Genomic DNA, 57,007 nt, shown 5'->3' with positions numbered 1-57,007 from the left:
TTATCCCCTCTGGCGGACAGACCTGGAATGACGTTGTAAAGGCCAATGAGAATTATTTGCAGGAATTTGTCAGGCGTTCCCATAAGTTCATAAAAAATGTCGCTTCCTCAATTGATCGCCCTGTAACTGTATCATATTCCGGGGGTAAGGACAGCCTTGCTGTGCTGCATCTTGTAAGTGAATGTCTTGATGACTATGAGCTCCTGTTCGCAGATACGGGTATCGAATTCCCTGAAACAGTGCAAAACGCAACTGATGTTGCCAATCATTATGACAAACCGCTTAAGTCTATCAGCTCGGGAGAAGCATTCTGGAACTCCATTGATAATTTCGGTCCTCCAAGCGTTGAAGTCCGCTGGTGTTGTAAAGTATGTAAGCTGGGTCCCATAACACAGCTCATAAATGATAACTACGATGACGGATGCCTTACTTTCATAGGCCAGAGAAAATACGAGTCTAATACGCGTGCCAAAAGTGAGAGCGTATGGAAAAATCCCTGGGTTGGTAATCAGGTTGCAGCAGCGCCTATACAGAATTGGACAGCTATGCACGTATGGTTGTACATCTTCAAGCACAAGCTTCTCTACAATCCGATGTATGAGAATGGTTTTGACCGCATAGGTTGCTGGCTCTGTCCTTCGTGTTCGGTGGCTGATCTGATCCGGCTAAAAGAAACTCATCCGGAAATGGAAAAAAGGCTCAATGATTACCTGCTTTCCTATGCAGAGCGTATGGGCCTGTCAGATGAATGGGTTAAACATGGCTTCTGGCGCTGGAAAAAACTTCCTCCACAGTTGCAGGAGATTGCGAAGAAAAAGGGAATAAACCTTGTTCCAAAAAGCAGTGGTACCGGGAAATTGAGTTTCAGTGTTACTTCAGGTTACCGCCCATGTAAACAGGGTGGTATCTCCGCAGAAGGTGGATTTGATACCGCTATCGATCTGGAAAAGCTGGAGTACACAGGAATGCTGGAAGCTGTTGGCAAGACCGCATATATGGAAGGTGTGGCTATGGTAAGCCTTGAAGAGGACCGTGCACAGATATTTGCCTCAGGCAGTGTTACTGCGAGAAGTGATTCTGACAAAGATGCAAGGAAACTGATGAAAAAAGTGGAACTCTCTGTAAGAAGAGCCCTGCTTTGCAGTGGTTGTGGTGTCTGCGTGGGTAATTGCAGTCATAGATCCATAAAAATGAAGAAAGGACTTGCTATTATTAATGAAGGATGTGTACATTGTGGAAAATGCATCGACGTCTGTCCCGTTGTCAAATTCAATTCCTGATGTTGACCAGAAGCCTTATAGTGTATATTCCCCAATTTCGTACGGTGATTTTTTGGTAAAAAGAGCACTGCTCAGCGTTTCTGATAAGACCGGTATTGTGGATTTTGCTCGTGGACTCGAAAAACTTGACATACAGATTATCTCAACCGGTGGCACGGCACGTATTCTTCGTGAAGCTGGTTTGGAGGTAACAGATGTTGCAGAAGTTACCGGTTTTCCGGAAATGATGGGCGGGAGAGTAAAGACTCTTCACCCTATGATACATGGTGGCATTCTTTGTGTTCGAGACGATCACGACCATATGGGGGAAGCTGAAAAAGTAAATGTCGAACTAATCGACCTCGTTGCAGTGAACCTGTATCCCTTTGAAATAACAGTTTCGAAAGAAGGTGTCCTCCTTGAAGATGCCATCGAGAACATTGACATCGGCGGACCTGCCATGCTGCGGTCGGCTGCAAAGAATTATCGCTCTGTATCAGTGGTCTGTGACCCTGAAGATTATGGTTCCCTCCTAAAGGAAATACGTTCAAGTGGTATCGTTTCCCAGAAGACAAGGGAAAAACTTGCTGTCAAGGCTTTCAGGCATACCGCAGATTATGATGCAAACATCGATACCTATCTTAGCAAAGTGTTGCTTGGTGAGGAAGTCCTTCGCATGAATTTCAATGACGGTGTAACTCTCAGATACGGGGAGAACTGGCACCAGGATGCTAAATTCTACAAAGAGGTAGGTGTTTCCGGTCCAAGTCTTGCAAATACGAAGCAGCTCCATGGAAAAGAACTTTCTTATAATAATTATATTGACGCTGATAATGCTCTGCAGACAGTCAAGGAACTGGGTCATAATAAACCTGCAGTTGTAATTGTAAAACACAATAATCCATGCGGACTTGCAACAGGAAATTCGCTTCTCCAGGCACTCGGATCGGCATGGGATGGTGATCCAATATCTGCCTATGGCAGTATAATATGTACGAACACCGTATTTGACCTTGAATCTGCACAGTTCCTCAACGGAAAATTCGTCGAGATTATCCTTGCACCGGGCTTTGAGCATGATGCTCTTGAATACCTGAAAAATAAGAGTGCGAACCTTCGTATTCTTGAGCTTCCTGAGTTCAATGAACCTTTTAGTATGGATGACACCTACAAGTATGTTAACGGTGGTATACTGAAGCAGTCCCGAAACGTAGGTATCTATGATAAATGGGAATGTGTAACAGATATTGAATATCCTGAGGACATGCGAGCGGTCTCTGAATTTTCAATGCATGCATGTAAGTGTGTTAAATCGAATGCTGTTACCATTGCCTTTGAGTATGCCGATGGATGCTACATGATGCTCTCCATGGGAGCCGGACAACCCAACAGGGTGGATTCTATCAGGAAACTTGCTGTGACAAAAGCCCGTGAGAACCTTCAGGTCATATATGATCGGGAGACGTCTGATGTTTCTTTTGATGAATACTGCAATGATGTCTTTTCGAAATGCGCCATGGCTTCAGATGCTTTCTTCCCCTTTGATGATAGTATTGTACATGCCGCTGAAAATGGTATTATGTATATTCTTTCACCAGGCGGTTCCATCAGGGATGATGAAGTGATATCAACGGCTAACCGGCTGGGTGTTTCTCTGGTGTTCACCGGAATGAGGCATTTCCTTCATTGAAGTGCTTTCTCTTTTTATTTTGTATATTTTTTAATGATATTATCAAGTAGATTTGGCGTGACTATTCATAAATTTTGGACGTTTTTGTATATTATTTCATCATCGTCCGTGCCTGATTAGAAAACACTTATAAGTCATCAAATAAGCTTTATATTATTAAATAAGTTTTACTCGCTGGTTGTTTGGGCATATAACTCACGAAAAATGAAGGTATTTATTGTGAAATCAAAGGGGATTCTAAGTATACTGACCTTTTCAGAAAAAAGGAAAGACATTTTGTTCTTACTTGAGGAAAAGCCTTGCACGCTATCTGATATAAAAGAATATTTTGATGTATCTTCGCCCGAGATATTCCCAAGACTTAAAGAGATGGAGAACTACAATCTTATAAAGAAAGCTGATAAACACTATCAAATCACTCCTATAGGCCTAGCCATGATCAGGCACTTCAGGCCGTTTCTGGATATATTGAGCACTATAGAGAAGAATGAGACTTTCTGGAAAGAACACATGCTTGATGATATTCCACAAAGCATGATCGACAATCTCATGGAACTGAAGAACAGTGAACTTGTCTCGGATAGTATTGAGAATATTTATGAATCTCATAAGACTTTCACCGAAAACATTTCAAAGTCATCTTTCCTCAAAGGTGTATCTTCTATTTTTATTCCTACTTATCCTGATTTTGTAGTGGGGATGGCTGAAAGGAATGTTCCTACATCTCTGATACTAACAGAAAAGGTGTTTTCTAAGGTTCGGGATGAACATCGCGAGAAACTTGAATACTATTTGAATGCTTCTCAAACGGAGTTATTTGTTGTTGATGATATCAAAGTAGCATTTGTGGTTACTGATTATTTCTTTTCCCTGTCGCTCTTCTTTTCCAATGGTTCCTATGATCCCCGTAGTGATCTGGTTGGTTATGATACTTCGGCTATTAAATGGGGAAATGACCTTTTCGAGCACTACAGAAAGCTGTCTCGTCGAGTCACTTCAATTTGATAATGGATCAGACTATAAGACCATTTACAATGGTTCTCAGTCCGACAATTGAGGTTGATTCTCCGTCTATCATGAATAGCCTCTTTGTCAGCCTTTTGTTTGTCTCTATTTCGACCTGTTCGGCAAAGTTTTTGATATATAATAATCCGATGATGAAGCTGTAACCCAGTATTATTGGTTCAAAAGCAATCATTTCTGTCATTATGAACATCAACAGCATTGAGTGAGCCAACAAATGCAGAGTGAACAGAAGTATTTTTGCTCTTTTTTCTCCCAGTGTGACAGGTAATGTCTTAATTCCTGCCAGGAAATCACCTTTGACATCTTTGAAATCATATATTGCAGAATTGACGAAAAGCTTGGTTCCAAAGAAAAGGAATACTAAAAGGGTTGGCAGAACATTTCCAGACGATGCACCTGCAATTCCTGCAATAAATGCTCCCCATGTAAGTCCTACGATTGTGTTCTTGACTCCCATGCTACCTTTGAGCCTTAATTTGAATTTTCCCACTGTTAGTCCTTTGGTATAAAGATAACCTGTAACAAGTGGGAGAAAAGCTATCATGATCAATCCATTTGCGCTGAGTATGGCTGCTCCTATTAAAAAACAGATAAGTGAAACAATCAGTGCCGTTTTTTTTGACGCACCTTTTAATTCAGGCCTATTGGCCGCATCCTCTTCTACATCCATCGCTCGGTCAAGGGTGTAGACTGCGTAAATGATAAGTCCTCCTGCAAGGCAGTTATAAAAAACAGAGCTAATGTGCATAAGAAGAAATGCTATGTGTATTCTGAGGGCACCTGAAAAAGAAACCAGTACAGAACTTTTTAAAAGGTTGAGCGTTGGTGCAAGACTACTACCAAGTTCACTGTAATTGTAATCGTATTTATTTGCTGAATGACCTGGATGGTTAATGGTGCAATTCGAACTCATAACCTTAAAAGCCACTAGCTTTCAGATATTATTTTTTAAGTATAATGTTATACTAATAAACTAATATTATACTACAGATATAACTACCCAGACACTTAGTTCAAAAAAGGATGTAACTATTCAGCCTGATAAAAACACTATCAATAGCAATCTTGACAAAAAGTTGAGACCTACATTTTATTAGGATCATTAATTTTGATTGTTGCCATTGATTGCTTTTTTGATTCTTAGGTTGTTAGTGAGCAAACATCTCCGTTTTGATTAAATCAGTATCAATAGGCTAATTGTGGTAGGCTAAATAGTTACAAAAGGATTTTCTTTTGCCTGTACCCTTCAATTTAATTTCCAGCTTCACATGCTATATGTTCTGCTAACTTCTATAATTATGTTTTCCTATTATTATTTGTCCATATATAATTATTGTCCACTACTATTATATAGTTATTAATAATTATATCATTGAATTATTCGGTTGAAAGTTACTATATCTGCGGTTACATTTTTATAAAGCATTAGAACTCCGGAACCGAAGCTATAGTTTTCTATCAGGCAGAAAAATGGTGAATTTGAACTATGAATTATTTGCAATACTTATTTTGTCTTCAATTTGCAATACTTATTTTGTCTTCAAATATTTCCTTTTCTGCAGATGTAGTGCTGCATGATAATTCAAAAAAGTAGAGTATTCATTTATGAATACTGTTTTACGGGTTTATGCTGTATTTATTTTTCTTTTATCTGTCTGAAGTAACAGGTATCCGAATGCTATAAAAAATAACGGGGCTACAGGCAAGGTTTTGAAATCCGAATTCCATATTGCAACTGAACTGATGAATGTGAGTATTCCACAGGAAATAAGGGCAATAGCAGTTGTTCTGGTTCCATAGTCTTTTTTGATTTCTTCCTTCAAAAGTTCGTAGATTGCCAAAACTATACAAAATATTGCTCCTGTGATCCAGGCAAGGGTCCTTATGGATGGATAAAATCCTCCATAGGAAAGCAGTGTCATTTGCTTCACAATATCTACAAAAAGAGTCCCATACTGGCTGTCGAAATTTGCATAAAGGACAGAGAATTTGATTCCCCACCCGGTTGAGTAAAAATAGACTTCCCATGGTATGGTCAGGCATATAAGTGGCATTATTTTTCTTAACAGATTTGTGTCGGTGTGTGTAATTTTCATCTCTTGCATACACATAATTTAAATATTATCATTTATATATTTTCTCTTGCAAGGAAACACCTATATATTACTTTTATGTTCTATATATTCGGTTATGATTTAAACATAAATGAGGGATTACAATAGAAACAAGAAAAGTTCAGCAGACAGGTGGTTCTACATATATAATTTCTCTTCCGAAACCCTGGGCGGATAAAGTTGGAATTAAAACAGGAAGCAGGATCACCTTGCACCCGCAACCTGACGGTAAACTTGTTATAGATCCCATTCATGATTCTCCTCCTATCAAGAGATGCACAATCGATGTCAGTGGAAGGATGGATGCCGTCCTTAAAAGAGATATCATTGCAGCTTATCTTGTAGGTTCCGATATAATTGAGATCAAGGCTGATCGCATACTTGCAGATCAAAAGAATATAATCCGGGAAATGTGCTATAAACTGATAGGACCGGAAATTATTGAGGAGACTGCAAAAAAGGTTGTCATTCAGGATTTGCTTAATCCTGATGAGATATCCATTAAGAAAAGCGTTCGTCGCATGTTCCTGATCTCAAACTCCATGCATATGGATGCGATAAGGGCAATTAAAACTCTTGATAATGACCTTGCACTTGATATAGACCACAGGGATGACGATGTTGACCGCTTGTTCCTGTTGATTGCCAAGCAGTACAGGGCCGTGCTGCGGGGGGCCAAATTGCCGGATGCAGCAGATACGTCTATAGATGAATATCACGATCTAAGAATGGCTGCAGGTCCAATTGAGCGTATCGCAGATCACGCACGTAAAATAGCAAGGGTCACAACGACCCTTGATGCTCCAATTCCCGATGATATCATGGAAATGATAGAGGTAACTTCTGAGATGTCAAGAAAGATAGTCGAGGATGCAATAGATGCTCTATATAATTTCGATGTCGAGCTCGCTAATCAGGTAATTGGTAGAGTTAGTAAGATGTCTCCAATGATCCATAAACTCAATGAAGCTATTTTGAAAATAAATTCCTATGGATCAGTTGTTGCTCTTGGTACAGTGGTTGATAGTATTGATCGAACAGGTGACTACGGTTCCAACATTGCAGAGATTGCAATAAATTGTGCAATGTCAAGGATTGTATGAGTTTTTATAAGCGATTTACATGTTTGGATAATAAAAAATATATGTTAATGAGTGTTTATACTACTAAAATTATCCAATATTTAATATAATGATACTTTACGGAGGGAATGAATGGGCGTAATAAAAAGGTTTAAAAAGAATTTTGCAGACCTCTTCAAAAAACTGTTTAATAAACAGAATGCACGTATTGGAATATATGGTCCTCCAAATGCCGGGAAGACTACTCTGGCAAACAGGATTCTAAGGGACTGGACAGGTGATGCGATGGGTTCTGTCTCCCATGTTGCACACGAGACTAGGCGGGCAAGGCGAAGGGAAGGTGTGACCATAAAGACCAATGGCAACTCTATTACCCTCGATATTATTGATACTCCGGGACTCGCTACAAAGATCGATTTCCATGAGTTCATGGAGCAGGGTATGGATGAAGCCGAGTCCAAAAGGCGTGCAAAAGAGGCCACCGAAGGTGTCATAGAAGCCGTAAAGTGGCTTGAAAACCTGGATGGTGTTATTCTTGTTATGGATGCGACCGAAGATCCCTTCACTCAGGTTAATGTGACAGTTATTGGCAATATGGAGGCTCGCAGTCTTCCTCTTCTGATAGTCGCCAATAAAGTGGACCTGCCTGAATCATCTCCTTCTACTATCAGGGATGCCTTCCCACAACACCCCATGGTTGCTATATCCGCTCTTGAAGGAAAGAACATAGATACCTTCTACGAAGAAATTGGAAAGAGGTTTGGGTGATCATGATGCAAGGTTTCCAGATGGATTTGATATCGGAACACAGGCTTGCTGAAATGACTCCTGTTGAAAAGGTCAGATTCATTATTGATGAGGTCAAAGAGGGTAAGATACTGGTCCTTGAGAAGGGTCTGAGTCCCGAAGAAGAAGCCAGTCTTATTGAAATGACAATGACACTTATCGAACCTGACGGTTTTTCGGGTATTGAGATGGAGAGCTACCCATCAGAGGTAGATACCTCTTTCCTGGGTAAGTTATTGAAAAAGAATACTACCAAGTCGAGACTTACGGTTATCGGTCCTGCGGATCAGTTGAGGACTCTGAAGAAAGATCGTAACATGATAAGTGCTCTCGTTTCTAACCACAAATAATTGCGTGAACCTTAATGAGGACAAAAGAAAGTAAAGAAAGTCTGATATCTCCTCACCTCCCCCTTTCATCCTTTGAGATGGGAAGGGATGATGTGAATGTAGTGTGTACATACGGCAAAATCTCCATATGGTTTGGGCGCCAGGTTCCTGATGTTGTCATAGGCCAGATATTCCTTGGTATTGCCAAGATAGATCAGGCTGCTGTCCATGAACTGGAGATGGTTTGTGCTTTTGATGAGATCACGGATTTCGAAAGTAATGGTTACGTGTTGGTATCCTATGCAAGGTCTGAGGATGGTTACAGGACTACTTTCAATGTTCCTTTTTCAAGCAAAAAAGCTCTTTTTACTCTTGCGAACTCAGTAACCAGAGAACTTAAGAATGAGAACGCAGTTCTGGATTGCTATTGGACCGGCGATGGCTCTGATATCATGCGTCTGCATGAAGAACTTAGTAACATCAAGGGCTGGAAAATCAAGAACATCAATTATAAAGAAGATTCAAAAGAAAAACATAGTGGCACTATAATTTTCGATTGACCCCAAGAGGAAATCCGATGAAAGAAATCCATTTATCCGAATGTAAATTTTTAAAATCCTCTATTCTTTTGATGGCGGTACATCTTGAAAAATTAGCAGAGGAGCTTGACAACGATTCGATAAAAGAGATGCTAACAGAGATTCTTAATGCCAGGCGTGTTTTTGTATTAGGGGCAGGAAGGTCGGGTCTTGTGGGCAGGGCTTTTGCCATGAGACTTATGCACCTTGGTCTCTCTTCTCATGTAGTGGGAGAGACAACGACTCCAGCCGTAAGTGATGAAGATGCGGTGATCGCCATATCCGGTTCCGGACAGACACGTTCAGTTGCTGATCTGGGAAAGGTTGCAAAGGATATCGGTGCTACTGTGATAGCAATAACTTCTAACAAAGAATCGAAACTTGGCAATCTTGCAGATGTCGTGGCCGAATTGCCCGGAAGGACAAAGGAAGATGCAGGAGGCTATCTGGAACGTCATATGCGTGGTGAATACAGTTACCTTACACCTCTGGGTACTTCATTTGAGACTTCTGCAAGTGTATTCCTTGACGCTGTTATCGCAGAACTGATCTATATAACAGGTGCTTCTGAAGCTGATCTGAAATCAAGACATACTAATATTGAGTAACGGTGATAAATGATGGCCAGTCCGAAGTTTGCACAAAGGGTTCTGGATATAGATATTTCCGGTATCCGGAAAATGTTTGAGGCCGCAGGGTCGGATGCTGTAAATCTGGGCCTGGGTCAGCCGGATTTTGATACTTCTGAACACATAAAGCAGGCTGCAATTGAAGCTATAAATGATGGTTTTACTGCTTATACTTACGGAGCAGGTATCCAGGAACTTCGCCAGGCCATCAGTTCCAAGTTCAAAAGAGAGAACAGTTTCGATGTTGCACCTGAAGAAGTTATTGTTACATCCGGTGCTTCTGAAGCGCTGGAAATAGCCATAGCTTCTCTCGTAGGCCCCGGGGATGAGGTAATGATCGCAAATCCGGGTTTTGTTTCTTACAATGCACTTGTGGAGTTGATGGGTGGAAAGGTATCATCACTTCCTCTTGGGGATGACCTCACAATCAGGCCCGAAGATGTTGTTGAACGGATCACTCCGAAAACCAAGGCATTAATCGTTAATTCTCCTGCAAACCCTACCGGTGCTGTCCAGAGCAAGAGTGACATGAAAGCATTCGCTGAGATTGCTGATGATCAGGGTATCGCATTGATCTCTGATGAAGTCTACGAACATTTCATTTACGAAGGAGAGCACATAAGCCCGGCTCGTTATTCGGATAATGTGGTCACTGTGAATGCCGTATCCAAGACTTATTCTATGACTGGCTGGAGGCTTGGTTATGTTGCTGCTAGAAGTGAATATACCGAGCAGATGATAAAGGTGCACCAGTATGTCCAGGCATGTGCCAATTCAATTGCCCAGAAAGCTGCACTTGCGGCTATTGAAGGGCCAATGGATTCAGTGTTTGCCATGCGCGATGAGTTCAAAGCCCGCAGGGATATGCTTGTGGATGGCCTGAACTCAATTGGCTTGAACTGTGCTTCTCCAAAAGGCGCATTCTATGCTTTTCCGGAAGTTCCCGAAGGTTCAAAATCCGGAGAAATTGCAGGGAAATTGATTTCCAATGGTGTGATAGTTGTTCCGGGAACAGCTTTCGGGGACCTTGGGGATGGTTATATTCGCCTTTCATATGCTTCATCGATGGAGAACCTAAAAAATGCGCTTGATATAATGAAAAAAGTGTTGTGATGATGACCTTACTGGTCATCTGTCATTATTTTCTTCTCTTCTTTAATTCTCTCTTTCTCTTTGATCTCTTTTTTAACCATCTCAATAAGGGTTGAGGTTACTTCACTGACACCTTCATTTGTTGCAGTAGACATTTTCATATCTACATAATCAAGTTCCCTGAATTGTGGCAGATCTGCCTTGTTTGCAACAACAAGTACCGGTAATTTAAATTCACTGCGGACCTCTTCAAGCATACGCTTCTGGTCTTCGATCTCGTATCCGCATGTTTCACTTGCATCAATGATAAAAAGAACCACAGCATCCAGGTTCCTTAGTGCAGTTATTGCCTGCAATTCAATTTCATTGCGATCTGACATTGGTCTGTCAAGAAGGCCGGGCGTGTCCAGTACCTGATACCTGTCATGGCCAACGAAGAAATGTCCGATAGAAACACCTTTGGTGGTAAATGGATATGGTGCTATCTCAGGCGTTGCTCCTGTGACCTTTGTGACATAACTTGATTTTCCTATGTTTGGGTATCCTGCAACCACAATGGTTGGCTCGTCATGTACTGAAGGAAGTTTTCGGAGTTTGTTCCTGGACTCATTCAGGAAAAGCAGGTCCTTATCGATTGAGCCTATAATGGATGAAAGACGCCCAAAACACTGTTTTCTAACAGGCAGGGGATCTCTGGTCTTTCTCATCTTTCCGACGTGATCCCTTGCAACCTCATGTATCTTTGCACTGGCCCAATCAAGCCTGCTAAGGGATTGTCTCATATCATCGACACCTACCATCACATCTGCAAGTTCATAATAGAATGGGGGCAGGTTCTCAAAAGTAGGGAATCTTCTAACTATATTCTTTAGGTTATCTGTAAGTATGTTAGCAGCTGTCAGTACCATAGACTCGTTCGCTTGAAGAGCGGTCTTTCTTCCTGTGATCTTTTTTCCGGACATTGCCCGGGTTGCTCTCCTGAATGACTTGTCCACCAATTCGTCAGATGTCGGGACAGTGTGGATTTTTTCAAATATCATATTCTCTTTACCTGCCGGGCTCAATCACCTGAAGATATAAATTTGTATTCCTTATAGGTGTATTCTCCTCTTATATCCTTAGGGGGTAATACTATATTTTATATATCTTCTTTGAGTATGTATAAACTAGATTTTAGTTTAGGGAACGGTGATTTGATGGAGCTAGCTCCTATCCAAAAAGATATTCTCATAGCATTAATCAATCTTCAGAGGGAAAAAGACCGCGCAGTCAAAGGCGAGGAGATTGCTGAACTTATAAATCGCAATCCAGGCACTGTTAGAAACCAGATGCAGTCTCTCAAGGTACTAGGTCTTGTAGAAGGTGTTCCCGGTCCGAAAGGCGGGTATAAAGCCACAGGTGAGGCCTATGAGGCACTTAGCATTACGGCAATGGACCATGAGGCCCAGGTGCCGATCTTCCGTAATGATGAGATAGTGAACGGTGCAACAGTAGCAGAAATAAGTTTTACGACGGTCCGACATCCAGATCTCTGTCATGGTATAATTAAAGTACTTGGTAATATCAAGGGATTTGAACAGGGCGACCTTTTTCAGATTGGTCCCACACCTGTTAACAAATTAATAGTTCGTGGTGAGGTAGTGGGAAGGGATGACACAAAGAATACCCTGGTATTTTCAATAAACGAGATGATCTCTCTACCAAAGAAACCCGTAAAGAATTATGCACGCATGGACATCATTACTATCAATGCAAACGCAACAATCCAGGAAACTGCAAGGATACTTGTCGAAAATGGTATACACGGTGCACCGGTGAAAGATAATGAAGAGATAATCGGTATAGTTACCTTCACTGACATCGGGGATGCGGTAGCAAGTGGCAAGATGACTGCAAAGGTCAAGGACATTATGACAAAGGAATTGATCACGGTAGATTCTGAAACATCCTTATATGATGCCGTAAAGGTTTTCGATAAACACAATATAGGCTTCTTGCTAGTTGCTTTTGAAGGAGTCCCAAAGGGCATTCTCTCCAAGAAAGATATTTTCCATGAACTGACTGTTTATTAATACTATTTTCTTCTTTTCTGAAGCTCGGTGGCTATTTCGTCAAGGGTAATTCCTTTTGCCACAAACATTACCATGAGATGGAAAAGCAGGTCAGATGACTCATAAATCATCTCTTCTTTATTATTTCCCTTTACTGCAAGTATTGTCTCAATTGATTCTTCTCCCACTTTTTCGAGTATTTTATCAATACCCTTTCTGTGACTTAGCAGGGAGCATACATAGGAATTCTCAACCGGGTTGCTCTTTCCTGTCTTTTATGATCCCATATAATTCATTAAAAATTGAGATATCAGTATCTTGCATGATTAATCCTTTTCAAATATATGGTAATCATATTACATCTTTATGGTGCAAAGCCACTATTAAAGTTGAAAATCTTAAAAAGAAGTCTTAGTGACGTTGGCTGTAATCCTACACAATATGACGGGACTGTGTTGGTTATCCAACGCCTAAAGTATCATATTAATTTTGTCATATAATTGTTTTGGTCGCAGATCGAGGAAAGATGGAGCAGAAGAGGCTCAAATCTTTCTTGGGTCTGTGATTTCTCCGGTGAGGGCTGAAGCTGCTGCTGTTGCAGGTGAGCTCAGGTATACAAAGGATTGTGGGCTTCCTTCTCTTCCTTTGAAGTTACGATTGGATGTTGCAAGTCCTACCTCGCCATCTCCCAGAAGTCCGAATGAACCTCCCATACATGGTCCGCAACATGGTGATTCCACCATTGCCCCTGCCTCCATGAACTGCTCAATGTAACCTGCTTTCAGCACCTTCATGTATTCAGTCCTTGATGCAGGTATTATGAGAAGCCTTACATCTTTTGCAACAGGCTCGTCTCCCATCATCTTGGCGACAACTTCGATGTCTTCGAACCTTCCGTTGGTACAGGAACCTACGAAAACCTGGTCGACCTTTGTACCTTCCACTTCAGTTACCGGTTTGACATTGTCTACATTGTGCGGACATGCGACCTGTGGTTCAAGGTTACTGACGTCGTACTCATGAAGTTCGTATTCTGAATCTTCGTCAGATGCCCAGTAAGGATCGAATTCATAATCCGGCATACGCTCTTTGAGGTACTTCTCGGTGACCTTATCCGCTTCGATGATACCTGCCTTTCCTCCCATCTCGATGGCCATGTTAGAAACAGTCATGCGCTCGGACATTGGCATTGACCTGATGGTTGAACCTGCATACTCTGCTGCCTTGTATCTTGCACCTTCCGCTCCCACATCTCCTATGAGATGGAGAATGACATCCTTTGAATAGACATTCTTTGGGAGCTTTCCTTCAACTTCAAACCTGATAGTTTCGGGAACTTTGAACCAAAGTTTCCCGGATGCAAACACTGCAGCCATATCTGTTGATCCGATGCCTGTTGAGAATGCACCGAGTGCTCCGTAGGCACATGTATGTGAATCGGAACCCACGATAAGATCGCCGGGCTTGACGTGTCCCTTTTCAGGCATTACCTGATGGCAGACACCTTCGTATACATCATAATTGATTATGCCTTGCTCCTTCGCAAACTTCCTGAGCATTGTGTGGTTGGCAGCAGCGTTAAGGGAATCTGCCGGTACCTGGTGGTCAAAAAGGATGACTATTTTGCTTGGATCCCATACTTTTTTCTCTTCCTTGTCCTTCATTATTTCATAAAAACCTTCGACTGCAAGGGGTCCTGTGATGTCATGGGTCATTGCCCTGTCTATATTGGCCAGTACGAATTCTCCGGCTTTTACCGTTTTTCCGGAAGCTCTTGAAAAAATCTTCTCGGAGATTGTCATAGGTTCATTGTTAGTGGACATGTTTATTCCTGCATAATGTTTATTCATTATAAATCAATCGATAAGCTTAAATTCAAATATTTTTGTTATATTACAGGTTCCCTCACTATTATGAACGGCGTAATTTAAGTAGCCTTGCTTCATGTTAGATTCTGCGATAATCTGTCCATTTTCACCTTTTGTGAATCCATTATAGTTCTCATATGTAAGGATAGTATCCTGCAGTTCACACAGGTATCTTTTAAGCACCTGGTCAGCAATTTCTTTACTTTTTAGCCATGTGCTTTTCCTTCCCAGTCCTTCACATTCTGAAGTTTTGAGTTTGAGTCCTTCCATGTAGAATGGGTACGTGCTGCACAGGAGTGGTCTTAGTTTATATATTCTGCATCGGTTGTCCGTTTTTTCATCCGGGATAAAGGTGCAATCCCTGTTTTTTTTTCTGTGGAGCATCCATCCGAATGTATGGATATTGCCATCTTCATCTATCATGCCGGATTCTTTTTGAAAGCTGTATTCTTCTTCTGCAGAGTCCATTTCTATGTTTAATGGTTCTGCTATGTTATTCCATTCAATGTTGCTGCCGTTTTGTATGCTGCGGATCTCAGCAGGGACAACAGCAACCCGGTTATCTCCATGTTCCCGGCGGCAGCATTTCCCACACATCAGGCAATCAAATCCTATATTGTGGATCTCATCTGCAAGTTCATCGGTATCTATCTGTTTTGCAGTTTGCAACTCTTCTTCCAGCTGCATGATGAGGATATCTCTGAATCTGATGTTCATTTTCCGGTATCTCAAAATTAAGGATTTCTTAATGCAAAAAAGTAAGATTAGAAGAGGTTATTCATCTGCCTCTTCTACACCGACAGCACCCAGGAAGCGCTTGACTACAGCCTCATTGACCAGTCTGAGAAGAGTTTGCCTGTCCTTTGCAGAACTGAAAAGTCCTAGTTCTATCTGCGCTGCAGCTGCGTTGGCATGTCCTCCTCCGGCATCTTCGCCGAAAGCGCGTTTCATGACATCTCCCAGATTTACACGGATGTCATTGCTTCTTCCCGAAAGGAATATTTTGTCCTCACTCACTCCGAACACCAGCGATGTTGAAATGCCTTCAAGGTTTAGCAGGTAGTCTGCAGCCTGTGGCAATGTATCCCTGTCACGGACACTTCCAACATTGGAGAGTAAGTAACTTCCGGTAACCTGTCTGTTATTGATTGCTTCGCCCAATACGTCCAGAGTTTCTATTGACATAGAAGGACGTTCAAGCTGGTCTAGTATGTCATGGTCTGAAAGTGGATACAGGTATGATGCAGCCGAGAGATCAGCCGAATCCGTATTCCTCTTAAAGTCCATGGTATCGGTCCTGATGCCGTACAACAGGGCTGTTGCAAGCTTGCTGTCGATATCCACATTTAGTTCCTGCAGGTATTTTGTAACGATAGTTGACGATGCGCCAACGTTCGGGCGTATGTCAATAAACTCTGCATCGATTTCAGCGTCCGGAATGGGATGGTGGTCAATGATTATATTTACGCGTGTTTCAAGTGGCAGGGAATTATTTGCACCGGGTACTGAGCAGTCAACCAGTGCTAAATTCTCATATCCTGTGAATCCTACATCTTCCGCCCTGTAAAGGTCGATGTCCAGCAGATTTACAAAAGCCTTGTTTTCCTGATGTCCGATTTCTCCCTGGTATATAATATCAGCAAGCACATTGAAGGACGCTGCAATCGTCTTTAGCGCAAGGGCACTGGAAATTGCATCCGGGTCCGGATTATCATGGACTACAATTGCAAGTTTCCTTCCTTTGTTTGCCTCAAACCACTGGGTCAGTTTATTTCCCCTTCGCATCGCTTCTGCACGTTCCAGTGACCTTGAAAGGGATTTGGCAACCATTCTGGGTGGCATGATAACAAGGTCAGCACCCATTGTCTCCATTTCCTGCATATTAATAACATCAGGAGCCCTTGCAACACAATAAACATCCCTTGAGACCTTTTTTCTTACGTTTTCAAGAGCTGCCTTGTTTGCCTGCGGGTCGGAACTCAGAATGAGTATACCTGCAAGATTCTTCGTATTGATCCTGTCAAGAAGTGTGGGGTCACTTACATCTCCTACAATGGCTTCGTAAGCTTCATCACGTAAAGTTTCCACCTTCTGTGAATCCTTGTCGACAATAATCAGGTCCTTTTCAAGTTCCCTGAGTTCTTTGGCCAACGCAAAACCGAAGCTCCCACTGCCAAGTATGAGGTATGTGGGTTTGATCTTTGTTTTGTCAGTTGCGCTAATCTCCTTTGCAACGTTGTTAATAAAAACGACCTCCATTTCGTATAAGAGTTATATTAGCATAAAATAATTTTGAATATAATTATAGAAATAATACATCAACTGATAAATAGAATGCAAACTAAGGAATAAATAGGTAACCATGTTCTCTATCAGCTCTTTGAAAATGCGCTCTGTTGATTCTAACTGTGCATATCTTGGTCTCAGTCCGCTCCAATTGATGGAAAATGCAGGTGCTGCAATTGCCCGGGAAATAAGTTCCAGAATAAGTTCTGGAGAAGTTCTTTTTGTTTCAGGAAGGGGCAACAACGGGGGCGATACATTCGTTGCTGCAAGACACCTTGCGCTAAATGATGCTTACGATGTAAGGGTGATACTTCTGGGCCATTCTTCCCGTATCAGAACAGAAGAATCAATGCATAATTTTTCCCTTCTTACATACAGTGGTATAAAAGAACTAAGGGAAATTACTGACTCAAAAGAGCTGGAACAGTATTGCGGATGGAACAATGCTGATATTATTGTTGACGGGATTTTGGGTTCCGGGATAAAAGGTGCTCCAAGAGAGCCGGAATCTACTGCTATAGATCTGATAAATTCTTCCGGTTCGTATGTCCTCTCTATAGATTCCCCTTCAGGGTATGACCTTGATGGTGGAGAGATTGCAAAAAGTGTTTTTGCCGATATGACAATTACCTTTCATAGAATGAAAACCGGTCTGGAACTCCCTGGATGTGGCAAGTACACAGGTGCAGTGAAAGTGGTTCCTATCGGTGTCTGCATGGATGCAGAGGATTATGTGGGTCCCGGTGACCTGATGAACCTTGCTCACAGGGGACAACATTCTCATAAAGGGAACTCAGGTCGTGTTCTTGTGGTAGGTGGTGGTGCCTACTACGGGGCCCCGGGCCTTGCAGCCATGGCAGCACTTCGTACAGGTGCCGATATTGTGACAGTGGCAGTACCTGAGAACGTTGCAGACACAGTTGCCTCCTTCTCTTCTAATTTAATAGTTGTACCACTTTCAGGTAAGCGGCTGAACCCTGAAAATCTGCCTGTACTGAAGGGTCTTATAACATCTCATGATGTTGCTGTCATAGGACCTGGTATTGGCCGGGATGCAGAAACCCTTGAAACAGTGGAGCAACTCTTGACTTTCTGTAAAAAGGCAGTAGTTGATGCGGATGCACTTTTCAATCTGAATTTGCCTGTGAAAAGTGAGGGTGAATTCATTTTGACCCCTCATTCTGCGGAATTTTCCCGCTTATCGGGGATGGCAGTTCCTCACGCTCTTGATGAAATGAAAAATCTTGTAAACCAGTTTGCCGGGCAAAAAGAAGTCACACTGATCCTGAAAGGTGGAATTGATATAATTTCAAACGGGCAGATCATGCGGCTTAACAGAACAGGGAACGCAGGTATGACTGTAGGGGGTACAGGTGATGTACTAACAGGCATCACTGGAGCTTTGTTTGCAATCAATGATGCCATGGATGCCGCATCATGTGCGGTATTCATAAGTGGTGGCGCAGGCGACCTCGCTTTTGAAGAAAAGGGATCTGGTTTGCTTGCGACAGATATAATTGAACGGATTACAGATGTTATGTAGAGGTGTTTTGATATGGGGCAGGACAACAGAATAATAAACGTGGATATCGAAAGAAAGTGGGTACGAATAGCTATAAATCACGGAAAGGATGAGGAAATCCTTAAACTCAGCCTTACTGAGGCAAGGGACCTGGAAGAAAAACTAAATAGCACCATTGAGGATTACTTCCAGAGGCAGAATCTAAGGATCGATTAAAACGGTGATCTGTTGAAAAAAGAATTCACACACATTCAGGACGACCGGGCGGTCATGGTGGACATCAGCAGCAAAGATGTCATTGTAAGGAAAGCGATAGCTTCCGGAGAGATAGTTCTCAATGATGCAACCATAGAAAGGATACGCACAGGGACTGTTGAGAAAGGGAATGTTCTTTCAACTGCAAGGATCGCTGCTATACTGGCCGTCAAGAAAACACCGGAAATGATACCAATGTGCCATCAGATACCAATTACAAGTGTTGATGTGGATTTCTCCATTGGTGAAGAACATGTTTCCGCAATTGTTGAAGTACGTTCTTTAGGAAGAACCGGTGTTGAAATGGAAGCACTTACAGGTGTCTCTGTAGCACTTCTTACAGTGTGGGACATGGTTAAGTCTGCCGAAAAGGACAACACAGGTAACTATCCCCATACCTGTATACGTAACATAAAAGTCGTTGAGAAAATAAAAGGCGACCAAAACTAATGTATTGTATGATACATTACCAATACAAAAATGAAGTTCTAAAGAGGTAAATTATTTGAAGATTATAGGAGGACCCGCGTCTCAGGCTCTTTCATCACGTGTTGCAAGGGAACTTAATCTGGAACCTACGATAAGTGATTTCACCAGGTTTCCGGACGGCGAACTTTATACCCGCATACTTGATGAGGATGTTGATGAAGTAACCATCATACAGAGCACGATGACAGATTCTGATTTTGTAGCACTGCTACAGCTCATAGATGCATGTGAGGATTCACCTGTCATCAATGTTGTCATCCCTTACATGGGGTATGCAAGACAGGATAAGAAATTCAAAACAGGCGAGCCTATCAGTGCAAGGGCTATTGCAAGAACAATAAATGCAGACAGGGTCTTTACCGTGAATGTACATGAGGCCAATGTATTGGACTATTTCAATGCTGATGCCTTTGATCTGGATGCATCCCGTTTGATCGGTTACCACATAAGGTCTCTTAATCTCAGCGATCCCCTGATAGTATCACCTGACAAGGGTGCAATAAGCCTTGCAGAAAATACTGCAGATGACGTGGGTTTTGAATTTGATTATCTGGAAAAGGTCCGTCATTCAGGTGACACCGTTTCTATCAAGGCCAAGCATGTTGACGTAATGGACAGGGATATCATCATCATTGATGATATGATCGCGACCGGAGGGACGATGGTTGAGTCAATAAAGCTTCTCAAAAGCCAGGGTGCAAAAGATGTGTATCTGGCATGTGTGCATCCGGTGCTGGCAAGAAATGCTGTGTTGCGCTTATTCAATGCGGGGGTAAAAGATATCATTGCAACAGATACAATAGAAAAAGCACAGAGTTGTGTCAGTGTTGCGCCTCTCATAGCCAATGCTTTAAGAAGTATATAATCATTATTATATTGAGGATTGATCATGACGTTACCCGATGTTTGCCCCAGGGACGGAGTTTCCCACTGTAAGAAGAAAGACTGCCACCTTTACGTAGTCGAATGGCGTACAGGGGACGAGCAATGCGTAATAGGGTATAGTTCAACTCATAAAGAGCTTTCAAAGTCCATGCCAATGGAAGACACCTATGCCCAAAGTACACGCACAAGGCTTGGCAAACAAACAGGGCGTGAAAGCAGATCCTGGCCGGAACCTGGTGTTGGTAAGGCAGCTGAAAGGAAGCATCTTGAAAGACCTGTATATGATAATGTTGAAACCATTGTTGCAAAGCCTGAAATGAAGCCGGTTTTTGTTGAGGGCCAGGAAGAAGTGGTTGTCAACAACAAAGATACTACGGTTATTGAATCAAGGCACAGTGATGAGAAAAAGGAAAAAGATAGCAGGAAAATCAAGTCTCTGGATGAGGTGATGGACCTGGATCTTCCTGAGAACTATGAGAAAGAATTTTGGGAATAGTTCTTCTTTATAATTATGGAAAATGGAACATTTTGCAGAGTCTACGATTTGCTTCTGGATGAACTGGGGCCACAATACTGGTGGCCTGCAGACACGGCATTTGAGGTTGTTATAGGGGCTTTGCTTACCCAACAGACAAAATGGACAAATGTAGAAAAAGCTATTATTGGCCTGAAAGGAAATAATCTTCTTGAAGTCCAGGCTCTTGCAGATGCCGATATTGAATTGCTGGAAGAGCTTGTGAAATGTTGCGGTTTTTACCGGCAGAAGGCTTCTCGTCTTAAGGAAATAGCAACTTTTTTTGCACAGCAGGGGATAGAGAATGTTTTTTCCATGCCTGTGGAGGAACTTCGCAAGATAATGTTGTCCCTTAAAGGTATTGGAAATGAAACTGCAGATAGTATTGTACTCTACGCTGCCAATAAACCCAAATTCGTCATAGATGCCTATACAACCCGCATGATGAAATGTATCGGTATCCAGGGCAATTATATGCAATTACAACGGATGTTTGAGGCAGAACTTCCTGAAGATATCGAAATATATAAGGAATACCATGCTCTCATAGTTGAGTACTCAAAAGTCTATTGTGGCAGAAACCGATGTGATGAATGTATTCTGAAGGAATTGAATGAGAATGGACATTGAAACCTATAAAATGATATATGACCGCCTGGAAAGTGTCAATGACATAGAATGCGTTGCTCAACAGTTTGCGCAGCCTCTTGGTACTATCCATTCCATACTTAATCAGAAGATCGTTACAAAGGTAAAGAGGATTTTCTCAAAGGTTAAGAACAAGGGCCACAGGCATTACAGGCAGTGGAAAAAAGGCAACAGTATATCAGATATCGCAAAGAAAAATGATATACCTGCAACTCTCATGGTTTCAATGCTCCTGAAAGAGATGGGAATTCCCAAGAAAGGTTTCCTAAGGAACCTGGATGATTATCCGGATGGCCGCCTCAAAAAGGAAGTTCTGGAAGCAATGGAATTCGATTACTTCTTTTCCCCGAAGGCACATGATCTGTATGCGGAAAAGGGAGAACTGGGGGAATCTGTTCTTGCTACATGGCTTACTGAAAAAGGATTGACTTACAGATCAGAAAATGACTTGAGAGCCGAGGGCTTCACAAAAACTCCTGACTTTCTGCTGGATGAAGAACTTGAGGTCGATGGTGTACAGGTTTCCTGGATAGAAAGTAAAGCTTTATTTGGTGATGAAAAAGAACACCAGTATTATGTAAAAAAACAATTCACCGATTATGAAGAAAATTATGGTACCGGTATGGTTGTATACTGGTACGGTTTCATTGATGACATCAGTTATAATGGTAATCTCATAAAGGATTACGAGTTCTTCGGTGAGGACTGGGATATGGTCGAAGAACTTCTGAACTTCAAGACTTATTGGTAGAATTTGCTACTCTTATTCATTCAGTTCTTTTTTTGACATGACATTTTTTGTATATACTTGATATACACCTTCCTCGTCATATACAACCACTTCTTTATTGATGGTGGCATGGTTTCCGTGAACAACTAAAAAAGGCCATAGCTCGTTTGTCTCAGGATCTCGTTGGTTTTTCATATTGAAGATATCCTCTGAAGTGCTTATCGACATCCTGTGTAAACTCTGGGTAATACGAGTCATATTTATCAGAATACTACCTGTTTATTAATATCTTTCGAGTTGCATTTGTATTAGGTCACCATCTGTCCGTAAGGGGACAATAACTTCTTACTCGAATCCTGATTGTATTTTCTTCTTAAGCAAAGATTATAATAGTAACAATCATCTAAGGTTACTGGCTTTCAAACAGCTAAACATTCAATATTCTTATTCATAGATCGGTGAAATAATGGCAGAGATTACACATTGGGCAGATGTCATAGCAGACGAGGTGTTAGCAAAGGGCAAAAAACATCTTGTTGCAACAGGCATCACTCCCTCAGGTCACATTCATATTGGTAACATGCGCGAGGTCGTAACCGCAGATGTAGCATACAGGGCTCTTATTGACAAAGGTGCAGAGGCTGAGTTCATCTACATTGCAGATACCTACGACCCACTTAGAAAAGTCTATCCTTTTCTGGATGAAAGTTATGCAGAACATGTTGGTAAACCTCTTTCGGAGGTTCCATGTCCATGCGGCGAACACAAGAATTATTCGGAACACTTCCTTGAACCTTTCCTGGAAGCTCTTGATCATCTGGGAATCCATCCGAAAGTCTACAGGGCAGATGAGCTCTACAAAGAGGGGGTCTATGTTGAAGCTATAAAACAGGCTCTTGCAAAGAAGGATGAGATCGCAGAAATCCTGCAGAAGAGATCTGGCAAGGTTCCGGTCGAGACCTGGAATCCTTTCAATCCGATTTGCCTTGAATGTGGTAAGGTCAACACGACAATTGTAACTGGTTTTGATCTGGATGCAGAGACTGTGGGTTATGATTGTTCATGCGGACACAGTGGAACAGTATCTATGAAGGGTGGCGGTAAACTCACATGGCGTGTGGACTGGCCAGCCAGGTGGAAGGCACTTGGGGTTTCAGTAGAGCCTTTCGGAAAAGATCATGCATCAAGGGGCGGTTCATATGATACGGGGCAGGATATAGTCAAAGATATATTCGGATATGAGGCTCCGCATCCAATAGTCTATGAATGGATCATGCTTGGTCAAAAAGGTGCCATGTCATCATCAACAGGTGTTGTTGTTTCCATTTCAGATATGCTTAAGGTAGTCCCTCCTGAGGTACTGCGTTACCTTATCATCCGCACAAAGCCTGAAAAGCATATAAGGTTCGACCCGGCATTACCGCTGCTCACACTTGTTGATGAGTTCGAACGCCTGCAATCAAGTGACAAGGCTACATCATACGATAAAAGGATGATAGAGCTCTCACACGCAGCAGGGCTTTGCCATACGGATATCCCCTTTAAGCACATGACTACGATATATCAGGTTGCAGCAGGCGATTTTGATAGAATAATGAACATTGTCAAAAGAGCAGGCTATGATACTTCAAATGAAAAGTGCATACGTGAACTTACTGATAATGTAGGAAACTGGCTTGAGATGTATGCTCCTGACAATGCAAAGTTCAGTGTACAAGAAGGAATATCTGTAAATGCTGCAAATCTCACTCCCTTCCAGAGAGCATTCCTGAACTCATTCTCAGACATGCTGGAAAAAAGTGGTGAATTGACAGGTGAGGACTATCATAATCTGGTATATTCCTCAAAGGAAGCTGGCTCCGAATTAAATACAATGATAGCGGCTGCAGTGGATGTAAGCCCGGAGTCATTGGAAGTAAATCCTAAGGAACTCTTCAAGGCAATATACATCTCTGTACTCGACCAGGCATCAGGTCCAAAGGCAGGCTGGTTCCTTTCCTCACTCGAGAAGGACTTCCTTATCAAACGCTTCAGGGATGCAGCAGCATACAGACCCTGATCATGGAAAACAGTTCTTTCCCGGGCAATAGTTCAAAGTCTCATTTCTTTGCCTGGGATGAAGAATACAAACATGTGACATGGGGGGGTCCCAGGTCGATATCAATGCTTGAGGGGTTGATAATCCCTTCATCCCGTGTGCTTGATCTTGGTTGTGGAAATGGCAGATTCCTTCTTCCTCTATCCCGTAAATATGAGTCAGTGGGTACTGATGTATCAGCAACTGCTGTTAGCAGGGCTCGCTCTTACATTTCCAAGAACAATAGCAATGATAATTCGCAGGCTGAATGCCTTGTATCAAGCATAACCTCCCTTCCTTTTTCTGATAATTCTTTTGATGCTGTCCTTTGTCTTGGTGTCGTCCAGCATCTGATGGAAGAGGAAAGACAGATGGCAATAAGTGAGATTAAGAGAATCATGAAAAGCGGAGCTATTCTTGTCATTGAAGTTTTCGGGACCGGGGATATGAGATACGGTGGCGAAGAGATCGAAAAAAACACCTTCTGCAGGAAAAGCGGTATTATATACCACTACTTTACGAAAGAGGAGCTTTCATCTCTGCTCTGCGGATTTGAAATTATAGAAATGAAAGATAATATCTCAGAGAAAATATTTGATGGCAAGCCACACAGGCGCCATCAGCTAAGGGCAATAGTCCGCCTTTAGAATGCAATTCCAAGATAGCTTAATGCAATTATCAGCAATGCACCTACGATGCCTGCAATTGCACAGACCAAAATGACTATCCAGTCGTAAGCAATTTCCAGTCCAAATACCAGATTTGCGACAACGAGCACTATAAGTCCCATGATAGTGTTAATTACCATGTTTTTTACAGTCTTTAATACCTTCCAGAGAAGAATTGCAGCTACGATAGCTACGATAAGAATCACTATTTCAGTTACCATGATCACCACTTTTATATTACGATGATAAGTATTTAATGATTACTAAAAAATTAAGGTTTGTTGGAAGCTTTAAGGAATAGGTCAATTTCTTCCTTCATGGCATTGATACTATCATATTCTTTGGTGATGATTCTTTTATCTCCAAGTATCATCGCAGAAACGTTTGAATCAGGCGTGTGCAAACACAGGACCGGAAGTTCCCTGTGTAGTGCGCTGGAAATTTCATAACCAACGCCAATAGAAGGAATGCTCACTTCAGCTATAACGCAGTGGCTTTTTTCAAGGAACTCCATGTCACGTATGTATATCTCCCGCTCTGTTAGCAGAGATTCGGTTTTTTCAAGTTCCGGGTCAGCTACATGCCAGCTAAGTACATCATGTCCATTCTCTTGAAGATAGCTACACATCTCAATATAAGTGGACAGCATATCCCTGCCTCCTCTGATTGATGCTGAAAGGAATACGTTCATAGTACCCCTCTGTGGTAATGTCCTCTTGTGGGATATTCACTAATATCACTGGATTCCCATGCTTGCCTTTTGTTTTTACTGAGGTGAGAATCGATTCCATCCCTGTAGGCACGTGTAGCTTTTTCCACATGTTCGTTCTTCATCGTTCTTGCATCTATTCTGAGTCTTGAAAGACCTGCATTGATAAGGTGTGGTACGTCTTCCAGCAGGCAGAGCTCCCTTGAATTATATACATGTGTTCTGCAATCTGAATCAGTTCGTACCAGGAATTCATAACCTTTCTCATCAACTAACTCGAATTTGCCACTCTTACAATGGGAACCGCAATCTTCCTTGTTGCCCAGTATGCCACCTATAAGACAATGTTCAGATTCCATTACCTGAATGCCGCCGTGTACGATGTATTCACAATTGCCGTATTTTGCTATCTTTGTTATCTGTCCGAGATTCATTTCCGCTGAAAGAACCACAGTGTCTGCGCCTTTCTCTGTCAGGAATTCAAGAGTATTCCGGTTGAATACATTCATGGGACTGTCAGTTATAATTTTCATATCGGATGCTGCTGATTCCAAAATCCTTCTGAAAACTCCCGCATTTGCGACTACAACTCCACTAAAGCCGAGCTTTTTTGCCAGTTCTATCCTGTCCGTAAGTTTTCCCATTTCCGCATCTTTTACGATCACAGGGGTATGAAGGTACAATGGTATTTCTTTTTCTGTAGCAAAAGCAATGGCTGAGCTCCACTCTTCATTTTCAAGCATCTTTCCATCGCTATCAAGATATACGATATCTGCTCCACCCTTGATTGCAGATTTGAGGGCTTTGGAATTGTTAACACTGACAGAAAGCAGTATTCTTTCTTCACTGCTCTCCGGTTCATGCTCTTCTTTTTCTTCCACTGCTGTTGGGGCACTATCAGTGGCAGGCTTGATGTGTGGCTGTCTTCTGTACTTGTCTATTCTCAATTTTTCAAGTTCTGATATTGCTTCAGTCCTTGCGTTGTTCAGTTCCTTTATGGGTATGAATGCGTCTTCAGGGATATCTATCTTGATATCAGCAGGCTCAAAAACTGTGTTTCCTGTCTTGGAAAGTTGTTTTTTCACATCTTCTGCAGTTGTTGGCCTCTTCTGGGATTTTTCAACCACATAATCTGAAATAACCTTTGAGCTGTTATTTTCATCATCAGAAACTGAGAGTTCCATTTTCTCTCCGATGTGTGCCTTCATACTAACGGATACAGGGATTTTGCGTATTGGTGAAGGTGAGCTAAATGAACTCTGTAGCTCTTTCATCAAGGAATCATCCAGTGTTTTGTAAACGATTGTTCCGGCCTTAAGTTTCTCTTCAAAATTAGTGGAGATGATGTCACCATTTCCTGCATTCTTTACCGGCTCGTTATCAACGAACATCCCTCTTATTATGGTTCCTGACTCACGGTAGCCTTCAAAACCAATTCCATCTCCGAGTTCAAGTTCTCCGGTGAGTTCTATTAGCAGGCTGCTGCGTTTCTGGTTGTATCCACTCACTTTTCCAATTATGATGCCCTGGTTATGTGGTCTTTGGCGGCTCATAAGGTCACCTGCCGGGTCACCTTCGAAATAAGCTGTTGTGAATTCCCTGTTGAAGAGCTGCTCAAGTTGTGTGGATTCTTCTTGAGTTACGAAGTAATTGTCGGGGTCCGCTGCAAACCTATCTATCAGGCGACGGTATATGCTTACAACCCCGGCAACGTATTCGGGGCGTTTCATACGACCTTCTATTTTGAAGGAATCAATTCCTGAATTTACGAGTTCAGGTAGTAACTCTGATGTGTTTAGATCTTTTGGACTTAAAAGATATTTTCCTTCTGTTTTTGTTTCCAGTCCGTTATTCAGTAATTTGTATTGTTTGCGGCATGGTTGGGCGCAGTAGCCACGGTTACCACTCCTGCCTCCTATCAAACTGCTCATGAGACACTGACCTGAGTAGCAGATACAGAGTGCTCCGTGAACGAAAGCCTCAATTTCTACTCCTGTTTCTGATTTGATAATTTTTATCTCTTCAAGTGAGAGTTCCCTTGCAAGGACTGCTCTTTTGACACCCATTTCCTTCAGTAAAAGGACTCCTTCGGTGTTGTGTGTGGTCATCTGGGTGCTTGCGTGCACCGGAAGTGTGAGGACCATTTCTCTGGCAAGTGCCAATAAGCCCATGTCCTGCACAATAATGGCATCTGTTCCCAGCTCATCAAGGGTGTACATGAGTCTAAGGGCCATTTTCATCTCACTGTCCTTGATGAGTGTGTTCATGGTAACGTAGACCTTAACTCCCCGAAGGTGGGCGAAGTCAAGCGCCTCTTTAAATTCCTCTATGGTGAAATTGCCTGCGTATGCCCTGGCGCTGAAATCCTTGATTCCAAGATATACTGCATCTGCACCGTTCTCTACGGCAGCTACGAGGGATTCCATATTTCCGGCAGGGGCTAAAAGTTCAGGAGTTCTAAGCATGATATTTGCTCAGATGAGGTTAGAGTATATAAAAGATAGCCAAAAAAGCGGGTTAAAAAATGAGTTAAAAAGTTAAAGCTGGAAAAGAAATTAATTCTTTTCCTTTTTCAGAATGTATGCTTTGAGTATGTAAAGGCCAATACCTATCACTGCCAGATTATAAAATGCTCTGACAAGGGGAACGTATTGTGATTTGAACCATGTGTAGATAACATCATTCACTATAAAATAGAACTGGAATGACGCAATGGCAATGATAATTCCCACCAGTAGCAGCATTCCTCCCCTGAAGTACTCCTCTTGTGTTCTTTCTTTCTTCTCTTTTTTCTTGTCAGCCGAAGTAAATGTCAATTTTTCCCCAGTTGTGTCCTTGATCTCCTTTTCTTCGTTCATTGCAATCTCCTCCTTGCTATGTATAGTGCTGAGATGAGGGCTATCGATGCCAATGTTCCTGTAAAGCCCGGACTTTCGGATTGCATATCTTCAGACTCGGGACTTTCTTCTGTCGGATAATCCCAGCCGTAGTCATCTTCGACTATAAAGTCAGTGGTGTCTATATTCTTATTTTGAACCAACTGGTCCCTGTCTATGGTCTTTTCAGGGTTCAGTTGTACATAGTCTTCACCGGTCTTGACAATGGTGTTGCCGTTCCATATACTGACCTCGACTACGTAATTGTAGTTGTCAGGAACAGTTAGATTTACAGATCTGATTATTGTCTCTTCAGGGTCTATCTCACCTATATTGATCCATTTTTTATCGGCGATGAGTCTGGCATCCATTTCCCTGGCTTTTACGAGTATCTTGTAGTCTCCGGTGGTTTCTGCCCCTTCGTTTTTCAGATAGATATCATTTTCAATGACGACACCCTTGGAGCTAACTCCCCTTACGATGAAATCAATTCCATCTATCTGGATTCCAGTTTCTTGCAGGTCCGTTGGCAGGTTCTCAATACCTGAAAGAATGACCTGTCTATTGTATGTGATCTTTTCGTCATGGATTATCGCTGCATTGATACGATAATTTCCATTTTTTGGAAGGTGGATCGTCTGGGTTATGATCTTTGTTTCATCTTTTTCCACTGATCCAATCTCTTTTTCCTGTTTTAGTTCAAGCAAGCCTGTTTGACTGTTGAATACTTTGATCATAATAGTAGAATTATTGCTGCTGTCTGATCCATAGTTCTCTATGTATGTTGTTACATTGAGCCAAGCATATGTGCTTTTGACACTATCTGCAGACATTTCAATATCAGTGATAATAAGCTTTGTTCCTTCATCAACCACATCAAAATCACGCAGGCATCCGCTGGATGCTGCGGAAAATAGAATGATGAGCAATATTAAAAAGGAACTTATTTTTAAACGCACATGTTTCATAGTATCCCTTCTTTTCAGAAGATGAGGTAACTATATAAACATTATTATGTGTTTTTTCGTTCCATTAATTTAATGTACAAAGTTTGGTGCAAAAGAGATTAGTCCGTACAGATACAGGGCTTTTTACCACAGGTGGGGCACTTATCGGGATATTTCTCGAGAAATGCTGCTTCAAGGTCTATGTCGTAAAGGTTTGCCAGGGCTCCCACCCAGGCAAAGCAGTCTGCAAGCTCTTCCCTGATGTTTTCTTTGTCGTCCCTGCGGATTGCTTCTGCAAGTTCGCCTACCTCTTCCACCAACCAGAGCATGGTTGCAGTGGGTCCTCGCCTTTTATCGTTATGTGCGTACAGGTCAGACATGAGTTGCTGGAACTCTGCGATCTCCACTTTATCACCTTCAAAGCCTGACTGGTATGCTTTTATCTTTGAGGTATTCTTTGGTGTCGTTGACGGTGTATTCTCCGAAGTGGAAAATACTTGCTGCCAGGGCAGCATCGGCTTTTCCATTTACAAATCCCTCATACATGTGCTCAGGATTGCCTACTCCACCGGATGCAATGATGGGTATTTCCAGTTCTTCGGAAAGCTTCTTTGTAATGGGTATGTCGAAACCGTCATAGGTGCCGTCCCTGTCCATACTGGTGAGCAGAATTTCCCCTGATCCCAGCTCTTCGACCTTTTTAGCCCATTGCACGGCATCGAGACCAGTGGGCTGGCGTCCGCCGTAGATGACAACCTCGTACCATGCAAGGGTGCCGTCTTCCAGCTCAAGGATGGTCTTGTCGGAATTGTCCTCAATATTGGTGTTTCTTTTGCAGTCGATGGCTGTGACAATGCACTGGGCGCCGAATATTTCAGAAGCTTCCTTGATTAGCTGCGGGTTTTTCACGGCTGCCGTGTTGATGGATACTTTGTCGGCACCGGCACGCAGTATCTGGCGGACGTCCTCAATGGAGTTTATGCCTCCTCCCACGGTGAGAGGAATGAATACCTCGTCAGCGGTTCTCTCGATGACATTGATCATAGTGGAGCGTCCTTCATGGGATGCTGTGATATCCAGGAAGACAAGTTCGTCTGCTCCCTGCTCGTTGTATTGCTTGGCAAGCTCTACAGGGTCACCTGCCTTTCTGAGGTCTACGAATTCTATTCCCTTGACTACAGTCCCGCCTTCCTCATCAAGCGTAACATCAAGACACGGTATGATCCTTTTTGTAAGCATGTATGATTTTATCCCTTTCACTGCATTTGATTATTCGTCCCTGCCAGCAAAGCTGACAGGTGGTATATTTAATAAGAAGACATCAATTCTTTATTTAATACTTGTTGTGTCCTCATATTGAATGGTAATGATTAAGATATTATTCAGAGCTTCATGCAAGTAGAATAGATATGAAAAGGTGCATGTATTTCTCTGTAAATAGTAATTTGTATGTAGTTTCCGCCAAAAAAACGTTTCTTATAGCATATTCTCGTGTCTTGTATGTGAGCTCATTGGACTTTTTAAGTTTTTTTAGAATTTAAGTTTTGATAAGTTCGAGATTTTGTTCAAATATTTTTGAATAAATCCTAATAAGTCTGAGTTCTTCGCATGTTTTTTTGAGTTTATGTTCAAGCTCAAGGATATCATGTTCAAGGATTTTGATATAATCTAATTGTTGCTCTATTCTGGCATCCTTTTTCCTTATGCCAATGTGTTGCTTCTGGATGGTTACCTGTTTTCCTATTTCTTCCTCGTTTTTTTGTTTTAGTTCTGCAAGCTCATTATCTCGGGATTCGATTTCCTTCTCCCTGAAGGATAAGGTCTCATTAAGGTGCTTGACATATTCGCGTCTGCGCTCAATTTTTTCATTTTCAATCTCGTTGTCGATTTCATGGGATGCTATCTCATCTTTTTGCGCTGCAATCTTCTCGACCTTTCTATCAAGCCTGGTCTTGGTTTTTGTAAGTCTCTTTTGTCTTTTACTAACAGTTAATTCTTCTTCGTATTGGGAGCGAATTATCCTGTAATTTTCTGCTTTTCTTTTTTGAAGGGAATCATTATCCACTTCATATTTTTTCATCTGATATTCAAGTTCTCTTTCATTTTTTGAGAATTCCTCTCTTTTTCTCTCGTATTCCTTCTTTGCAAACTTCAGTTCATCGGTTTTGATAATAAGTTTTTCATATTCAAGGGAAATCAGTTTTTTTGCTTCACGGATTTTATGATATTCTTCGATAAGCAGTGATTCATCGGCTTTTATTTGCTCTTTTTTCAAAGCAATCTCAGCACGCTTTTTATCAACTTCATCAAGCTGACTGAAATATGTGGTTTTAATGTCTTCCAGATTCTGTAATTGATTCTGGTAAAATAGTTCTTCACTCATATTACGACTTGATCCTGATTTTTTATTATCCTGAAGTTTTAATATGTGTTTTGGTTTTGAATCTATGATACATGTCCGGTTCATAACAAATTGGTTTCAGAGATACCTATGTCGATAATAAAATACATTTATGTATCTATATAAAAGAATCATGTTCATACTTTTGAAAAATGAATACAAATCAGTCATTTTGATTAATTATTATGTACATTTAAAAAATAAATGTTTTTCAGAATAGGACTAAATATGGTTCAGTAAAACATCATAAAACTCACAAACATTTTAAATCGAGGCGCGTTCATGAATTCGCTAATAGTGTGGGGAGTGGGATTTAATAGCTATCTAAAAACGGGTTGTGCAAATCATAGCGCCTCAATAATCACCTTCTATATAGGTGTTGTCATATTATTTTGGGGCATATGTACCGCTAAAAAAATAACTATTTTTCTATTATTATCTAAAGCGCAAGCTATGTGGTAAGTGATTTAAAATGCACGTGCTCCTCTCTAATCAATTATGGTTGGTATGCGAGTTTCAGCCAAAGCCACACATTTTATGCATGTCACCGTGCCTTATTTGTCAGATTATTTAGCAAGTATTTATGTTTTGTTAAATTATTCTGTCACTTAGGTTAAGGGTGAAAGGAATGTGTGTTTGGTTTGAAATTAGGGGCTTGAGGTTTTTTTAAGTCAAAAATCAACTCGTGATGATTTTTAATCTAAAGTAAAATAATGGGATAAATTACATTTTTTGCAATCATTGCATTTTTAATCCAAAAAAGGCTTTTCTCCCTATTTCAAACCAACAACACCGCAATAACTCCAGCCAAAAACACACCGTCAAAAGTTCCTGCGCCGCCGATACTCACAACTGGAGCTCCCAGTTTGGTAATTGCGCGCATGTTCAGCAGGTCGGCGCCTATCAGGGTGCCCAGAGTGCCGCTGGTGTAGGCTATAGCGAAGATGAGTTCGTGCTGGACATTGGTTGTGTAGACGATGATGATGGAGCTCAGAGCTGCGGCTATTGGTGGGAGTAGTGCAGGGGAAACGATGCCCACGCCTCTGACCGGTCTGGCAACAGCTTTTGTGATCAGGGCAACGAACAGGGTGGCGTAGAGGGCGTAGATAACGGCATTGGGGAATAGGGTTAGCAGGTAGAAGGAGACAATGGTTGGGATGAGTGCTCCGCCTACGTTAATGGCTACGGTTGTCCTTGTGGTATGTGTCTTCCTGAATGGGACACGGTATGAGACTCCGAAGACCTTTATGTATCTCTGCTCCTCAATTGGGGTCTTAGACTCGATAGTTTTCAGGGGTATATTGATATTGCTTCCGATAAGTGAGGCAAGAAGCAGGATAAGTGCATCTTCCCATGAGAAACCTATCTTTGCAAAGGCACTGCTCACAAAACCGAAGAAAAGCACGGAAATACTGAAAGCAAGGATTAAAGTGAGTATCAGCGTAAAAATAAACGTAAAAGGATTATAAAATATCCGGTGCCTCATAGCATATTGTCCTTGTTAACAATATATAGAGGATTTCGATATTCCCTCATTTTAGATCATTAAAGTATTCAAACTCAATTATATCCTCTCATTTTTTATCATTTTGTTTAATTTCTCTTCATTAATCCTTATTTTTAGTATAGCTCCCGCTATCCTAAATTACTCCTTTGGTTTTTAGTGTCCTCAATTGATGCAGATTAAAACAAAAAGCTGTCATCAACATTTTTGCATTCACTCTTTCTACAGTTGTAACAAGAACCTTTCTGGTTTTAAATATTTCTTTTGTCACTGCATACACTCTTTCGCAAGGGACTCTTTTCACACTTATTCTTTCATTTCTGAGGATATCCATTATTCCTAAAGGATGTCCTCTTACAGCTCGTTGCATTGTTGCTGCAAAACCTTTTGCTATTGCTCCAAAATATCCTTTATCTCTATACACCACTTCACCCTTTTCAGACAGATCAACCTGTGAATCGTGAAGTGATGCAGTTGTTGTCTCAAATCTTCTGATTAGTTCATAATCCTTATCAATAATTGTATGAAGTTTGTATCCAAAGTGAGATTTACCATTTTTCTTAGTCCAGGTTCCATCTTTGCTTCTTCTTGTTTTCGCATCTTTTCCTCTGAGTACATCTGCTTTTGCATGTCCTGGATCTGAGTGAATAAAAGTTGCATCCTGGATCATTCCTTTTTTAATCTTCAAACCAAGAGCATCAAGCTGATTCTGCATTTCATCCCACACCGCTTTTTCTTTACCATTGTCGATAATTCTCTTCCTGAATGACCAGACAGTTGTACTGTCTGGTACATATTCAGGAAATCCCAGGAATTTCCTAAAGGATATCCTGTCAATACACTGCTTTTCAAGCTCAGCATCAGAAAGACCATGCCATTGTTGCAGAACAAGCATCTTGAACATTACAATAACATCAGCTTCAGGCCGTCCGCCTGAAGCTGTTCTGTTTATGTACATTGACTCCAGAATAGGGCGAAAAGGCTTCCAATCTACTAAATATTCAATTTCAGCAAGCTTATCTCCGACAGATTGGAGACGCTTATATTCTTCATTTAAGGCAAAATCAGTAAAAGAATCCATAATAGTAAATTTGCTTTGCTATTATTTAAATTTTATTAAATTGTATGGGTATTGATGGTAGTTTATCGAAATCCTCTATACTTTTTTGGGTAAGGCGGGTCTAAACAATTCCCGTAATTGCCTTAGATCCCTGGAAATTTTCCTTAGAGATGGAATCGTCGTTAAAAACATCCTCGTTTATCATAATGACTGCATCATTTCTCAGGGCAATAGCAATACAATCACTTGGCCTTGCATCAAACTCCATGCTAACGCCGTCCACTTTCAGCGTTATCCTGGCATAGTAGATATTATCGACCTTCTCATCAATCAGTACTCTATCAACCTTTGCACCCAGTCTTTCAAGTATAGACACGATAAGATCATGCGTCATAGGTCTTGGCATGGTCTCGTTCTTCATCACTGAATTAATTGACAGCGCTTCTGACTGGCCTATATGTATTGGCATAAGGAGGCCATCTTCATCTTCAAGCATAAGAGCAGGAACAGCCTTCCCGAAGATGTTGATCATGAACACCCCTTTAACAGTAACTTTTTTTATATTATTCTCAGAGTTCATTGACACCGGCCTTTTCCTTCTTTCTTTTTAGTTTATAAGATGCACAGCTGCTTTATCAGTATCATTACTTAACTCTTTCTTTTTTACCAAACCCACCTGCTCCGGGGGTCTCCACCACAAACAAGTCTCCTTTTCTCATATCAACAAGAGCTCTTCCTCCAAGTTCCTCAATATCTCCGTCCATATCTTCATTTCCACCTGCCCGCAAAACATAGTTGTGCCCGACCTTCCCATTCTCTCCGCCATTCAAACCCGCCGGAGGGAATTTCCTGTGGCTCGAAATGACGGCCGCTCTCATTGGTCTGAGGAACCGTATCTTCCGAACAACTCCGCACCCTCCGTTATATTCTCCTTCACCACCACTGCCTTCCCTGACAGAGAACTCCTCAAGCCTCACAGGGAATCTCCATTCCAGCACCTCCGGGTCGGTAATCCTGGAATTGGTCATATGGGTCTGTACAGCGTCAGTGCCATCAAATCCATTTCCTGCTCCAGAACCACCGCAAATGGTCTCGTAATACTGGAATTCATCATCTCCAAAAGTGAAATTGTTCATGGTGCCCTGTGATCCTGCCATCACTCCAAGCGCCCCGAAAAGCGCATCAACGATATACTGAGAAGTCTCAACATTCCCCGCCACCACAGCTGCAGGGTATTCAGGGTTCAGTATGCTCTTTTCAGGGATACTTATCTCAAGAGGACGCAGGCAGCCTTCATTAAGTGGAATATCCTTCTCCACCAGTGACCTGAACACATAAAGCACCGCAGCCTTACACACAGCCACCGGAGCATTCAAATTTCCAGGATGCTGCCCGGAAGTTCCGGCAAAGTCGATGTGTGCTGCTCTCTTCTTGTGGTCAATACTGACCTTCACGTGTATAGCCGTCCCATCATCAAAGGAAAGTGAGAAATTCCCGTTCTTCAGTACTTCGATAACTCTTCTCACAGATTCTTCGGCATTGTCCATGACATGTCTCGTGTATGCCTGCACCGTTTCCATAGAAAAGTGCTCCACAAGCTTTTCCAGTTCCCTGACTCCTTTCTCATTAGCAGCTACCTGTGCCTTCAGATCCGCAATATTCTGGAAAGGATTACGTGCCGGGTATTTGCCGGAAAGCAACCATTCTTGGACCTCATCTTCAAGGAACTTTCCACAGGATACGATTATCTGTCCTTTTGTCAGCACTCCTTCCTCCTCTATGTGCCTGCTCTCAGGTGGTATGGACCCCGGAGTCACTCCACCAATATCAGCATGATGTCCTCTGGAAGCCACAAAGAATGCAAGCTCATTTTCATGAAACACAGGGGTAATAACTGTAATGTCAGGTAGATGCGTCCCGCCTTCAAAGGGAGAATTGAGCATGAAAACATCTCCTGATTTCATATCAGGGAACTTCCTGAAAATCGATTTGACACTCTCACCCATGGAACCGAGATGGACAGGTATATGAGGCGCGTTGGCTATGAGATTTCCCTCCCCATCAAAAAGCGCACATGAAAAGTCAAGCCTTTCTTTGATATTGACTGAATAAGATGTATTCTGGAGTGTGTACCCCATCTGCTGTGCAATGGACATGAATCTGTTATTGAATATCTCAAGCATCACAGGCTCAGCTTCAGTACCAATCGACTCCCTCTTTGGCAGAGCACTCACTCTTTCAAGCACCAGTTCCTGGTTCTCTGTAAGCTCAGCCTCCCAGCCCGGTTCGATTACAACAGTAGTATTTGTTTCCACAATAATGGAAGGTCCTTTAATTTTAGTTTCTGACACAAGTTTTTCTCTTCTGTAAATAGGCGTTTTATGTGGTTCGCCGCAAGTGTACATAATCATATCAGGCAACCTGTCTCCCTCTTCTGAAGCAACATTGGGGATGGTGGATTTCCGCATAGTTTCCCCTGAACCGATTATCTCTGTGGAAACCGCTTCTATAACCAGTTCCTTGTTATCCATGATAAAGCCGAAACGGTTCTTATGCTCATTCTCAAAAGACCTTTTAATCTTTTTTTCATTATCAAGGTCAACAATAATGGAAGTCCCAGCATCACGGTATTTGACATGGACTTTATGCAGTGCACTGATGTCATCCTCCGAAACACCCTGAATCCGCATTTCTTCCTTGCCGCTCATTTCCATTTCAGTGGCAATGCCCCGGAGTTCTGCTATAAGTTTTCTCTCAAGCTTTTTCTCTACAGCATGCTCTTTCATAATACGCTGGTCTGCAAGTCCCATTCCGTATGCGGAAAGCACTCCTGCAAACGGGTGTATCAGTATTTTCTTAATATTCAGTGCATCCGCAACACCACATGCATGCTGGGCACCTGCTCCGCCAAAGCAGCAAAGGACGTAATCCTTTGTGTCATACCCGCGCTGGATTGATATTTTTTTGATAGCGTTTGCCATATTTTCAATGGCTATTTTCAAAAAACCTTCAGCCACCTGCTCAGCACTGTGTTCCTCTCCTGTAAATGAACTGACATCTTCTGCAAGGGCTGAAAATTTATCTATCACAACATCAGAATTAAGTGGCATGTCTGCACTGTGGCCGAATACATGTGGGAAATGTTGTGGGTCTATCTTGCCAAGCATCAGGTTACAATCGGTAATTGTGAGTGGACCTCCCTTGCGATAACATGCAGGCCCCGGCTCGGAACCTGCAGAATCCGGCCCGACCGTGAATCTTCCGGCATCGAAATGAAGTATTGATCCTCCACCTGCTGCCACGGTGTGAATATAGAGCATTGGAGAGCGCAGGTGAACTCCGGCAATCTCCGTTTCAAAACTTCTCTCATATTCTCCGTTGTAATGGGCCACATCTGTGGAAGTTCCACCCATGTCGAAAGTGACCACTTTCTCAAAACCTGCCATGCCGGATGTTTCCACAGCTCCTACAATTCCGCCGGCAGGTCCGGACAGAATGCAGTCCTTGCCCCTGAATTGAGTAGCTTCGATCAGTCCGCCGTTGGACTGCATGAACATGAGTTTGGTATTGTCTCCTCCAGTTTCAAGGGTGCTTGCTATCATGTCGATATATCTTCGTAGCACAGGGGAAAGGTAAGCATCCACAACAGTTGTTTCCCCGCTGCTTATGAGTTTCATAAGAGGGCTCACTTCGTGTGAAAGTGATATCTGCGTAAAACCGATTTCCTTTGCAATCTCCTTAAGCTGCAGCTCATGTTCCGGGTAACGATATGCATGCATCAGTACAATGGCAATCGAACGAATTCCCTGAGAATATATTCTCTCTAGTTCCCTGCACGAGTTCTCCGTATCAAGGCTAATCAACTCCTCACCTGATGCATTGTAACGTTCCTTAACCTCGATGATCTTGTCATAGAGCAGCTCCGGTAGTTCTATCTTCAAAGCGAAGATATCAGGTCTGTTCTGGTATCCAATTCTCAAAGCATCCATGAAACCTTCTGTGATTACCAGTGCAGTAGTTTCTCCCTTTCGTTCAAGCAATGCATTCGTCCCAACAGTTGTTCCCATCTTGATGGATGATATCATTTCCGTTGGCAGGTTGGACTTTGGGTCTATCCTGAGTATGGTCCTTATTCCATGCATTGCAGCATCTGTATAGTGTTCCGGGTCTACTGACAGTAGTTTGTGTGCAAGCAACTGTCCATCAGGTTTCCGGGCAACAATATCTGTGAATGTGCCGCCTCTGTCTATCCAGAATTGCCAGTTTTCTTTTTTTGAGGACATCGTTCTTTCATACCATAATCTGATTATTATAAAATATGCTCTGCTAAATAAGCATAAAATATTAAAAATGTTTTTGCGGTAAAAATGAATTATCTATGGCTTGTGAATAGATTGTAACCGTGGTCACCAACAAGTGGTACGAATATCACTCCGCCTCTGTTTTCCTTTGTAATTTCACCATTCATGGATTTCCTGACAAGGTATAGGTTTTGGTAGGTATCACCTTCAGGCAGGACCATGATACCGCCGGGGTTTAGCTGCTCCAAAAGAGGTTTTGGCGTTTCAGGTGCTGATGCAGTTACACATATCCTGTTATAGGGTGCATGCTCAGGATAGCCCAGCGAACCATCGGCCAGTATAACTTCCACATTGGAATATCCGGCTCTTTCCAGATTCTCCCTTGCAAATCTGGCTAGCGGTTCACGACGCTCAATAGAATAGACTTGTCCATTTTTACCAATTATCTCCGCCATGACTGCTGCATTGTAACCTGAGCCTGCACCGATCTCAAGTATTGTCTGCCCTTCCTGAAGCTCAAGAAGGTCACACATCATGGCAACCATGTGGGGTGCTGATATTGTCTGCGCGTGTCCTATGGGTAATGGACTGTCAACATAGGCACGTGATACATGTATAGAAGGTACAAAATGATGTCTTGGTACCTTCTTCATCGCTCTTAGAGTTCTTTCACTGGTTCCTTGTTTTTTGAGAGATTTTACCAGGAGCGACCTTTCCCTTTCATACTCCATGCAGTTTTTCCTTCTCCCCAGTTCGGTCTCACAATTTCTTCTGCAAATATCCTTTTAATGAACTTTGCCTCAACTGCCATGCCGGTACTAGATTCAAGACTACTGTCTCTTATTTTTATCTTCTTGATCCTCACTTTAGTCTTGTCAACGATTTCCTCTTTACCGATAATGAATTCGTATCCTCCGGGTACTCTTTTTATAAGAGCTTCTGTGCTTTTTCCCCGGTGGATGGCGATTTTAACAGCAACTTCATCGATAGCCCTGCCCCATATCGTACTTATCTCTGCGGCATTTGCTTTTTCCAGTCTTTTATCTCCTGACTCGATGGAAGTTATCAGGACCGGAAATACTTCATCAGATTCTCCGTCATCGACAATTATCTCATCATCGATGTTGACATCTTCTTCTGATGTCATTTTGGTCATCTGTGTAAAAGATTTATCGCCTTTACTGATTATTACTTTTATGTTGAATGTCTTTGGTTTTTCAAATTTGGTTGGGTGGACATTCCCGCATTCCTGGCACTGTACGATAATGTTCTGGCCTGACTTCAATACATCATGAGGCACCTCTATTTTAGGTGAACATGACGGACATACAACTTCTACTTCTTCGTTCATAATCTCAATAATATCATTGTCCGGTGGATGTAAATAATTAACTGCATAGTATGTTGTTTTAGTGTTGTTTCATGATACTGCGAATATAATTTTTCCTGTTTTGAATTTGTCTTGATTATCTATTTTTTTAGCATTATTCGATTGTTCGAAGTTTGTATTAATATTCGATGACTGTACCAGAATCGTTAATATAAGACACAACAAAGATTGAATTGAAAACCTTTGATCTGTCCGGAGGAGAAAAGGGAGGTTTAATATGAAACGAAAACTGGTAAGAAATATCGTGGTGCTTTTTTTGGGAGTGGTACTTGTAATGGTATCCGGGTGTACTGATACCTCGTACTCTGAAGATGCATCTGAAGAAGGATTGGAAGATCCTTATAATCCAGAAATAGACCCTGCGAATTTTGTAGAAGAAATCGACAATCCCTATCTGCCGTTTGAACCCGGTACTACCTTTGTCTATGAAGGAGAGTCTGATGGAGAAACTATAGATGTTGAAATCTATGTCACCAACCAGACAAAGGAAGTTATGGGTGTGACTACCACTGTTATCAGGGAACGCGAGTGGGAGGATGGAGAACTGGTAGAGGATACTTTTGATTGGTTTGCGCAGGATAAAGATGGAAATGTCTGGTATTTCGGTGAGGATTCAAAAGAAATTGAAGATGGTGAGGTTGTTAGTACCGCAGGTTCCTGGGAAGCTGGTGTAGACGGTGCACAGCCTGGAATCATAATGAAAGCTGACCCACAGCCAGGTGATGTCTACAGGCAGGAATACTATGAAGGTGAAGCCGAGGATATGGCAGAAGTACTCAGCCTTGAAGCATCTGTAACGGTTCCATATGGTTCATTTGAGAACAGTCTTCAAACAAGGGAATGGACTCCTCTTGAGCCCGGAGTCGAGGAAAACAAGTATTATGCCAGTGGTGTCGGCCTGCTTCTTGAAGAAGCTGTAGAGGGCGGAGATGGAAGGCTGGAGCTTGTTGAGATAACTACCGAATGAAAGGAAGACAATTGTCTTTCTTTTTATTTTTATCAGGAGGTGACATTCTTATATGGAAATTGACAATATGATAGTCTTGCTATCAAGCATACTTGCTCTGCTGCTTTTTACAATCTCACTTTTTGCCTATCTCAGGGAGCGAAGAAAGAAACTGCTAATGGTCACTGCAGCCTTTTTCTTCTATTTCCTTATGGGATTTCTTGATGCTTCGGAATCTTTTTTCCCTGTAATTGGCGAGAAGCTTGAGATATGGAGCAGTATCCTCAACTTTGTCGTACTGTTATTGTTCTTCTCTGCGATGCTGACAAAAGAGTAGGTTCCAATGGAATTAGATCTCGATACCAGGAAAAGGATTTTTGAAGCAATAAGGGCCTCGCCGGGAATACATCTGCGTGAGCTTGAAAGATGTCTTAGCATGGCGGTTGGTAGTCTTCAGTATCATCTACATTACCTGGAGAAGAGAAACTTGATTTTACAGATAAAGGATGAACAATTTGTTCGCTATTTTATCAAAGATAAAGAACTGGATGCTAACGACCGGAAGGTACTGTCATTTTTAAGAAAGAAGGCTTGCAGGCATATTCTGATGAGCCTTATAGAAGAGCCGGGTATGAACAATAAAGACCTGTCTTCAGCTATTTCTCTTTCTCCGTCAACTGTTTCCTGGCATCTTAATAAGTTAGTTGCTTCAGGAATTGTACAAAAGACTGTTAATGGAAGAGAAAGCAACTTTGAGGTTGTTGACGCTGATAATGTTGCAGGGCTTATGATTACTTATAAAGGGAGTTTCTTCGACAAACTGCTTGATAATTTCATTGAGATGTGGGAACTGGAAAGAAAAAAGAGTGAATGATCAAACGCATGTGATATGTTTTTACTTCTATTTCTCACTTGCAGCATGGGCTGCGATGAATTCCCTGAGAAGCTTAGTGCCTAGCAGGGCGCTTTGTCCGTTATCATATTCGGGTGCAATTTCTACAATATCAAAGCCCACTGACCGTGGTGCAAGGGCGTGTATGATCTCCCTTACCTCAATATCGCTGAGCCCGAAGGGTTCGGGTGTGCCGAGGCCGGGAGCATATGCAGGATCAAGCGCATCCATATCTAGCGAGAGGTATATCTTCGAGTATCCCAGGTAATCGATAACTTCTGAGAGCACTTTTCTGATTCCCTTTTCACGGACGTCGTCGGGAGTGTAGTATTTGATATCGTTCTCCCTTGCAAAGTCCCACTCTTCCCTGGAACCACTGCGAACGCCGATGGTAACATATTTGTCTGTTACCTCGTTCAGGACATGTCGTGAGACGCATGCGTGGCTATATTTTACACCACTGTACTCTTCGCGTAGGTCGAAGTGTGCATCCAGTACCACAAAGCCGATATCCTCATCTGCATGTCTGGCACATGCCTTCACACATGGGAGAGTGAGTGAGTGTTCCCCGCCAAGCATGATGGGTAGCTTTCCATCCGTAACTATTGGTTCCACGGCGGGAAAAAGCTCTTCCAGGGTTTCATCTACTGTTGTGTAGTGCTCAAGGTTACCTGCATCATGTATCAGCAGATCTTCATAATCAATATCAAAATAAGCGTTGTAGGTCTCGAAGTTTGCAGACGCCTGCCTCATGGCATCAGGTGCCCAGCGGCTTCCTGACCTGTAGGATGAGGTTCCGTCAAAAGGGACGCCGAATATCACATATCTTGCAGATTCATAGTCTGCAAGGGCGTCCATCATTTCAGGTTTGTAAAACATAATAGAAAAAGCAGGAAATGGGAACGATCATCTCAGATCGATCTTCATCTTGCCCATTGCAGTAAGGTAGGTAATCTCTTCTCCCTCGTTAACCCTGTCCTTGTATTCTTCGGGGACGGTTATTTCAAAGGTGGAAAAGTCACCCATGTCCATAAGCTGGGCAATGTTGCCTGATACGCTAAGAACCTGTGCGGTCTTCCTTTCGACTATAGGTACGTATACTTTGTCTGAGATCGGGCCTACAATGGATCTTTTTTGTCCGTCAAAGAGACCGATTACATCAATTCTTGCTTTTGCAGAACCGTGCTTTCCTGGTTTTGACTTGGATATACTTTTGATTGTACAGGGTTCATCGTCAACGATGACGTATTTTCCTTCTTTAAGCTCTTTTACTTCAACTTGCACTTTCATTTTATAATCCTCCATAATTGTAATAATAATTTATGAGCTTAAACGGTATATTGGTATAATTCTTAATGCTATATATGAACTTAACCTTTGATTCTGCATAAATTGAGGGAAATAATGGCAAATACGTAAAAAAGATGAACATATTTTGTTCTTTTTTTGTCATCTGCCTCTGACAATGTTAAGTTCGCTCAGTTTTTCCTCTTCCGGTATGCCAGCATCATCCCATCCTCTGAAGTGATAGTAATCTGAGATTGATTCTTCAAATTCTTCCCGGTCTATTCCGTCCTTTGCAAAGAATCTTTCAGGAAGGATGTCATCCTTTGTGGAAAATCCTGCCTTCAAATTGAACAGTCTTTCAAGGTTGTAGATTCTCTCTCCAGCAAGTAGCATTTCCTCTGCAGAATATTTTTTTCCGGTAACATGACTGAGCAGTGCAGCAAGTTCAACCTCTCCGATGGCAAGCATGGAGAAAGGACACATAACCAGTGAATCAATTGCCGCTGTGAGGTTCTGGAAATGCTGCACAAGAGCAGCCTTACCGTTAAATGAATTTCTGTCAAGCAACACCGGCTTTCCCATTATCTCGGGAGCTGCCATAAAAGCGCTAAGATGAGATCCTCCGGTGTTGGATGTTGCGTAGGCTATGGCCATACCTGCCATTTCTCTGGGGTCGTATCCAGGAAGTTCAAGTCCCTTGACTGCGGTGCTGTATTCCTCTTTTTCCACAGAACACAAATATGCTTGTGAGCCCTTGCAGACATCATGTCTTCCATTTCCTATTTCCAGTATGAGTCCTTTTAATTCATCCATTTTCATCCATAGATTTACTTCCATGTATGCTGCAATGGATGCACTACAGGAGATCGGGTCCAGCCCGTAATCAAAACAGAGGCTGTCCATTTCTCTTATAATTTCCATGTCATCGTTACCAATATTTGGTCCGAAAGCCCATATGGAATCATAATCAGGTACCGGTTGGCCATCTTCTGAAGTTCTCCTGCAGCTAACAGGACATGCATAACAGGGTGCCTGGAGCATTTTGTATTTTTTGTTGATGACTTCGCCTGAGAGTTTCTCTGCACCGGAGAAATTCTTTTTTCCGAAATTGTGTGCGGGAAGAATTCCCATGTAGTCAAAAAGGTCAGTAAATGCGGAACTTCCATATTTTTGAAGGCCTTTGGAAGCCGGTGGATTTGCCACAAGCAATTTATTTGTTTTTTCGACAACTTCTTCAAAGGCAACAGGCTCTGCTATCTGGACAACGTTGGTTCCCTTTACAACTATTGCCTTGAGGTTTTTTGAGCCTGCCACGGCACCATGCCCGCCACGTCCACTGGAGTACATGCGGTCGTTGATGATATTTGCCATACTGACAAGTTTCTCTCCTGCTTTTCCTATGCATGCAACCTTACCTTTCATTTCAAGCAATGCAGTGGTCTCTGCGGTATTTTTTCCCAAGAGATGCCCGGCAGGTAGTATTTCAACTTCCTCATCATAAATATTGAGATAAACAGGTCTTTCAGCTTTTCCTTTTATTACAAGGGCATCGATGCCTGCAAATTTTAGCTCGGCGCCAAAGTGTCCTCCGCCATTGGAGCTGAAGATCGTGGATGTAAGTGGAGATTTGCATGTGACAGTGAAGTGTCCCGACATAGGGCTTGAAGTCCCTGTAAGTGGTCCGGTAGTAAAAATAAGAGGATTATCAGGACTGAAAGGGTCAAGTTCAGCATCTGCAAACTCTTCCATCAACCTGCAACCGAGCCCACGTCCGCCGATGAACTGTTCAACATATGACTTCTTCGTTTTCGTTTCTGCGACCGAGTTGTTCCCCAGGTCCACGATTACTGTTCTTCCTGTCCATCCAAACATTTTCTTCACCAGAAGTTATTTTCTTCTACACTTTTAATATAAACTTTCTTTTTCTTTATAATCATCTTCCATCTTTAGCATCTTCTTCTTCAGCTCAACCTTTTCGCCGCAGGTCTCTCCACAAAAACCGCCTATTCCTGAAGATGATACTACACGGTGACAGGGTATGATTATAGGATATGGATTTTTGGCAACTGCACCACCAACAGCCCTGGCAGCACCTTCGTTTCCGATTCTGCAGGCAAGTTCCTGATAAGTTACTGTTTCGCCATAAGGTATCTTTCTTACTTCCTCCAGGACCTTGCGCTGGAATTCCGTAAGTTCATAGAGGTCAAGCTCATAATCTGAGAAGTCGATATTTTCGCCACCAAAATACCTCAATATTGCCTGGAATACTGTTTTATCTCTCATTTTTGTCATTGGTGAAAACCTCCTTCTCGAGCTCTTTTCTCTTTTTCTTGTAGTGAAGCCATCCGGTTCCGTGGTATGAGACTACAAGAATGGCGATAATTACCATCAGCAGAAGCAGAGGCCATGTGGAATGGAGTAGCAGAGGGTTGACATCCTGCTTGATGTCATAGGTAGGGAACATGATATCATTTCTATCATTACTGTGCCCAAGTCCAAGTGCGTGGCCCAGTTCATGTGTTGCTATATCTTTCATGGTGCTGTCTCCGTATTGGACCCATGAATATCCTTTGTAATTTCCGGTTTCCAGTACGATATCAGCACGCTCAAACTTGCCATTCACCACATATGGTCTTGTAAACCCGGCAACACCATTCTCAACCCCTGCATCCTTTTCGAGATTCTCTACCCACATTATCAGTATATCAGCATTGTCAACATCAACGATCTCAAAAACAGGCTGGTAGTCCAGCTGTCCGTTTCCACCGCTTTCCCAGTATTCCAATGCATTCTCCACATCTGTCCTGTAACTTGGGCTGTAATGCTCAGGAATCTCGCTGTCGTCAATATAAACGGTGATTGGACTGTGATTCCAAGGATCAGGGTTCAATATAACTATCTCTGTATCCGAATTGTTAAAACTCTCTGAGACAAAAGCCAGTGCAATAAATATTATCAGGACAATTATTATCCGGTTCATTTTCGTCATGGCAGTTATCCTGAAAATTGTTGCTGCTTGCATATTAGTCATTTGGCACTTTTCCTGCCTGATCTGGAAGTCTATAAGCAAACGTATATTTGATAAATACAATCAGAATCTATGAAAAAACGTGTTGCTGTTGTCTTCGATAGTGCCGGGACACTGTTGCATATGTATCGTGTTGCAAAGGAAATGAGCACCGGTTCTATTCTTGAAGATATACAGACCACACTTCTTGTGGCTGAGAAGGCCAATCAGGCACTTGTCGTTATACGCACATGCTTTGATGATATCAGACGGTGTGATCCTGATATGGAGCTGCATGATTTTATTGACCAATATGATATCGACCTTGGTATAAGTTGCTCAAGCAGTCCTTTCAGGCTGGATGATGTATACGGTATAATAAAGGAGAACCAAACGAAGGTAAGTGATCTTAGTGATGTGGTCTCTCTTGTAAAAGGTCGTTGTCCAAATGTGTTTTACATTGCAGCAGGGCTTATTGTGGATTCTCGGGAAAATCTGGTACCTTATGTTCTTAGCACTGGTGGGCAGATGTATTCCAAAACATCTGTGGCAATCAAACTCCTGAAGGAACTTGGTACTGATATTTACATCGCTTCGGGGGACGATGCGCAGAACCTCAAAGGACTTGCCTCATCTCTGGATATTCCCATGCGGGATGTTTTTGCAGTTGCCACAACGCACGACAAAGAAACAATTGTTGAAAATCTTAAGATAAACATATGATCTTGTGGTGATGGTGGGGGACGGAATGAACGATATTCTTGCGTTGAAGGCCGCTGATGTAGGTATTCTCTCATTACAACAAGGAGATGAAAGGCCGCCGGTCCTTGTGGATGCAGCGGATATTATCATAGGCAATATAATCGATGTGGTTGACATTGTAAAAAACATGGGCGGGCATGCAACATTAGAAAATCAGTATCAATATACGGTTTTTAGAAGTTAACAGCGCTAAATATATGCGTTATGTTTATGTAGTGAGTTCAATAATCCAAGTGTAATCTATTTAAAAAAATCATTAAAATGTTGCCACCTGGATTATGTGGAATTTATCCATCTAGTTTTGTATGCACTATGCAAAACCGTTAAGTAATTTGTGCATATATGCATAGAAACATATAATGGACAGTAGACCCCATGCATCCAGTAGGCGGAGGTAATCGTATGGCAGTATTTATCGAGGTCAAAGACCTTTCACTGGAATTCGACGGTGTTAAAGTTCTGAAAAATATCAACCTGAATATCAATGAAGGCGAAGTACTGGGTATTCTGGGAAGAAGCGGTTCAGGCAAAACTGTGCTGATGCACGTTCTGCGTGGAGTCGAGGAGTATGAAGGCATTAGTGGTGAGGTTATCTATCATCTTGCCAGGTGTGAAAAATGTGGTCATGTAGAGCCTCCGAGCAAGGTGGGACAGGAATGCCCCCATTGCAGTGGCGAAACTTTAAAATCGTTCGATGCTGATTTTGTTAAACTCTCACTTCATGATTCCAAAAGAAGAGATATCACCAAAAGGATCGCTATCATGCTCCAGCGTACCTTCGCTCTTTATGGTGATGACAGGGTCATTGCCAATGTGGTGAATTCTCTCACGGAAATCGGTGTAAACAGTGAGGATGCACTTGGCAAGGCAGTGGATTTGCTGGAGAAAGTGGAACTTTCCCATCGTATGATGCATGTTGCCCGTGATCTGAGCGGTGGTGAGAAACAGAGGGTCGTACTGGCACGCCAGCTTGTAAGGGATCCCATGCTTCTGATTGCGGATGAGCCCACAGGAACCCTTGATCCCCGGACTGCAAGGGTTGTACATGACGTTATCGAGAAGGCTGTAAAGGACTACAATATGACTATGGTGATCACATCCCATTGGTCCGATGTTGTAGAGGACCTTGCAGACAAGGCCATAATACTGGAAGAAGGTGCCATAGTCAGTGAGGGCTCCCCCGCAGATGTTGCAAAGGAATTCATGCAGCGTGTATGTGTTGTGGAAAAGAATTGTGATGTCAGGGTAGGTGACCCGCTTATCAAGGTCGAGAACCTGGTCAAAAAATATATCTCCGTTACCAGAGGTGTAGTCTACGCTGTTGATGATGTCTCTTTCGAGGTAAATGAAAGTGAGATTTTCGGGCTCGCAGGTACGAGTGGTGCAGGAAAGACGACAACTTCTGAAATACTCATGGGAATCGTACAGCCGACAAGTGGCGAGGTCCAGGTAAGAGTAGGTGATGAATGGGTAGATATGAAGAAGCCAGGACCTGAATGCAGGGGCCGCGCATTACAGTACATGGGTATATTGCACCAGGAATATGGCCTGTACAATCACAGGACTATTATTGATAATCTTACGGAGTCCATCGGCATTGACCTGCCTTATGAGCTTGCCGTCAGGAAAGCCATTAATACTTTGATGTCGACCGGTTTTACTGAAGAGAAAGCAAAATCTATATTATCAAAGATGTCAGATGAGATCAGTGAAGGAGAAAGGCACAGGGTAGCCCTTGCCCAGATACTGATGAAAGAGCCGGTTATAGTTGTGATGGATGAACCGACAGGTACCATGGATCCAATTACAAAGAAAGAAGTAACAAAATCTATCCTGATGGCACGTGAAAATATGGGTGACACATTTGTCATAGTTTCCCACGATATGGATTTCCTTCAGGAGATATGTGACCGTGTTGCTCTTATGAGAAACGGCAAAATCGTAGATGTCGGTGAGCCTGATGTTGTCCTTGCAGAGCTTACTGATGAAGAACGTATGGAAGCAGCTGCACCAGAACCATGACATTTTGAGAATATTACGGAGGTGTTTGACACGAGTGATGAAATTAAGGTGGAGATCAATGGTTACGAAATCAAGTTGCTGGAAGGTTCAACCCTTGAAGATGCGATTAAGGTGTCAAATGCCCCTCACAGAAAAGGTACGGCAGTAGGAATACTTATCGAGAAAGAGGACTTGAAGTCACAGGCTTCTGTTGAATACCTTGTGAAGACATCCAAAGGTGAGTTCAAGATAGAACTCCTGGATGTTTCCTCTCTTTCTTCAAAAAGATGGGTGTCTATTTTTAACGATTTTATTGACATACCTGTTCGCTGGACGAGCAAAGATGCTCTGGCATTCGGGCCATTTAGTACGGATATGGAACCTGTCCGTGGTAGTACTGATATGGAACGGTTCACTTTGCTTTTCGGTGCAGGCGGCGGCGATGCCGCTAATACTCATATCATTATTAGCAAGACAAAACACTCATCAGAATATGGTGCTCCCGAAGGTGGTACATTTGCAAGACTTATAAGCGGAAAACACGTTCTTTCTGACCTTGACAAGGGCGACAGAATATTGTCAATAGAACCTGTTGTCGAATGGGAGAAAGCAGGTGAACACATCAGTACCACAGACCTTTCGGTTAAACTGGAGAGTGGCTCTAAAATATTCACATATGTTGAAATTGAGATCGATTCCCTGGCACCTGAGGGCGCAGAGTTCTTTTTTGCTGTAACCCGGGACGGTACTTTCAACATAGATTTTGTATCAAGTTCCTTTATATCCGATCATCGGTTCCAGGGTGAGCTAGTGACTTACGAGAACTTTGAATCCCGGTCAACTGGGTCTGTTTTTGTGAGGACTGTGGGATATGGCGCAGGAAAGCTATACATTTCCATAGATGATCGTACATCCTCTATTATGCACTCTGTAATAGGTCATGTTACCAAGGGCATTGAATTTGTAAGGATGGCACAGAGTGGTCAGAAAATAATGATAGACTCGGCTCCAGAGCCAATAATGTTGCTTGGTATGACCAATAAGGATGCTAAAGAGGAAATGATCTCTCTTGGAATTGGGATCACCGTGGAAGGTTATACGGAAGATGACGGGTTTATTGTTAAACAAACACCTGCAACAACGATTGGGATCATGCAGGGCACAGAGGTCACTGTACAGGGTGTCGATCCGGAAATGCTTGTGACAATCGAGCTTTATGATGATCTTGCTCCAAAAACACTTGACTTCTTCAGACATGCCGTGGGTCTCCAGTATAATCCGGTTGGTGTCCTCCCTATAATGATGACGTATGAGAATACTTACATCTTCAAAGCCGAGAAGCCAGCTGAAAAATATAAGGAGATATTCCCCGAGAACATCCCTAAAAAGACTCTTTCAGGTGAGATCGGTGTCACGAACCAGGTTGCAAAGCGCGCCGGTATGGTGGGTGTCAAAACTACAGATGATGATCTTTTCGGACCTACAGGGGAGAGGTTTGCAAACACTAATATTATCGGGAAGATACTTGAAATTGATAAACTCAAGCATTTCAAGGACGGAGATGTAATGTATATCCTTGAACGCAGCAGGGAGGAATAAAATGGGTGAAGGTAATGGAGATATCATAACGAAACTCGTTGTCATGAGCTCAGACAATGTACTGCCGATAGACGCTGCTATGCATATATACGAATCTAATACTGATATTGTCATAAAGGAAACATGTTTTGGCACCATGGTCACAGGTCCCAGAGATGCTGTGGATAAAGTGGTGAACGAGGTTGTGGATCTTGATAAGAATCGTATCTTTGTAAAAGAGAGAGGTTTCCCTCCGGGAGATGAAAGGCGCTGCCGTGCTTCCCGTGGTGGTGGTGCAAGGCCTGGATTCTATTTCCTGAAGGAAGAGTCAATGATGCTTCCAATGATTGGAAAAGCCCTCGATAAATATGACAAAAACGTTCCTCTCAAGGAGACCGAACACAAGAAAAGGCTTGAAGTGAAAGATCTTCAGGACATAATCGAATCTACTCAATGAGGCATTATAATGGCAAAAGTTATCATATACCCTACAAACAGTCTGATCCTTTCTGACCTGGTCCAGAGGTTCGGTCACACACCTATTGCAATGATGGAAAAGATCAAGGAAAAGATATCAACTGTTGGTGTGGATTCACCTCCCCTGAATATCACTGCGGAAGAACCAAAAACAGGTCTGAAGTATGCGGCTGTAGAGGTTCCGGCAGGTGTCAGGGGAAGAATGGCTCTCGTTGGACCTATGATCGAGCAGGCTGAGGCTGGTATCATTGTCGGTGAGACACCCATGGCTTTTGGCTGTATGGGTTGTGCACGCACCAATGAATTGACGAAGTTCCTTATCAGGGAACGTGATATGCCTGTCCTTGAGCTTGATTTTCCGGAATCTGATGACGGGGGTCAGGAATTCGTGTACAAGATCGGTGAGTTCCTCAAATCCCTGCCTAAAAATGAAAAGGAAGGTCAACAGAATGAGTGACGAAGCAGTTGTAAAAGTGGCCTTGGTGTCCTGTGGTTCTGAGTATGCCGGAGTGCACGGTGAACTTGAATCTGTTGCAAAATCTGTCAACGCCAAGCTTGTATATCCCGAAATAGATGTTTCTTCCCTGGACACAATTGGGAAGGAATTCGGTATCGAGGCGGCAAGTCCTGATCTGCGTCTTATGATGTCAAGGGCAAAGGCTGTTGTAGAGGGCATTGCAGATGTGGATGGTGTTTTCATTACATCATGTTTCAGGTGTGCAGAGGCTGCCATAGTCAGGAACGAGGTAAGACGCTATATTCACAAACATTCGGATCTACCTGTTATCAGCTATTCTTTCACCGAACGTACCACAGCCGCGACCCTGATGACACGTATGGAAGCCCTGACTACCATTGCAAGGCGCAGGCATCTGCTTGCAAGGGAACACCAGACGGGTCTTACCGCAGGAATTGATTCGGGTTCCACTACGACCAAGGCAGTGATAATGAAAGATGATAAGATCCTTGGTTCCGGCTGGGTGCCAACTATAAAGGTAATTGAAAGTGCCACTGAAGCCTTCGACCATGCACTTGAGGAAGCAGGTGTCAAACGTGAGGATATACAGGCTTTAGGGACAACCGGGTACGGTCGCTTCCTGATAGGCGAACATTTCAATGCCCAGCTTGTACAGGAAGAAATCACTGTGAACTCCAAGGGAGCTGTATACCTGGCCGATAAACAAAAGGGTTCAGCTACTGTTATTGATATTGGTGGTATGGACAACAAGGCCATATCCATAGAGGATGGCATACCGGGCATGTTTACCATGGGAGGTATCTGTGCCGGTGCATCAGGCCGTTTCCTGGATATGACTGCCAAGAGACTGGGTGTAGATATCACCGAACTCGGGGCACTTGCGGTAAAAGGTATGCAGGATAAAGTAGACATGAACAGTTACTGTATTGTTTTCGGAATCCAGTCACTGGTAAATTCTCTTGCCAAAGGTGCAACACCTGAGGATGTTGCTGCTGCTGCCTGTCATAGTGTTGTTGAACAGATTTTCGAACAGCAGTTGCAGGAAGTGGATGTCAAGGAACCACTTATTCTTGTGGGCGGTTCATCCCTTATTGAAGGTGTTCCCAAGGCACTTAGCGAACTGCTTAAGATAAAAGTGCTTGTTCCTCCGAACTCTCACCTTATCGGTGCGGTGGGAAGTGCTTTGCTTGCATCAGGATATGTGGAGGAATAACTCCTATGGAAGCTCTTGAGACCTTCATTGTGGAATCACCTGTGCCGGAAGAAGGTGCAGCTTACAGGAGCATCATTTCGGATGTAATCTCAGAGCTTGTGCTGGGAGGAGCTATAGGGCGGATAAAGGTTGTTATCAGGCCCGAAGATTCCCTTTTTCAGATGGCCATTATTTTAAGAGGCAGCCAGCCCACTGTAAAAGTATCTGATATTGGCAGTGTTGAAGCCGGTAACCTTGCGAAAAAAGAGGTAAAGATCTCTCTCACGGAGGAAAAATATTTGCCTGAATTACTTGAACTGCTCTGGGCAAGATATGGACGTGCAAAGGTCTTCCAGCCCGAGAGAAGGACACTGATAATGAATGCTGAAGACACATCTGCTGAGATCGAGTTCCTTAAGGAGATGATAGTTGCTGATCCTAAACAAACTCTGCTTTCAAGACTGGTGGAAATGGCAATAAGGTCAACTCCTGAGGGCTTCAGGGTTCGTTATCATTCCATGAAAGAGAATCATTTCATTTTCGTTGCCAGTGAAGATACCCTGAAACCCGAATGGATAGAGGAAGGGCATAAAATTCTTGCGGAAATACTGGAGGAAAAATAATGGCTGCAGTGCTTGAACCGTATATCTATGAAGGTGGTATCCATAAGCACACACTGATAACCGAGCTTCTGGAAGACCTGGGAGGTTATCTTATCCAAAAGGTCCCGGCTGCAACTGAAGTTACACTGACTATGCTTATTCCCCGCGATGACGTTCATCTTATAGATGAGCTTGGAAAGAAGCTTTTAGGTAAGCTCACAAAGGCTCCGCTAACAGGCACGGAAATAGCCGTGGTGTCTCCTACCCTGGCTTCCCATCACCTGCCTCATTCCGCGTGTGATGTTGCAGAACATCTCCGCAGGGACGGTGCTAACACGAATATGATTGGCCTTGCCAGGGGAATGGGCAGAAGGGTTGCTCTTTCTGCAGATTATGAGCGGAAACTTATCAATGAACATGATATTGCAGTTTTTTCCTTCGGGACCTTCAGTGACTGTATCAAGAATAAGAAACCAAAACTTCTCGAAGGTGTAATCGTTCCCAAGATCGTTACAGGTGGACCCCGTGACCTTAAGACCGAAGACATTGCAAATGCTGACATGTATGTCGGAGGTATTGGCAGGGTTGCCCATCGTCTGAGGAAAAGTGGTGAACTTGACTCACTTGATATTATGAACCAGAAAGTTGGCGAGGTCGTAGAAGGTATGCGTGAGGAAATTGCGAAGGATCCTCTTGCAGTATTGCCGCCAAGGGTCATGAAAGAGATACATGAGCAGGTCCCTCAGATAGAAGACGTGCTCTCACCTGCTCCGATAACCCTGCAGCTTGACGGCCTTCGGGTAAAACTTCCATATGAGGAGTTCCATAAAAAGATAGAAGACCTTGAATTCGATGAAGGAATAAAGCTTTCTGATCTTGCACGGATAACTCCTTCTAAAATGAAAAATTATATATTGGTCAAAATCAAACGTGAGTCCGAGGTAGGGTTTACTGCTTAATATCTATTCATGTGGTTATTATGGATTTGAAAAAAATAAAAGAAATTCTTGACAAAGAGCCTGACGAAGCTGTGGAAGATATTCTCACAGATGTGGAAAAACGCTACGGTGAAATTCCCTATATCGTGAATTTCATGAAGGACATGCCGGAACTGTTCATCCCACGAATGATATACGAGAACAGTGTCATGCGTGAGTTTAAGCGCATGGACCCGAAAACAGTCGAACTGATATGCATAGCTGTTTCCTCTGCACTCAGGTGTGAATACTGTCTCAAAACTCATGTAAGGGTTGCCAAGAGACTTGGCGTATCAAAAGAAGAGATATTCGACTCCATCCTCATAGCATCCACAATTTCCAATGCTGCTGTTCTTGCAGAGGGTACGCGTTCAGTAGATACAGTGTTCAACGAATCCAACACAAGAATGGCTGATTCCAAATGTACTATATGCAATATAAATTCTGAATTTCCTGAAGACTAATAAAAAAAGAGATTAATAGAAGGGTGTTCCTCCTATCAGGACGCCTGCAATGTAACCCAGGATTACGCCGCCGTTCAAAAATGGTAATCCTGCCTGTGGTTTTCCTCTCATTACCAGTACTGTCAGCGCAATAAATCCTACAATGGTGCCTATCATGGCTCCCAATGCCGGGATATTTATGAATCCTCCTATTCGGTATACATCGGTCAGGAAAACGTTTGCCGATACTACAAGTATGGTTGGCATTATAGCATCACCCAGACCCATGAAGAAAGCTTCCCGTTCCTCACCTTCGTTCTTTTTGAAAGAGTCCTCAATAAAGGAATATTTCATGTGTTTTGGCATCACAAACAGTATGGGTAAGCGCAGGTCCATTACTCCTTCGGCAAGGTCAATCATATGTTTTGTTTTGTATACGGCTATTGCATCGTATATTGCCAGGAGTGAAAGAAGAATTACTACGGGTATTATGGAAAGAGAAATACCAAATATGGCACTGGCTCCCGCACCGATAATAAGTCCGATAGTATTTATGACGTACCATTCCGGGAATTTATAGAGTAACAGCGTCAGTATCGCAGCAACGGCCATAGATATTGCGTTGTTGGCCAGAGCTGATAACCCGGTAAGTGATAGCAAGGCGAAGAACACATAATACATTGTAGAGGCCACTGCAAGCAGTATAGTAAGCTGTATGATCCACTGCATTCCTCTTTTTATGGCTATTAATAACAGAAATGTGAATACAAGGATAACTCCTATGTAATAGATGCTATTTGCAGTTGAGTCCGGGTCCTCGAATGCCTGCATATCATTTGCACTCATAGGCGTGGCTAAAAGCAGTGCTGTAATCTGTACTACCAGTATGATGCCTGCCATTACAAGCATTGGTGCATAATCTTTTAAAACTGTCTTTTCAGAACTCAAATCTGCAACTCCAAATATATAAATAGTCAAATATTATTTAAATATACTAAATGGTTATTCAGTATTTAAGGTATTCTCTTTTAAAAAAATAGTGTTAAATAATATAAATAGTAAAAAAGCACATATTATTATGAGGGAACAATAATGGAAAGCCGAGATATAATATTCTCAATCGTAATGGTAGTGTCTGCGTTTGTTCTGACTTATGAGTGGCTTGGAAGATTCAAATACAGTCCGGCAAATGCTCTGATCGTGCTATCTGCCATCGTTATGGTGGGATCTTTGGCTGCTATGATTCTTTCGGTCGATATGCGCCTTAGAAAAATAGACAGTATGCTTGAAGCAAAAGAACGTTCGTTGAGGATAAATATCCAGAGTGTTGAAAATAACCTGGATTCCAGAGTTAATGAGGTTCTTTTCAGGATGGATGATATAATAGCTTCTATGGACAGGACTAGATATAGGTGATAAGTATATTTAGCGACCGTGCTATAATCCGAAAACCATATTAATAAGGTATTACGTACAGGAATTCAATGTTTTCCATTCTAACCAGAGGTGCGTAAATGCGCATTAATTTAGAACCGGTAGGAATAATTAAAAAGGCTGGGAAATGTTCTGAAATTCTGATTTACTCCGAGTTTGAACAGTTGATTAAGAATATCGCTACAAAACTGGGAAAAAATGAATCCTCAGAACAAAGTCTTCTCATTGTTCACAAGAACAATGACAACAGCGACATTCATCAGGTACAGATTACGAAGACAAATCTTATTGATCGGGTGGGGAACATCTTAAGAGTGGGGAAGATAGATGCTAACGATGATTCGGTCATCGATGTAAGACTTGAATGCAATGGACTTCTAACAAGCGAACTCTGAATCAGGGTTTTTGCTGACTCAATTTTGATTTTACATGGGTGTCGATATAGGAGATCTCCTTAAGAGGAGCACGATCGAGGTATCTGACCTTTCTTTAGATATAGTAGCGATAGACGCTTTTAACACACTTTATCAATTCTTAAGCATTATACGTCAGAGGGATGGTACTCCCCTGAAAGATTCCAACGGAAATATCACTTCCCATCTTTCAGGAATACTATACCGGCTCACGAGTCTTATGGAAGCCGGAGTAAAGCCGGTATTTGTTTTTGACGGCAAGCCTCCTGAAATGAAATCCCGGACAATTGAAAAACGTGCTGAAATCCGCGAGAGTGCACGGATAAAATCGACTGAGGCCCGGGAAAAGGGGCATGCTGAAGAGGCGTACAAGTATGCTCAGGCTTCCTCAAAGGTTGATGCCACAATAGTCGGGGACTCAAAGAAACTACTTGGTGCAATGGGTATTCCTTTCGTGGATGCACCTTCTGAAGGTGAGGCCCAGGCGGCCTACATGGTCCGAAAAGGGGATGCAGACCTGATTGGCTCTCAGGATTATGATTCCTTGCTGTTTGGTGCTCCTTCTGTAGTAAGAAATCTGACAGTTTCAGGGAAAAGGAAACTTCCGGGGAAGAATATCTATGTTGATGTCAAACCCGAAATTATAAATCTGGATGAATCACTTGCCGAGCTTGGGATAAATCATGAGCAACTTATTGATATTGCTCTTTGTGTTGGTACTGACTACAACGATGGACTTGAGAGAATCGGCC

63 protein-coding genes and 1 pseudogene (3 of these 64 only partly in view) are annotated in these 57,007 nt (G+C 42.4%); 36 read left to right on the top strand and 28 right to left on the bottom strand.

Annotated elements, in window-relative coordinates; translation table 11 throughout:
* Window positions 1-39, top strand: the final stretch of a protein-coding gene (locus tag V7O67_RS01220; protein WP_406670601.1) for a PUA domain-containing protein. 624 nt of this gene lie to the left of the window's left edge; only the last 39 of its 663 coding nucleotides appear in the window; its start codon lies beyond the left edge, outside the window; its stop codon occupies window positions 37-39.
* A protein-coding gene (locus V7O67_RS01215; RefSeq protein ID WP_406670599.1) for a phosphoadenosine phosphosulfate reductase family protein crosses the window boundary here: on the top strand, window positions 1-1,280 show its 3' portion. Its footprint begins 31 nt before the window's first position; 1,280 of the gene's 1,311 nt are visible here — the last part of the coding sequence; its start codon lies off the left edge, out of view; its stop codon occupies window positions 1,278-1,280. The genes V7O67_RS01220 and V7O67_RS01215 overlap by 70 nt, the downstream gene beginning before the upstream one ends.
* Window positions 1,281-1,332: 52 nt before the next feature.
* Window positions 1,333-2,949, top strand: a complete 1,617-nt coding sequence (gene purH, locus V7O67_RS01210; protein WP_406670598.1) for a bifunctional phosphoribosylaminoimidazolecarboxamide formyltransferase/IMP cyclohydrolase — start codon at window positions 1,333-1,335, stop codon at window positions 2,947-2,949.
* A 219-nt stretch (window positions 2,950-3,168) separates the two neighbouring features.
* Entirely contained in the window at window positions 3,169-3,954 is a 786-nt protein-coding gene (locus V7O67_RS01205; protein ID WP_406670596.1) for a helix-turn-helix transcriptional regulator, read from the top strand.
* 7 nt (window positions 3,955-3,961) lie between these two features.
* Here the strand turns inward: V7O67_RS01205 and V7O67_RS01200 are convergent, their stop codons facing one another.
* Both V7O67_RS01200 and V7O67_RS01195 read right to left on the bottom strand, forming a co-directional pair.
* Entirely contained in the window at window positions 3,962-4,888 is a 927-nt protein-coding gene (locus V7O67_RS01200; protein ID WP_406670595.1) for a UbiA family prenyltransferase, read from the bottom strand.
* Window positions 4,889-5,600: 712 nt separating this feature from the next.
* A complete protein-coding gene (locus V7O67_RS01195) occupies window positions 5,601-6,080 on the bottom strand; it encodes a hypothetical protein (RefSeq protein WP_406670593.1) in 480 nt (159 codons plus the stop codon).
* Window positions 6,081-6,193: 113 nt separating this feature from the next.
* Here V7O67_RS01195 and V7O67_RS01190 point away from each other — a divergent pair, with 113 nt between their 5' ends.
* The 6 genes from V7O67_RS01190 (at window position 6,194) to V7O67_RS01165 (ending at window position 10,606) form a co-directional block, all read left to right on the top strand.
* Window positions 6,194-7,192: a PhoU domain-containing protein gene (locus V7O67_RS01190; protein WP_406671404.1), complete on the top strand. Its 999-nt coding sequence runs from the start codon at window positions 6,194-6,196 to the stop codon at window positions 7,190-7,192.
* 111 nt (window positions 7,193-7,303) lie between these two features.
* Complete coding sequence (locus tag V7O67_RS01185) at window positions 7,304-7,939, top strand: Era-like GTP-binding protein (protein WP_406655901.1); 636 nt, start codon at window positions 7,304-7,306, stop codon at window positions 7,937-7,939.
* A gap of 5 nt (window positions 7,940-7,944) precedes the next feature.
* The gene (locus V7O67_RS01180) at window positions 7,945-8,307 is read left to right on the top strand and encodes a DUF2073 domain-containing protein (RefSeq protein ID WP_406658274.1); all 363 of its coding nucleotides are present in this window, start codon (window positions 7,945-7,947) and stop codon (window positions 8,305-8,307) included.
* Window positions 8,308-8,321: 14 nt separating this feature from the next.
* Entirely contained in the window at window positions 8,322-8,846 is a 525-nt protein-coding gene (locus tag V7O67_RS01175) for a hypothetical protein (protein ID WP_406670591.1), read from the top strand.
* A 17-nt stretch (window positions 8,847-8,863) separates the two neighbouring features.
* Entirely contained in the window at window positions 8,864-9,472 is a 609-nt protein-coding gene (gene hxlB, locus V7O67_RS01170; protein WP_406670589.1) for a 6-phospho-3-hexuloisomerase, read from the top strand.
* A 12-nt stretch (window positions 9,473-9,484) separates the two neighbouring features.
* Window positions 9,485-10,606 (top strand): pyridoxal phosphate-dependent aminotransferase, encoded by a 1,122-nt coding sequence (locus V7O67_RS01165; RefSeq protein WP_406670588.1) that lies wholly within the window; start codon window positions 9,485-9,487, stop codon window positions 10,604-10,606.
* An 8-nt stretch (window positions 10,607-10,614) separates the two neighbouring features.
* On the opposite strand, the gene V7O67_RS01160 is transcribed toward V7O67_RS01165, so the two are convergent.
* The gene (locus V7O67_RS01160; protein WP_406671403.1) at window positions 10,615-11,625 is read right to left on the bottom strand and encodes an NOG1 family protein; all 1,011 of its coding nucleotides are present in this window, start codon (window positions 11,623-11,625) and stop codon (window positions 10,615-10,617) included.
* 156 nt (window positions 11,626-11,781) lie between these two features.
* Here V7O67_RS01160 and V7O67_RS01155 point away from each other — a divergent pair, with 156 nt between their 5' ends.
* Window positions 11,782-12,657, top strand: coding sequence for a CBS domain-containing protein (locus V7O67_RS01155; RefSeq protein ID WP_406670586.1), 876 nt, complete (start codon window positions 11,782-11,784; stop codon window positions 12,655-12,657).
* A gap of 2 nt (window positions 12,658-12,659) precedes the next feature.
* Here V7O67_RS01155 and hisE read toward each other — a convergent pair.
* The 4 genes and pseudogenes from hisE to V7O67_RS01135 all read right to left on the bottom strand — a co-directional run bounded on the left by hisE (window position 12,660) and on the right by V7O67_RS01135 (window position 16,763).
* Window positions 12,660-12,960 (bottom strand): annotated as a pseudogene (gene hisE, locus V7O67_RS01150) (phosphoribosyl-ATP diphosphatase).
* Between the two features lie 218 nt (window positions 12,961-13,178).
* Entirely contained in the window at window positions 13,179-14,459 is a 1,281-nt protein-coding gene (locus V7O67_RS01145) for a 3-isopropylmalate dehydratase large subunit (RefSeq protein ID WP_406671402.1), read from the bottom strand.
* Window positions 14,460-14,492: 33 nt separating this feature from the next.
* Window positions 14,493-15,221: a YkgJ family cysteine cluster protein gene (locus tag V7O67_RS01140; protein ID WP_342303848.1), complete on the bottom strand. Its 729-nt coding sequence runs from the start codon at window positions 15,219-15,221 to the stop codon at window positions 14,493-14,495.
* Between the two features lie 57 nt (window positions 15,222-15,278).
* The gene (locus V7O67_RS01135) at window positions 15,279-16,763 is read right to left on the bottom strand and encodes a DHH family phosphoesterase (RefSeq protein ID WP_406670585.1); all 1,485 of its coding nucleotides are present in this window, start codon (window positions 16,761-16,763) and stop codon (window positions 15,279-15,281) included.
* A gap of 103 nt (window positions 16,764-16,866) precedes the next feature.
* Between V7O67_RS01135 and V7O67_RS01130 the strand changes: the two genes are divergently transcribed.
* The 7 genes from V7O67_RS01130 to V7O67_RS01100 are packed head-to-tail and all read left to right on the top strand — an operon-like array spanning window position 16,867 to window position 21,854.
* Complete coding sequence (locus V7O67_RS01130; RefSeq protein ID WP_342303850.1) at window positions 16,867-18,333, top strand: NAD(P)H-hydrate dehydratase; 1,467 nt, start codon at window positions 16,867-16,869, stop codon at window positions 18,331-18,333.
* Between the two features lie 12 nt (window positions 18,334-18,345).
* On the top strand, window positions 18,346-18,528 hold the full coding sequence (locus V7O67_RS01125) for a hypothetical protein (RefSeq protein ID WP_406670584.1): 183 nt from the start codon (window positions 18,346-18,348) through the stop codon (window positions 18,526-18,528).
* Between the two features lie 12 nt (window positions 18,529-18,540).
* Window positions 18,541-19,017 (top strand): cyclic pyranopterin monophosphate synthase MoaC, encoded by a 477-nt coding sequence (gene moaC / locus V7O67_RS01120; protein WP_406670582.1) that lies wholly within the window; start codon window positions 18,541-18,543, stop codon window positions 19,015-19,017.
* Between the two features lie 55 nt (window positions 19,018-19,072).
* Entirely contained in the window at window positions 19,073-19,921 is an 849-nt protein-coding gene (locus tag V7O67_RS01115; RefSeq protein WP_406670580.1) for a ribose-phosphate diphosphokinase, read from the top strand.
* 24 nt (window positions 19,922-19,945) lie between these two features.
* A complete protein-coding gene (locus tag V7O67_RS01110; protein WP_342303854.1) occupies window positions 19,946-20,437 on the top strand; it encodes a hypothetical protein in 492 nt (163 codons plus the stop codon).
* A gap of 15 nt (window positions 20,438-20,452) precedes the next feature.
* Window positions 20,453-21,085 (top strand): endonuclease III domain-containing protein, encoded by a 633-nt coding sequence (locus tag V7O67_RS01105; protein ID WP_406670578.1) that lies wholly within the window; start codon window positions 20,453-20,455, stop codon window positions 21,083-21,085.
* Entirely contained in the window at window positions 21,069-21,854 is a 786-nt protein-coding gene (locus V7O67_RS01100) for a C15orf41 family protein (RefSeq protein ID WP_406670576.1), read from the top strand. Before V7O67_RS01105 ends, V7O67_RS01100 begins: the two co-directional genes overlap by 17 nt.
* 12 nt (window positions 21,855-21,866) lie before the next feature.
* On the opposite strand, the gene V7O67_RS01095 is transcribed toward V7O67_RS01100, so the two are convergent.
* On the bottom strand, window positions 21,867-22,091 hold the full coding sequence (locus V7O67_RS01095; RefSeq protein WP_406670574.1) for a hypothetical protein: 225 nt from the start codon (window positions 22,089-22,091) through the stop codon (window positions 21,867-21,869).
* Between the two features lie 208 nt (window positions 22,092-22,299).
* Here V7O67_RS01095 and lysS point away from each other — a divergent pair, with 208 nt between their 5' ends.
* Both lysS and V7O67_RS01085 read left to right on the top strand, forming a co-directional pair.
* A complete protein-coding gene (gene lysS, locus V7O67_RS01090) occupies window positions 22,300-23,892 on the top strand; it encodes a lysine--tRNA ligase (protein WP_342303858.1) in 1,593 nt (530 codons plus the stop codon).
* A gap of 2 nt (window positions 23,893-23,894) precedes the next feature.
* Complete coding sequence (locus V7O67_RS01085; protein WP_342303859.1) at window positions 23,895-24,557, top strand: methyltransferase domain-containing protein; 663 nt, start codon at window positions 23,895-23,897, stop codon at window positions 24,555-24,557.
* Here the strand turns inward: V7O67_RS01085 and V7O67_RS01080 are convergent.
* The 14 genes from V7O67_RS01080 to V7O67_RS01015 all read right to left on the bottom strand — a co-directional run bounded on the left by V7O67_RS01080 (window position 24,554) and on the right by V7O67_RS01015 (window position 39,727).
* Complete coding sequence (locus V7O67_RS01080) at window positions 24,554-24,799, bottom strand: pro-sigmaK processing inhibitor BofA family protein (protein WP_342303860.1); 246 nt, start codon at window positions 24,797-24,799, stop codon at window positions 24,554-24,556. The genes V7O67_RS01085 and V7O67_RS01080 overlap by 4 nt on opposite strands.
* A 50-nt stretch (window positions 24,800-24,849) precedes the next feature.
* Window positions 24,850-25,269, bottom strand: a complete 420-nt coding sequence (locus V7O67_RS01075; protein WP_342303862.1) for a nucleoside 2-deoxyribosyltransferase — start codon at window positions 25,267-25,269, stop codon at window positions 24,850-24,852.
* The gene (locus V7O67_RS01070; RefSeq protein ID WP_342303863.1) at window positions 25,266-27,752 is read right to left on the bottom strand and encodes a DUF3656 domain-containing protein; all 2,487 of its coding nucleotides are present in this window, start codon (window positions 27,750-27,752) and stop codon (window positions 25,266-25,268) included. The genes V7O67_RS01075 and V7O67_RS01070 overlap by 4 nt, the downstream gene beginning before the upstream one ends.
* Window positions 27,753-27,842: 90 nt before the next feature.
* Entirely contained in the window at window positions 27,843-28,145 is a 303-nt protein-coding gene (locus tag V7O67_RS01065) for a hypothetical protein (RefSeq protein ID WP_342303864.1), read from the bottom strand.
* Window positions 28,142-29,131, bottom strand: coding sequence for a PGF-CTERM sorting domain-containing protein (locus V7O67_RS01060; protein ID WP_342303865.1), 990 nt, complete (start codon window positions 29,129-29,131; stop codon window positions 28,142-28,144). Before V7O67_RS01060 ends, V7O67_RS01065 begins: the two co-directional genes overlap by 4 nt.
* Window positions 29,132-29,229: 98 nt before the next feature.
* Entirely contained in the window at window positions 29,230-29,517 is a 288-nt protein-coding gene (locus V7O67_RS01055) for a MazG nucleotide pyrophosphohydrolase domain-containing protein (protein WP_406670571.1), read from the bottom strand.
* A gap of 10 nt (window positions 29,518-29,527) precedes the next feature.
* Complete coding sequence (hisF, locus tag V7O67_RS01050) at window positions 29,528-30,349, bottom strand: imidazole glycerol phosphate synthase subunit HisF (RefSeq protein ID WP_406655852.1); 822 nt, start codon at window positions 30,347-30,349, stop codon at window positions 29,528-29,530.
* 298 nt (window positions 30,350-30,647) lie between these two features.
* A complete protein-coding gene (locus V7O67_RS01045) occupies window positions 30,648-31,493 on the bottom strand; it encodes a hypothetical protein (RefSeq protein WP_342303868.1) in 846 nt (281 codons plus the stop codon).
* 796 nt (window positions 31,494-32,289) lie between these two features.
* Window positions 32,290-32,997: a DUF1614 domain-containing protein gene (locus V7O67_RS01040; protein ID WP_342303869.1), complete on the bottom strand. Its 708-nt coding sequence runs from the start codon at window positions 32,995-32,997 to the stop codon at window positions 32,290-32,292.
* 154 nt (window positions 32,998-33,151) lie between these two features.
* Window positions 33,152-34,096 carry an IS5 family transposase gene (locus V7O67_RS01035; protein WP_342303665.1) on the bottom strand — a complete coding sequence of 315 codons (945 nt, stop codon included), beginning with the start codon at window positions 34,094-34,096 and terminating at the stop codon, window positions 33,152-33,154.
* A 100-nt stretch (window positions 34,097-34,196) separates the two neighbouring features.
* Entirely contained in the window at window positions 34,197-34,655 is a 459-nt protein-coding gene (locus tag V7O67_RS01030) for a bifunctional nuclease family protein (RefSeq protein ID WP_406670568.1), read from the bottom strand.
* Window positions 34,656-34,719: 64 nt separating this feature from the next.
* Window positions 34,720-38,358, bottom strand: a complete 3,639-nt coding sequence (locus tag V7O67_RS01025; RefSeq protein ID WP_342303871.1) for a hydantoinase B/oxoprolinase family protein — start codon at window positions 38,356-38,358, stop codon at window positions 34,720-34,722.
* A gap of 89 nt (window positions 38,359-38,447) precedes the next feature.
* Window positions 38,448-39,107: a protein-L-isoaspartate O-methyltransferase gene (locus V7O67_RS01020; RefSeq protein WP_342303872.1), complete on the bottom strand. Its 660-nt coding sequence runs from the start codon at window positions 39,105-39,107 to the stop codon at window positions 38,448-38,450.
* Entirely contained in the window at window positions 39,074-39,727 is a 654-nt protein-coding gene (locus V7O67_RS01015) for an HVO_0476 family zinc finger protein (protein ID WP_406670567.1), read from the bottom strand. The genes V7O67_RS01020 and V7O67_RS01015 overlap by 34 nt, the downstream gene beginning before the upstream one ends.
* Before the next feature lie 256 nt (window positions 39,728-39,983).
* Between V7O67_RS01015 and V7O67_RS01010 the strand changes: the two genes are divergently transcribed.
* The 3 genes from V7O67_RS01010 to V7O67_RS01000 are packed head-to-tail and all read left to right on the top strand — an operon-like array spanning window position 39,984 to window position 41,586.
* Window positions 39,984-40,733 (top strand): hypothetical protein, encoded by a 750-nt coding sequence (locus V7O67_RS01010; protein ID WP_406670566.1) that lies wholly within the window; start codon window positions 39,984-39,986, stop codon window positions 40,731-40,733.
* Window positions 40,734-40,785: 52 nt separating this feature from the next.
* Entirely contained in the window at window positions 40,786-41,049 is a 264-nt protein-coding gene (locus V7O67_RS01005) for a hypothetical protein (RefSeq protein ID WP_406670565.1), read from the top strand.
* Between the two features lie 6 nt (window positions 41,050-41,055).
* A complete protein-coding gene (locus V7O67_RS01000; RefSeq protein ID WP_406670563.1) occupies window positions 41,056-41,586 on the top strand; it encodes a winged helix-turn-helix transcriptional regulator in 531 nt (176 codons plus the stop codon).
* 27 nt (window positions 41,587-41,613) lie between these two features.
* Here the strand turns inward: V7O67_RS01000 and speB are convergent, their stop codons facing one another.
* From speB to V7O67_RS00975, 5 genes are all read right to left on the bottom strand, one after another.
* Complete coding sequence (gene speB, locus V7O67_RS00995) at window positions 41,614-42,483, bottom strand: agmatinase (protein ID WP_406670562.1); 870 nt, start codon at window positions 42,481-42,483, stop codon at window positions 41,614-41,616.
* Between the two features lie 27 nt (window positions 42,484-42,510).
* Window positions 42,511-42,894 (bottom strand): translation initiation factor IF-5A, encoded by a 384-nt coding sequence (locus V7O67_RS00990; RefSeq protein WP_406655796.1) that lies wholly within the window; start codon window positions 42,892-42,894, stop codon window positions 42,511-42,513.
* A gap of 159 nt (window positions 42,895-43,053) precedes the next feature.
* Window positions 43,054-44,763 carry an aldehyde ferredoxin oxidoreductase family protein gene (locus tag V7O67_RS00985; protein ID WP_342303879.1) on the bottom strand — a complete coding sequence of 570 codons (1,710 nt, stop codon included), beginning with the start codon at window positions 44,761-44,763 and terminating at the stop codon, window positions 43,054-43,056.
* A gap of 33 nt (window positions 44,764-44,796) precedes the next feature.
* The gene (locus V7O67_RS00980) at window positions 44,797-45,183 is read right to left on the bottom strand and encodes a methylated-DNA--[protein]-cysteine S-methyltransferase (protein WP_342303880.1); all 387 of its coding nucleotides are present in this window, start codon (window positions 45,181-45,183) and stop codon (window positions 44,797-44,799) included.
* Window positions 45,164-45,922 carry a matrixin family metalloprotease gene (locus V7O67_RS00975; protein ID WP_342303882.1) on the bottom strand — a complete coding sequence of 253 codons (759 nt, stop codon included), beginning with the start codon at window positions 45,920-45,922 and terminating at the stop codon, window positions 45,164-45,166. Before V7O67_RS00975 ends, V7O67_RS00980 begins: the two co-directional genes overlap by 20 nt.
* A gap of 69 nt (window positions 45,923-45,991) precedes the next feature.
* On the opposite strand from V7O67_RS00975, the gene V7O67_RS00970 reads away from it, so the two are divergent.
* The 10 genes from V7O67_RS00970 (at window position 45,992) to V7O67_RS00925 (ending at window position 54,429) form a co-directional block, all read left to right on the top strand.
* A complete protein-coding gene (locus V7O67_RS00970; RefSeq protein ID WP_406670561.1) occupies window positions 45,992-46,621 on the top strand; it encodes a hypothetical protein in 630 nt (209 codons plus the stop codon).
* A gap of 25 nt (window positions 46,622-46,646) precedes the next feature.
* Complete coding sequence (locus V7O67_RS00965) at window positions 46,647-46,844, top strand: hypothetical protein (RefSeq protein WP_406670560.1); 198 nt, start codon at window positions 46,647-46,649, stop codon at window positions 46,842-46,844.
* Between the two features lie 218 nt (window positions 46,845-47,062).
* Window positions 47,063-48,682: a methyl coenzyme M reductase system, component A2 gene (atwA, locus tag V7O67_RS00960; protein WP_406670559.1), complete on the top strand. Its 1,620-nt coding sequence runs from the start codon at window positions 47,063-47,065 to the stop codon at window positions 48,680-48,682.
* Window positions 48,683-48,703: 21 nt separating this feature from the next.
* Window positions 48,704-50,260: a methanogenesis marker 3 protein gene (locus V7O67_RS00955; protein WP_406670558.1), complete on the top strand. Its 1,557-nt coding sequence runs from the start codon at window positions 48,704-48,706 to the stop codon at window positions 50,258-50,260.
* Between the two features lies 1 nt (window position 50,261).
* The gene (locus V7O67_RS00950) at window positions 50,262-50,696 is read left to right on the top strand and encodes a methanogenesis marker 6 protein (RefSeq protein ID WP_342303885.1); all 435 of its coding nucleotides are present in this window, start codon (window positions 50,262-50,264) and stop codon (window positions 50,694-50,696) included.
* A 9-nt stretch (window positions 50,697-50,705) separates the two neighbouring features.
* Window positions 50,706-51,173: a methanogenesis marker 5 protein gene (locus V7O67_RS00945; protein ID WP_406670557.1), complete on the top strand. Its 468-nt coding sequence runs from the start codon at window positions 50,706-50,708 to the stop codon at window positions 51,171-51,173.
* On the top strand, window positions 51,166-52,407 hold the full coding sequence (locus V7O67_RS00940) for a methanogenesis marker 15 protein (RefSeq protein WP_406655776.1): 1,242 nt from the start codon (window positions 51,166-51,168) through the stop codon (window positions 52,405-52,407). Before V7O67_RS00945 ends, V7O67_RS00940 begins: the two co-directional genes overlap by 8 nt.
* 5 nt (window positions 52,408-52,412) lie before the next feature.
* Entirely contained in the window at window positions 52,413-53,009 is a 597-nt protein-coding gene (locus tag V7O67_RS00935) for a methanogenesis marker 17 protein (protein WP_406670556.1), read from the top strand.
* Window positions 53,009-53,947, top strand: coding sequence for a methanogenesis marker 7 protein (locus V7O67_RS00930; protein ID WP_406670555.1), 939 nt, complete (start codon window positions 53,009-53,011; stop codon window positions 53,945-53,947). Before V7O67_RS00935 ends, V7O67_RS00930 begins: the two co-directional genes overlap by 1 nt.
* 20 nt (window positions 53,948-53,967) lie before the next feature.
* Complete coding sequence (locus tag V7O67_RS00925) at window positions 53,968-54,429, top strand: carboxymuconolactone decarboxylase family protein (RefSeq protein WP_406670554.1); 462 nt, start codon at window positions 53,968-53,970, stop codon at window positions 54,427-54,429.
* Between the two features lie 12 nt (window positions 54,430-54,441).
* Here V7O67_RS00925 and V7O67_RS00920 read toward each other — a convergent pair whose 3' ends face one another.
* Window positions 54,442-55,356, bottom strand: coding sequence for a presenilin family intramembrane aspartyl protease PSH (locus V7O67_RS00920; protein WP_406670553.1), 915 nt, complete (start codon window positions 55,354-55,356; stop codon window positions 54,442-54,444).
* A 144-nt stretch (window positions 55,357-55,500) separates the two neighbouring features.
* Between V7O67_RS00920 and V7O67_RS00915 the strand changes: the two genes are divergently transcribed.
* From V7O67_RS00915 to fen, 3 genes are all read left to right on the top strand, one after another.
* Window positions 55,501-55,824: a hypothetical protein gene (locus V7O67_RS00915; protein WP_406670552.1), complete on the top strand. Its 324-nt coding sequence runs from the start codon at window positions 55,501-55,503 to the stop codon at window positions 55,822-55,824.
* A 98-nt stretch (window positions 55,825-55,922) separates the two neighbouring features.
* Window positions 55,923-56,237 carry a hypothetical protein gene (locus V7O67_RS00910; RefSeq protein ID WP_406670550.1) on the top strand — a complete coding sequence of 105 codons (315 nt, stop codon included), beginning with the start codon at window positions 55,923-55,925 and terminating at the stop codon, window positions 56,235-56,237.
* Between the two features lie 34 nt (window positions 56,238-56,271).
* Window positions 56,272-57,007, top strand: the 5' portion of a protein-coding gene (gene fen / locus V7O67_RS00905; protein WP_406670549.1) for a flap endonuclease-1. Its footprint extends 281 nt past the window's final position; only the first 736 of its 1,017 coding nucleotides appear in the window; its start codon is at window positions 56,272-56,274; the stop codon falls past the right edge of the window.

Source organism: Methanolobus sp. ZRKC4, assembly GCF_045291305.1.
Classification (GTDB): domain Archaea; phylum Halobacteriota; class Methanosarcinia; order Methanosarcinales; family Methanosarcinaceae; genus Methanolobus.
This window is presented reverse-complemented; position numbering and strand designations above follow the sequence as displayed.

Excerpts from the sequence above, each read along its gene's own strand:
- V7O67_RS01200 (WP_406670595.1), bottom strand. The coding sequence starts at position 4,888 with ATGAGTTCGAATTGCACCATTAACCATCCAGGTCATTCAGCAAATAAA.
- V7O67_RS01195 (WP_406670593.1), bottom strand. The coding sequence starts at position 6,080 with ATGCAAGAGATGAAAATTACACACACCGACACAAATCTGTTAAGAAAA.
- V7O67_RS01185 (WP_406655901.1), top strand. The coding sequence starts at position 7,304 with ATGGGCGTAATAAAAAGGTTTAAAAAGAATTTTGCAGACCTCTTCAAA.
- V7O67_RS01180 (WP_406658274.1), top strand. The coding sequence starts at position 7,945 with ATGCAAGGTTTCCAGATGGATTTGATATCGGAACACAGGCTTGCTGAA.
- V7O67_RS01175 (WP_406670591.1), top strand. The coding sequence starts at position 8,322 with ATGAGGACAAAAGAAAGTAAAGAAAGTCTGATATCTCCTCACCTCCCC.
- hxlB (WP_406670589.1), top strand. The coding sequence starts at position 8,864 with ATGAAAGAAATCCATTTATCCGAATGTAAATTTTTAAAATCCTCTATT.
- V7O67_RS01165 (WP_406670588.1), top strand. The coding sequence starts at position 9,485 with ATGGCCAGTCCGAAGTTTGCACAAAGGGTTCTGGATATAGATATTTCC.
- V7O67_RS01160 (WP_406671403.1), bottom strand. The coding sequence starts at position 11,625 with ATGATATTTGAAAAAATCCACACTGTCCCGACATCTGACGAATTGGTG.
- V7O67_RS01155 (WP_406670586.1), top strand. The coding sequence starts at position 11,782 with ATGGAGCTAGCTCCTATCCAAAAAGATATTCTCATAGCATTAATCAAT.
- V7O67_RS01145 (WP_406671402.1), bottom strand. The coding sequence starts at position 14,459 with ATGTCCACTAACAATGAACCTATGACAATCTCCGAGAAGATTTTTTCA.
- V7O67_RS01140 (WP_342303848.1), bottom strand. The coding sequence starts at position 15,221 with ATGAACATCAGATTCAGAGATATCCTCATCATGCAGCTGGAAGAAGAG.
- V7O67_RS01135 (WP_406670585.1), bottom strand. The coding sequence starts at position 16,763 with ATGGAGGTCGTTTTTATTAACAACGTTGCAAAGGAGATTAGCGCAACT.
- V7O67_RS01130 (WP_342303850.1), top strand. The coding sequence starts at position 16,867 with ATGTTCTCTATCAGCTCTTTGAAAATGCGCTCTGTTGATTCTAACTGT.
- V7O67_RS01125 (WP_406670584.1), top strand. The coding sequence starts at position 18,346 with ATGGGGCAGGACAACAGAATAATAAACGTGGATATCGAAAGAAAGTGG.
- V7O67_RS01110 (WP_342303854.1), top strand. The coding sequence starts at position 19,946 with ATGACGTTACCCGATGTTTGCCCCAGGGACGGAGTTTCCCACTGTAAG.
- V7O67_RS01105 (WP_406670578.1), top strand. The coding sequence starts at position 20,453 with ATGGAAAATGGAACATTTTGCAGAGTCTACGATTTGCTTCTGGATGAA.
- V7O67_RS01100 (WP_406670576.1), top strand. The coding sequence starts at position 21,069 with ATGAGAATGGACATTGAAACCTATAAAATGATATATGACCGCCTGGAA.
- V7O67_RS01095 (WP_406670574.1), bottom strand. The coding sequence starts at position 22,091 with ATGACTCGTATTACCCAGAGTTTACACAGGATGTCGATAAGCACTTCA.
- lysS (WP_342303858.1), top strand. The coding sequence starts at position 22,300 with ATGGCAGAGATTACACATTGGGCAGATGTCATAGCAGACGAGGTGTTA.
- V7O67_RS01085 (WP_342303859.1), top strand. The coding sequence starts at position 23,895 with ATGGAAAACAGTTCTTTCCCGGGCAATAGTTCAAAGTCTCATTTCTTT.
- V7O67_RS01080 (WP_342303860.1), bottom strand. The coding sequence starts at position 24,799 with ATGGTAACTGAAATAGTGATTCTTATCGTAGCTATCGTAGCTGCAATT.
- V7O67_RS01075 (WP_342303862.1), bottom strand. The coding sequence starts at position 25,269 with ATGAACGTATTCCTTTCAGCATCAATCAGAGGAGGCAGGGATATGCTG.
- V7O67_RS01070 (WP_342303863.1), bottom strand. The coding sequence starts at position 27,752 with ATGCTTAGAACTCCTGAACTTTTAGCCCCTGCCGGAAATATGGAATCC.
- V7O67_RS01065 (WP_342303864.1), bottom strand. The coding sequence starts at position 28,145 with ATGAACGAAGAAAAGGAGATCAAGGACACAACTGGGGAAAAATTGACA.
- V7O67_RS01060 (WP_342303865.1), bottom strand. The coding sequence starts at position 29,131 with ATGAAACATGTGCGTTTAAAAATAAGTTCCTTTTTAATATTGCTCATC.
- hisF (WP_406655852.1), bottom strand. The coding sequence starts at position 30,349 with ATGCTTACAAAAAGGATCATACCGTGTCTTGATGTTACGCTTGATGAG.
- V7O67_RS01045 (WP_342303868.1), bottom strand. The coding sequence starts at position 31,493 with ATGAGTGAAGAACTATTTTACCAGAATCAATTACAGAATCTGGAAGAC.
- V7O67_RS01040 (WP_342303869.1), bottom strand. The coding sequence starts at position 32,997 with ATGAGGCACCGGATATTTTATAATCCTTTTACGTTTATTTTTACGCTG.
- V7O67_RS01035 (WP_342303665.1), bottom strand. The coding sequence starts at position 34,096 with ATGGATTCTTTTACTGATTTTGCCTTAAATGAAGAATATAAGCGTCTC.
- V7O67_RS01030 (WP_406670568.1), bottom strand. The coding sequence starts at position 34,655 with ATGAACTCTGAGAATAATATAAAAAAAGTTACTGTTAAAGGGGTGTTC.
- V7O67_RS01025 (WP_342303871.1), bottom strand. The coding sequence starts at position 38,358 with ATGTCCTCAAAAAAAGAAAACTGGCAATTCTGGATAGACAGAGGCGGC.
- V7O67_RS01020 (WP_342303872.1), bottom strand. The coding sequence starts at position 39,107 with ATGGAGTATGAAAGGGAAAGGTCGCTCCTGGTAAAATCTCTCAAAAAA.
- V7O67_RS01015 (WP_406670567.1), bottom strand. The coding sequence starts at position 39,727 with ATGAACGAAGAAGTAGAAGTTGTATGTCCGTCATGTTCACCTAAAATA.
- V7O67_RS01010 (WP_406670566.1), top strand. The coding sequence starts at position 39,984 with ATGAAACGAAAACTGGTAAGAAATATCGTGGTGCTTTTTTTGGGAGTG.
- V7O67_RS01005 (WP_406670565.1), top strand. The coding sequence starts at position 40,786 with ATGGAAATTGACAATATGATAGTCTTGCTATCAAGCATACTTGCTCTG.
- V7O67_RS01000 (WP_406670563.1), top strand. The coding sequence starts at position 41,056 with ATGGAATTAGATCTCGATACCAGGAAAAGGATTTTTGAAGCAATAAGG.
- speB (WP_406670562.1), bottom strand. The coding sequence starts at position 42,483 with ATGTTTTACAAACCTGAAATGATGGACGCCCTTGCAGACTATGAATCT.
- V7O67_RS00990 (WP_406655796.1), bottom strand. The coding sequence starts at position 42,894 with ATGAAAGTGCAAGTTGAAGTAAAAGAGCTTAAAGAAGGAAAATACGTC.
- V7O67_RS00985 (WP_342303879.1), bottom strand. The coding sequence starts at position 44,763 with ATGTTTGGATGGACAGGAAGAACAGTAATCGTGGACCTGGGGAACAAC.
- V7O67_RS00980 (WP_342303880.1), bottom strand. The coding sequence starts at position 45,183 with ATGACAAAAATGAGAGATAAAACAGTATTCCAGGCAATATTGAGGTAT.
- V7O67_RS00975 (WP_342303882.1), bottom strand. The coding sequence starts at position 45,922 with ATGACTAATATGCAAGCAGCAACAATTTTCAGGATAACTGCCATGACG.
- V7O67_RS00970 (WP_406670561.1), top strand. The coding sequence starts at position 45,992 with ATGAAAAAACGTGTTGCTGTTGTCTTCGATAGTGCCGGGACACTGTTG.
- V7O67_RS00965 (WP_406670560.1), top strand. The coding sequence starts at position 46,647 with ATGAACGATATTCTTGCGTTGAAGGCCGCTGATGTAGGTATTCTCTCA.
- atwA (WP_406670559.1), top strand. The coding sequence starts at position 47,063 with ATGGCAGTATTTATCGAGGTCAAAGACCTTTCACTGGAATTCGACGGT.
- V7O67_RS00950 (WP_342303885.1), top strand. The coding sequence starts at position 50,262 with ATGGGTGAAGGTAATGGAGATATCATAACGAAACTCGTTGTCATGAGC.
- V7O67_RS00945 (WP_406670557.1), top strand. The coding sequence starts at position 50,706 with ATGGCAAAAGTTATCATATACCCTACAAACAGTCTGATCCTTTCTGAC.
- V7O67_RS00940 (WP_406655776.1), top strand. The coding sequence starts at position 51,166 with ATGAGTGACGAAGCAGTTGTAAAAGTGGCCTTGGTGTCCTGTGGTTCT.
- V7O67_RS00935 (WP_406670556.1), top strand. The coding sequence starts at position 52,413 with ATGGAAGCTCTTGAGACCTTCATTGTGGAATCACCTGTGCCGGAAGAA.
- V7O67_RS00930 (WP_406670555.1), top strand. The coding sequence starts at position 53,009 with ATGGCTGCAGTGCTTGAACCGTATATCTATGAAGGTGGTATCCATAAG.
- V7O67_RS00925 (WP_406670554.1), top strand. The coding sequence starts at position 53,968 with ATGGATTTGAAAAAAATAAAAGAAATTCTTGACAAAGAGCCTGACGAA.
- V7O67_RS00915 (WP_406670552.1), top strand. The coding sequence starts at position 55,501 with ATGGAAAGCCGAGATATAATATTCTCAATCGTAATGGTAGTGTCTGCG.
- V7O67_RS00910 (WP_406670550.1), top strand. The coding sequence starts at position 55,923 with ATGCGCATTAATTTAGAACCGGTAGGAATAATTAAAAAGGCTGGGAAA.